The 57,671-nt window shown below is 41.2% G+C and carries 57 protein-coding genes, 1 pseudogene and 1 riboswitch; of the genes and pseudogenes, 23 read left to right on the top strand and 35 right to left on the bottom strand.

The features are described from left to right. Positions 1-304 precede the first annotated feature (304 nt). A complete protein-coding gene (locus VB732_RS08700) occupies positions 305-1,267 on the bottom strand; it encodes an orange carotenoid protein N-terminal domain-containing protein (protein WP_323230412.1) in 963 nt (320 codons plus the stop codon). Positions 1,268-1,986: 719 nt separating this feature from the next. Between VB732_RS08700 and VB732_RS08695 the strand changes: the two genes are divergently transcribed. Then, on the top strand, positions 1,987-2,220 hold the full coding sequence (locus tag VB732_RS08695) for a hypothetical protein (RefSeq protein WP_323230411.1): 234 nt from the start codon (positions 1,987-1,989) through the stop codon (positions 2,218-2,220). 491 nt (positions 2,221-2,711) lie between these two features. Here VB732_RS08695 and trpE read toward each other — a convergent pair whose 3' ends face one another. The 3 genes from trpE to VB732_RS08680 all read right to left on the bottom strand — a co-directional run bounded on the left by trpE (position 2,712) and on the right by VB732_RS08680 (position 6,918). Then, positions 2,712-4,241: an anthranilate synthase component I gene (gene trpE / locus VB732_RS08690; RefSeq protein WP_323230410.1), complete on the bottom strand. Its 1,530-nt coding sequence runs from the start codon at positions 4,239-4,241 to the stop codon at positions 2,712-2,714. Positions 4,242-4,339: 98 nt separating this feature from the next. Continuing rightward, positions 4,340-4,765 carry a photosystem I reaction center subunit II PsaD gene (locus VB732_RS08685; protein WP_323230409.1) on the bottom strand — a complete coding sequence of 142 codons (426 nt, stop codon included), beginning with the start codon at positions 4,763-4,765 and terminating at the stop codon, positions 4,340-4,342. A gap of 143 nt (positions 4,766-4,908) precedes the next feature. Further along, positions 4,909-6,918 carry a DICT sensory domain-containing protein gene (locus VB732_RS08680; protein ID WP_323230408.1) on the bottom strand — a complete coding sequence of 670 codons (2,010 nt, stop codon included), beginning with the start codon at positions 6,916-6,918 and terminating at the stop codon, positions 4,909-4,911. Positions 6,919-7,765: 847 nt separating this feature from the next. Between VB732_RS08680 and VB732_RS08675 the strand changes: the two genes are divergently transcribed. Then, positions 7,766-10,048: an amylo-alpha-1,6-glucosidase gene (locus tag VB732_RS08675; RefSeq protein ID WP_323230407.1), complete on the top strand. Its 2,283-nt coding sequence runs from the start codon at positions 7,766-7,768 to the stop codon at positions 10,046-10,048. A 110-nt stretch (positions 10,049-10,158) separates the two neighbouring features. Here the strand turns inward: VB732_RS08675 and VB732_RS08670 are convergent, their stop codons facing one another. The 5 genes from VB732_RS08670 to VB732_RS08650 form a co-directional block, all read right to left on the bottom strand. Further along, complete coding sequence (locus VB732_RS08670; RefSeq protein WP_323230406.1) at positions 10,159-10,839, bottom strand: hypothetical protein; 681 nt, start codon at positions 10,837-10,839, stop codon at positions 10,159-10,161. Beyond that, positions 10,839-11,255 carry a RusA family crossover junction endodeoxyribonuclease gene (locus tag VB732_RS08665; protein WP_323230405.1) on the bottom strand — a complete coding sequence of 139 codons (417 nt, stop codon included), beginning with the start codon at positions 11,253-11,255 and terminating at the stop codon, positions 10,839-10,841. The genes VB732_RS08670 and VB732_RS08665 overlap by 1 nt, the downstream gene beginning before the upstream one ends. Before the next feature lie 92 nt (positions 11,256-11,347). Further along, positions 11,348-11,497: a hypothetical protein gene (locus VB732_RS08660; protein WP_323230404.1), complete on the bottom strand. Its 150-nt coding sequence runs from the start codon at positions 11,495-11,497 to the stop codon at positions 11,348-11,350. A gap of 44 nt (positions 11,498-11,541) precedes the next feature. Next, entirely contained in the window at positions 11,542-11,871 is a 330-nt protein-coding gene (locus tag VB732_RS08655; RefSeq protein WP_323230403.1) for a DUF2973 domain-containing protein, read from the bottom strand. Positions 11,872-12,169: 298 nt separating this feature from the next. After that, a complete protein-coding gene (locus VB732_RS08650) occupies positions 12,170-12,490 on the bottom strand; it encodes a DUF2605 domain-containing protein (protein ID WP_323230402.1) in 321 nt (106 codons plus the stop codon). A 447-nt stretch (positions 12,491-12,937) separates the two neighbouring features. On the opposite strand from VB732_RS08650, the gene thrS reads away from it, so the two are divergent. After that, complete coding sequence (thrS, locus tag VB732_RS08645) at positions 12,938-14,773, top strand: threonine--tRNA ligase (RefSeq protein WP_323230444.1); 1,836 nt, start codon at positions 12,938-12,940, stop codon at positions 14,771-14,773. 409 nt (positions 14,774-15,182) lie between these two features. Next, positions 15,183-15,629 carry a hypothetical protein gene (locus VB732_RS08640; protein ID WP_323230401.1) on the top strand — a complete coding sequence of 149 codons (447 nt, stop codon included), beginning with the start codon at positions 15,183-15,185 and terminating at the stop codon, positions 15,627-15,629. Positions 15,630-16,108: 479 nt separating this feature from the next. Here the strand turns inward: VB732_RS08640 and VB732_RS08635 are convergent, their stop codons facing one another. The 4 genes from VB732_RS08635 to VB732_RS08620 all read right to left on the bottom strand — a co-directional run bounded on the left by VB732_RS08635 (position 16,109) and on the right by VB732_RS08620 (position 20,374). Continuing rightward, on the bottom strand, positions 16,109-16,447 hold the full coding sequence (locus tag VB732_RS08635) for a hypothetical protein (protein ID WP_323230400.1): 339 nt from the start codon (positions 16,445-16,447) through the stop codon (positions 16,109-16,111). Between the two features lie 384 nt (positions 16,448-16,831). Then, entirely contained in the window at positions 16,832-19,360 is a 2,529-nt protein-coding gene (locus VB732_RS08630; RefSeq protein WP_323230399.1) for a cyclic nucleotide-binding domain-containing protein, read from the bottom strand. Between the two features lie 88 nt (positions 19,361-19,448). Further along, the gene (locus VB732_RS08625; RefSeq protein ID WP_323230398.1) at positions 19,449-19,892 is read right to left on the bottom strand and encodes a hypothetical protein; all 444 of its coding nucleotides are present in this window, start codon (positions 19,890-19,892) and stop codon (positions 19,449-19,451) included. Positions 19,893-19,900: 8 nt separating this feature from the next. Continuing rightward, positions 19,901-20,374: a hypothetical protein gene (locus VB732_RS08620; RefSeq protein ID WP_323230397.1), complete on the bottom strand. Its 474-nt coding sequence runs from the start codon at positions 20,372-20,374 to the stop codon at positions 19,901-19,903. Between the two features lie 40 nt (positions 20,375-20,414). Here VB732_RS08620 and VB732_RS08615 point away from each other — a divergent pair, with 40 nt between their 5' ends. Next, on the top strand, positions 20,415-21,050 hold the full coding sequence (locus tag VB732_RS08615) for a transaldolase family protein (RefSeq protein WP_323230396.1): 636 nt from the start codon (positions 20,415-20,417) through the stop codon (positions 21,048-21,050). A gap of 362 nt (positions 21,051-21,412) precedes the next feature. On the opposite strand, the gene VB732_RS08610 is transcribed toward VB732_RS08615, so the two are convergent. After that, the gene (locus VB732_RS08610) at positions 21,413-21,574 is read right to left on the bottom strand and encodes a hypothetical protein (RefSeq protein WP_323230395.1); all 162 of its coding nucleotides are present in this window, start codon (positions 21,572-21,574) and stop codon (positions 21,413-21,415) included. Positions 21,575-21,610: 36 nt separating this feature from the next. Between VB732_RS08610 and VB732_RS08605 the strand changes: the two genes are divergently transcribed. Then, positions 21,611-22,186: a TMEM175 family protein gene (locus tag VB732_RS08605; RefSeq protein ID WP_323230394.1), complete on the top strand. Its 576-nt coding sequence runs from the start codon at positions 21,611-21,613 to the stop codon at positions 22,184-22,186. A 314-nt stretch (positions 22,187-22,500) separates the two neighbouring features. Here VB732_RS08605 and VB732_RS08600 read toward each other — a convergent pair whose 3' ends face one another. From VB732_RS08600 to VB732_RS08560, 9 genes and pseudogenes are all read right to left on the bottom strand, one after another. Further along, the gene (locus VB732_RS08600; RefSeq protein ID WP_323230393.1) at positions 22,501-23,214 is read right to left on the bottom strand and encodes a rubrerythrin family protein; all 714 of its coding nucleotides are present in this window, start codon (positions 23,212-23,214) and stop codon (positions 22,501-22,503) included. Positions 23,215-23,503: 289 nt separating this feature from the next. Continuing rightward, positions 23,504-23,635: pseudogene (locus VB732_RS08595) on the bottom strand (SDR family oxidoreductase); the annotation flags it as partial. Between the two features lie 114 nt (positions 23,636-23,749). Continuing rightward, positions 23,750-25,054 carry an efflux RND transporter periplasmic adaptor subunit gene (locus VB732_RS08590; protein WP_323230392.1) on the bottom strand — a complete coding sequence of 435 codons (1,305 nt, stop codon included), beginning with the start codon at positions 25,052-25,054 and terminating at the stop codon, positions 23,750-23,752. A gap of 342 nt (positions 25,055-25,396) precedes the next feature. Beyond that, entirely contained in the window at positions 25,397-26,521 is a 1,125-nt protein-coding gene (dcm, locus tag VB732_RS08585) for a DNA (cytosine-5-)-methyltransferase (protein ID WP_323230391.1), read from the bottom strand. Beyond that, positions 26,490-27,764 carry a hypothetical protein gene (locus VB732_RS08580; protein WP_323230390.1) on the bottom strand — a complete coding sequence of 425 codons (1,275 nt, stop codon included), beginning with the start codon at positions 27,762-27,764 and terminating at the stop codon, positions 26,490-26,492. Before VB732_RS08580 ends, dcm begins: the two co-directional genes overlap by 32 nt. Positions 27,765-27,840: 76 nt before the next feature. Continuing rightward, positions 27,841-29,931, bottom strand: coding sequence for a glycoside hydrolase family 10 protein (locus VB732_RS08575; RefSeq protein WP_323230389.1), 2,091 nt, complete (start codon positions 29,929-29,931; stop codon positions 27,841-27,843). A 368-nt stretch (positions 29,932-30,299) separates the two neighbouring features. Continuing rightward, positions 30,300-30,872: an HdeD family acid-resistance protein gene (locus VB732_RS08570; protein WP_323230388.1), complete on the bottom strand. Its 573-nt coding sequence runs from the start codon at positions 30,870-30,872 to the stop codon at positions 30,300-30,302. 185 nt (positions 30,873-31,057) lie between these two features. After that, positions 31,058-31,660, bottom strand: coding sequence for an alpha/beta hydrolase (locus VB732_RS08565; RefSeq protein ID WP_323230387.1), 603 nt, complete (start codon positions 31,658-31,660; stop codon positions 31,058-31,060). A gap of 131 nt (positions 31,661-31,791) precedes the next feature. Next, positions 31,792-31,983, bottom strand: coding sequence for a bromodomain-containing protein (locus tag VB732_RS08560; RefSeq protein WP_323230386.1), 192 nt, complete (start codon positions 31,981-31,983; stop codon positions 31,792-31,794). A gap of 212 nt (positions 31,984-32,195) precedes the next feature. Between VB732_RS08560 and VB732_RS08555 the strand changes: the two genes are divergently transcribed. Further along, positions 32,196-32,390, top strand: coding sequence for a DUF2281 domain-containing protein (locus VB732_RS08555; RefSeq protein ID WP_323230385.1), 195 nt, complete (start codon positions 32,196-32,198; stop codon positions 32,388-32,390). A gap of 111 nt (positions 32,391-32,501) precedes the next feature. Here VB732_RS08555 and VB732_RS08550 read toward each other — a convergent pair whose 3' ends face one another. Beyond that, on the bottom strand, positions 32,502-32,879 hold the full coding sequence (locus VB732_RS08550; RefSeq protein ID WP_323230384.1) for a hypothetical protein: 378 nt from the start codon (positions 32,877-32,879) through the stop codon (positions 32,502-32,504). 263 nt (positions 32,880-33,142) lie between these two features. Between VB732_RS08550 and VB732_RS08545 the strand changes: the two genes are divergently transcribed. From VB732_RS08545 to VB732_RS08520, 6 genes are all read left to right on the top strand, one after another. Continuing rightward, entirely contained in the window at positions 33,143-33,361 is a 219-nt protein-coding gene (locus tag VB732_RS08545; RefSeq protein ID WP_323230383.1) for a hypothetical protein, read from the top strand. 305 nt (positions 33,362-33,666) lie between these two features. Then, complete coding sequence (locus tag VB732_RS08540) at positions 33,667-34,116, top strand: pyridoxamine 5'-phosphate oxidase family protein (RefSeq protein WP_323230382.1); 450 nt, start codon at positions 33,667-33,669, stop codon at positions 34,114-34,116. A gap of 108 nt (positions 34,117-34,224) precedes the next feature. Beyond that, the gene (locus VB732_RS08535; protein WP_323230381.1) at positions 34,225-35,346 is read left to right on the top strand and encodes an aldo/keto reductase; all 1,122 of its coding nucleotides are present in this window, start codon (positions 34,225-34,227) and stop codon (positions 35,344-35,346) included. Positions 35,347-35,564: 218 nt separating this feature from the next. Then, positions 35,565-37,316, top strand: a complete 1,752-nt coding sequence (locus VB732_RS08530) for a thiamine pyrophosphate-dependent enzyme (protein WP_323230380.1) — start codon at positions 35,565-35,567, stop codon at positions 37,314-37,316. 15 nt (positions 37,317-37,331) lie between these two features. Then, positions 37,332-37,535 carry a ChaB family protein gene (locus tag VB732_RS08525; RefSeq protein ID WP_323230379.1) on the top strand — a complete coding sequence of 68 codons (204 nt, stop codon included), beginning with the start codon at positions 37,332-37,334 and terminating at the stop codon, positions 37,533-37,535. Positions 37,536-37,605: 70 nt separating this feature from the next. Beyond that, entirely contained in the window at positions 37,606-38,139 is a 534-nt protein-coding gene (locus VB732_RS08520) for a hypothetical protein (RefSeq protein ID WP_323230378.1), read from the top strand. Here the strand turns inward: VB732_RS08520 and VB732_RS08515 are convergent. From VB732_RS08515 to VB732_RS08500, 4 genes are all read right to left on the bottom strand, one after another. After that, positions 38,136-38,906, bottom strand: a complete 771-nt coding sequence (locus tag VB732_RS08515) for a Uma2 family endonuclease (protein WP_323230443.1) — start codon at positions 38,904-38,906, stop codon at positions 38,136-38,138. The two genes, VB732_RS08520 and VB732_RS08515, sit on opposite strands and share 4 nt — an antisense overlap. A 62-nt stretch (positions 38,907-38,968) precedes the next feature. Then, entirely contained in the window at positions 38,969-39,850 is an 882-nt protein-coding gene (locus tag VB732_RS08510; protein ID WP_323230377.1) for a GNAT family N-acetyltransferase, read from the bottom strand. Between the two features lie 178 nt (positions 39,851-40,028). Then, positions 40,029-41,390, bottom strand: a complete 1,362-nt coding sequence (locus VB732_RS08505) for an ATP-binding protein (RefSeq protein ID WP_323230376.1) — start codon at positions 41,388-41,390, stop codon at positions 40,029-40,031. 1 nt (position 41,391) lies between these two features. Beyond that, on the bottom strand, positions 41,392-41,997 hold the full coding sequence (locus VB732_RS08500; protein ID WP_323230375.1) for a cysteine hydrolase family protein: 606 nt from the start codon (positions 41,995-41,997) through the stop codon (positions 41,392-41,394). A 225-nt stretch (positions 41,998-42,222) separates the two neighbouring features. Here VB732_RS08500 and VB732_RS08495 point away from each other — a divergent pair, with 225 nt between their 5' ends. Both VB732_RS08495 and VB732_RS08490 read left to right on the top strand, forming a co-directional pair. Further along, entirely contained in the window at positions 42,223-43,005 is a 783-nt protein-coding gene (locus tag VB732_RS08495; protein ID WP_323230374.1) for a nucleoside phosphorylase, read from the top strand. Positions 43,006-43,353: 348 nt separating this feature from the next. Beyond that, complete coding sequence (locus VB732_RS08490) at positions 43,354-43,908, top strand: retropepsin-like aspartic protease (protein ID WP_323230373.1); 555 nt, start codon at positions 43,354-43,356, stop codon at positions 43,906-43,908. A gap of 3 nt (positions 43,909-43,911) precedes the next feature. Here VB732_RS08490 and VB732_RS08485 read toward each other — a convergent pair whose 3' ends face one another. The 4 genes from VB732_RS08485 to VB732_RS08470 are packed head-to-tail and all read right to left on the bottom strand — an operon-like array spanning position 43,912 to position 46,594. Then, positions 43,912-44,745 (bottom strand): ABC transporter ATP-binding protein, encoded by an 834-nt coding sequence (locus VB732_RS08485; RefSeq protein WP_323230372.1) that lies wholly within the window; start codon positions 44,743-44,745, stop codon positions 43,912-43,914. Continuing rightward, a complete protein-coding gene (gene cbiQ / locus VB732_RS08480) occupies positions 44,720-45,532 on the bottom strand; it encodes a cobalt ECF transporter T component CbiQ (RefSeq protein WP_323230371.1) in 813 nt (270 codons plus the stop codon). Before cbiQ (VB732_RS08480) ends, VB732_RS08485 begins: the two co-directional genes overlap by 26 nt. Next, a complete protein-coding gene (locus VB732_RS08475) occupies positions 45,529-45,831 on the bottom strand; it encodes an energy-coupling factor ABC transporter substrate-binding protein (RefSeq protein WP_323230370.1) in 303 nt (100 codons plus the stop codon). The genes cbiQ (VB732_RS08480) and VB732_RS08475 overlap by 4 nt, the downstream gene beginning before the upstream one ends. Beyond that, on the bottom strand, positions 45,818-46,594 hold the full coding sequence (locus VB732_RS08470) for an energy-coupling factor ABC transporter permease (protein ID WP_323230369.1): 777 nt from the start codon (positions 46,592-46,594) through the stop codon (positions 45,818-45,820). Before VB732_RS08470 ends, VB732_RS08475 begins: the two co-directional genes overlap by 14 nt. A 25-nt stretch (positions 46,595-46,619) precedes the next feature. After that, positions 46,620-46,760, bottom strand: a riboswitch (cobalamin riboswitch). 303 nt (positions 46,761-47,063) lie between these two features. On the opposite strand from VB732_RS08470, the gene cbiM reads away from it, so the two are divergent. The 7 genes from cbiM to VB732_RS08435 all read left to right on the top strand — a co-directional run bounded on the left by cbiM (position 47,064) and on the right by VB732_RS08435 (position 53,824). Further along, positions 47,064-47,813: a cobalt transporter CbiM gene (gene cbiM, locus VB732_RS08465; RefSeq protein ID WP_323230368.1), complete on the top strand. Its 750-nt coding sequence runs from the start codon at positions 47,064-47,066 to the stop codon at positions 47,811-47,813. 31 nt (positions 47,814-47,844) lie between these two features. After that, positions 47,845-48,219: a PDGLE domain-containing protein gene (locus tag VB732_RS08460; protein WP_323230367.1), complete on the top strand. Its 375-nt coding sequence runs from the start codon at positions 47,845-47,847 to the stop codon at positions 48,217-48,219. Positions 48,220-48,262: 43 nt separating this feature from the next. Continuing rightward, positions 48,263-49,042: a cobalt ECF transporter T component CbiQ gene (cbiQ, locus tag VB732_RS08455; RefSeq protein WP_323230366.1), complete on the top strand. Its 780-nt coding sequence runs from the start codon at positions 48,263-48,265 to the stop codon at positions 49,040-49,042. Positions 49,043-49,062: 20 nt separating this feature from the next. Continuing rightward, on the top strand, positions 49,063-49,857 hold the full coding sequence (locus VB732_RS08450) for an energy-coupling factor ABC transporter ATP-binding protein (RefSeq protein WP_323230364.1): 795 nt from the start codon (positions 49,063-49,065) through the stop codon (positions 49,855-49,857). A 170-nt stretch (positions 49,858-50,027) separates the two neighbouring features. After that, positions 50,028-50,969, top strand: coding sequence for a hypothetical protein (locus tag VB732_RS08445; RefSeq protein WP_323230363.1), 942 nt, complete (start codon positions 50,028-50,030; stop codon positions 50,967-50,969). Positions 50,970-51,112: 143 nt separating this feature from the next. Beyond that, positions 51,113-51,508, top strand: coding sequence for a hypothetical protein (locus tag VB732_RS08440; protein WP_323230362.1), 396 nt, complete (start codon positions 51,113-51,115; stop codon positions 51,506-51,508). Between the two features lie 867 nt (positions 51,509-52,375). Beyond that, the gene (locus VB732_RS08435) at positions 52,376-53,824 is read left to right on the top strand and encodes an AAA-like domain-containing protein (RefSeq protein WP_323230361.1); all 1,449 of its coding nucleotides are present in this window, start codon (positions 52,376-52,378) and stop codon (positions 53,822-53,824) included. A gap of 94 nt (positions 53,825-53,918) precedes the next feature. Here the strand turns inward: VB732_RS08435 and VB732_RS08430 are convergent, their stop codons facing one another. Together VB732_RS08430 and VB732_RS08425 are read right to left on the bottom strand one after the other, a co-directional pair. Then, positions 53,919-54,296, bottom strand: coding sequence for a hypothetical protein (locus tag VB732_RS08430; RefSeq protein ID WP_323230360.1), 378 nt, complete (start codon positions 54,294-54,296; stop codon positions 53,919-53,921). Between the two features lie 819 nt (positions 54,297-55,115). After that, the gene (locus VB732_RS08425; RefSeq protein ID WP_323230359.1) at positions 55,116-55,784 is read right to left on the bottom strand and encodes a helix-turn-helix transcriptional regulator; all 669 of its coding nucleotides are present in this window, start codon (positions 55,782-55,784) and stop codon (positions 55,116-55,118) included. Positions 55,785-55,885: 101 nt separating this feature from the next. Here VB732_RS08425 and VB732_RS08420 point away from each other — a divergent pair, with 101 nt between their 5' ends. Beyond that, positions 55,886-56,542 carry a DUF3386 domain-containing protein gene (locus VB732_RS08420; protein ID WP_323230358.1) on the top strand — a complete coding sequence of 219 codons (657 nt, stop codon included), beginning with the start codon at positions 55,886-55,888 and terminating at the stop codon, positions 56,540-56,542. A gap of 393 nt (positions 56,543-56,935) precedes the next feature. On the opposite strand, the gene VB732_RS08415 is transcribed toward VB732_RS08420, so the two are convergent. Beyond that, positions 56,936-57,671: S-layer homology domain-containing protein (locus tag VB732_RS08415; protein ID WP_323230357.1), on the bottom strand; the 736-nt coding region annotated here is incomplete at its 5' end.

Here is a 57,671-nt window from a genome sequence, read left to right as displayed (position 1 = left end):
ATCAATAATTACTAAAAATATCTCTCATTATGAGATTTTAAAACTCTGCACCAACATTAAAATTATTTAATAATCTTTTAGAAGATAGCAGTCCCAAATCATTCGTGATAATTCTCTCTTTCTTCTTTCTTTTCTTTGCGTCCTTTGCGGTTCGTTTCCTAATCTATATTTTTCACAACTCAAATAGGATTGCTATATTCTCGATGAGACTGGTTGTTTTCAAATGCTTAAGCGTGGTGAGATGGCGATTTCTACATTTACGCTCTTTCACTCATCCACGCTTAAGCAGCAGCTAATCTAACTTCTACTTACGTACTAAGTTGAGCAGTTCTTTAGGAGAAGCAAGCAAGTCAATTGCTACGAAGAAAATTTTGCCTTGAGGATCGATCAAAAACCGCCATGCAATATTCATTCCTACACTTGCACCGAACCAAGGGGTTTGGACTTTGCCGGTGACTTTAACTTGGGTATAACCATCTTCCAGTGGCTCGGCAATACCACGCTCTGGTATCATTTTCAACCCTTGACACTCTTCACGCATATAAGCGCGGATTGCATCTTGACCAACAATCGGTCTTTCAAAGGGAGGTTGCAAAGCACCTTCAGAAAGAAACAAAGCAACCGCAGCTTCAAAGTCATTAGCATTCATGTTGTTGATATAGCCAAGAACTGTAGGGTTGCTGATGCCTTCAATGGTGACTTTAGTCCGAAACGCTGGCGCTGTTGGTGGAGCCACAGGTTCTGATACTTTTTTGTAACTACCGGGAGCATTCGGGTCAAATCCCATACTTACTACGGTATTGCGGAGAATTGTAATTTGTTGACCTGAATCAGCATTCCTGATTGCTTCCAACACATCAGCAGCTTTGGGAGAAAGTTTGTAGCCTTCTGGAATCGGAGCAACAATTCCTTGTGCCATCCATTCTCCCAACTGATACCAGAAGCCCAGCTTGATGTTTACAGTGAAGGATGCATAAGAACGGCAGAGGGGAGTATCAGCACGGTTAGCCAAATCATACATGACTCGTGTTTGAGCATCGAAAGGCATCTGCTTAATTTGTTCAAGTAAGCCTTGTGCGAGTATCATGTTAGCTGCTCCTGGAGCAGCAACCGTAATACTTCTACCCATTTCGGTATAAGCAAACCAGAGTAATGCTAGTTGATCTTCGGCATTGAGTTCAGAGAATGATCCGACAACAGTTGGAACAATGTCAGCAACTAACGTCCCAGGAAAGATACTTTGAGCCGACTTGATGGTAAAAGACATAGCAGATATTCCCTAAAAAAATTACAGTTCTATCAAATGTGAAAAGACGGAGGAGAAATGCGTTTAGCTGTTAATAAAGGCACTCAACAGTTTGGACACAATCCATCGTAGACATTACTCTACTGAAGGCATGACAATTTTGTTGCCGTTGAGTTTAGATACTCGGCAAGGCAAATTGCAGGCTCAACTGCATAGTTATTTAAAAAACCTTGATCAACGTGCTTTAACGCAACGATGTTGTTTTTATTTCGCTATGTAAAGAAACATAACAAGTTCGTTACAAATAAGCAATACTTCTTCAGCCATAATTTTATAACTTCTACTTATATAAACTATAAGTTTTACTGAAGTTGGATTAAAGGCAATTGATTCTTTTGTGTGTATCTATGACATCGCACATCTCTAGATGTATCAAATTTACACAAACAATCCTTTAGCAAATCTATTGCGCTGTCATATACATACATCGCTCGTCTTCTCGCACGAATCCAAAATGCCCTACCTACTTAGTACGGTTATTACCACCTTTTATGCCATGTCAAGGTATTGCAAAAAATATTTACAATAAGTTACATTCATTTACAGATAACAATTAAGAACGCGGTCAACTCAACAGATTTGCATTTGAACCCAAAGTTTATGTTCTAGCTTTTAGAGAAGACGCTTCAGATTTACCAATTTTCTCCAGTTGACAAATAAAACAATTTAGAGGCAAACTTATGAAAACTGATTTTGATTATCCCAGAAAAGATTTGATTGGAGCAGTAGTTTTTAGACCTGATTTCAACAAATTTGAGACCATCAATGTAAATCAAGCGTGGTCATTGTTTTTCAGTGTTGGTCAAGACGATAAGGGACTGGGGCAAGAAGTTGAATTTGGTCGATTTTTCACTAACCTCTTAATTGCTGTTGGAGTAACTGGAATTATTTGGGCTATTTACTTCAGCCAATGAGGATGAGTAAGTTTGTTCATTTATCTAGTAAGTTCAATAGAGGTCTTGGATTAAATACCAAGACTTCTTTTTCCTGTTCAATACGTCTAAAAAAGTTTCTTTAGCTCTGGAACAAGTTTGATGTTGATTGGATTTATAAAGCTTCCTAATTTGTCAAGGTATTGTGGATACATGGGTTTAGAAGTAGCAGAAATTGTTTCTAAACATCTTGCAGTTCAAAGTAAAGCATACGTAATTCAAAATAGAAGAATATTGATCAATCAACTTTTAAAGTCTGGTCTAGATTCTCATACAGCAAATCGAACTGTTACTGTACTTGTATCAAGCCCAGTTTTACGATTAACTAATAAAAACCAGTGTGCTTTTATGAGCGCTGAGTACTAAGTTGGGAAACGCGATTAATCGCGTCTGTACAAGAGTTTAGAAGCTTGGAGTTATTATTCTCCTTTGCTCCTTTGTATGTGTTTTTCTCAGTTTTCAAGGTTTTGAATTCAACGTAAACAACGAATCGCTTCTAATAAACCTCTAGCTTTATTCAGTGTTTCTTCGTATTCTTTTTCTGGCTCAGAATCAGCTACCAAGCCTGCACCGGCTTGGACGCTAACTGTTTTATCATGTACCACCATTGTGCGAATTGCGATCGCAGTATTTAATTGTCCCTCAAAATCGTAATATCCATAGACACCGGAATAAACACCCCGGCGGCTAGACTCTAACTCGTGGATAATTTCCATCGCCCGAATCTTGGGTGCGCCGCTTACCGTCCCTGCTGGGAAGGAAGCTTTCAATAAATCCCATGCTGTTTTATCTAGTGCTAATTTACCTACAACATTGCTAACGATGTGCATTACATGGGAGTAGCGCTCAACCACCATTAATTCATCAACTTTGACGCTACCATTTTGACAAACACGCCCCAAATCATTCCGCCCTAAATCAACTAGCATGACGTGTTCGGCAACTTCTTTGGGATCTTCGAGTAAATCTTGAGCATAAGCTGCATCTTCCTGGGAAGTTTTACCCCGTGGACGTGTCCCAGCAATGGGGCGTACCGTTGCTATAACTCCCCCATCTGGATCTGTTTCGGCTTTTACCATCACTTCCGGGCTGGAACCGATGATTTGCCAATCTTGAAAGTTAAAGTAAGCCATGTAAGGCGAAGGATTTATCTGGCGTAGCGACCGATAAAGGGCAAAAGGGTCGCCTGTATACGGTGTTGATAGTCGCTGAGAAATTACTACTTGAAAAATATCGCCTGCTTTAATGTAATCTTTCGCCTTCTCAACGCTGGTACAAAAATCAGGGCGGGTGAAATTACTTTTGTATTCCTCTGTTTCTTTGCTTTTCTGCTCCTCTGCTCCTCTACTTCCTGGCGGCTTCCATTCCAATCGAGTTTTTTCTGGCGATAGGGGAAGAGATAGCTTTTCGAGCATTTGGGTGACGCGATCGCACGCTTGTTGATAGGCTACTTTTAAATCTACATTGGGGTCGCGTAAATCAGCATAAGCGATCGCCCAGATTTTCCGCTTCACCTGGTCAAAAATCAACAGGTGGTCTACCTGCATCCACAAGCCATCAGGAATATTTCGCTCATCTTGTGGATAGATTGGCACGCGCGGCTCAATCCAGTTAATCAATTCATAGCCCCAAAACCCAAACAAACCGCCAATTCCTGGTGGTAGCTGTGGTAACTTGACTGGGTGATAAGGTGCTAAACATTCGGCTAAAGTTGCAAAAGGGTCGCCTGCAAAAACGACCTGCGAACCATCACGGTTTAATTGGGTGGTGCGATCGCCCCTTGCTTCCAAAACCCAAAGCGGATCGCAGCCCACTAAACTATAACGTCCTAGTTTTTCTCCGCCTTCTATTGATTCCAACAAAAAGCTATAGGGCTGACCTGCACAAACTTTATACCAAGCAGATACGGGCGTATCTAAGTCCGCTACCCATTCTTGATATACGGGAATAAAGTTGCCTTGTTGCGCTAGGTTGGAAAACTCGGAGAAATGCGGAAAAATCATTATTTTTCAAAAATAATTGGCAATTGGTAATGGGTAACGGGTAATTATTTTTTTACCAATTACCCATTACTAATTACCCATTAGCTACTAAAAGCTAGTTACGGAGCGTCGTAGGTTGTAACACCGCTAAACTTAACTTTGGAAGGACTGGGGTTTTGTCCGATCCGACGGTCTACATAACGCACTTTGTCACGACCTTCATTTACCTTTTCAGGGAAGACACCATCAGCTGGGTGAATTAAAGTGGTTTCTCCGTTGGGTAAAATTCGGTAAATTTTGTAGTCTGTAATTTTCATTTTCCGCAATTGCTGACCACCCAAAGCGATGCCATATTCTTTACGAGCAAGATACAGCAGGTTTTCGCCTTTCCGCATAGTAGCAGCACCACCTGTAGGCATTTCAAAAACTTGCTCTTTCGGGCTAGTCCAAGTGATAGCGTACTTTTCTTCGACTTGTGCTTTTGTGAGCAAGCCACCGGTGTGACCACCGAATAGCGGGGTTTGTCCAGAGAGTGTTTCTGCCATAAAGTTCGGTTCTCTCAACGTTTTTAGGGAATCGTAACACTGCAACCAGGATCATATTGCGATCGCGTTATAGACTGTAACAGTTTTTAGTCATTTGTCATTTGTCATTTGTCATTATTTACCCCATTCCCCATTCCCAACTCCTATTTGCTCTTGACTTTTGTCCGCTTTTCCTCGTGACTATTTTGAACAATGGGGATGGTGAAGTGAAATTGACTACCCTGGTCTTTGCCAGTTGACTCTGCCCAAATTTCTCCGCCCCAACCATTCACGATTTGACGACAAATAGCTAAACCAAGACCAGTCCCGCCAGTGGTACGGCGTAGCGCTCCCTCTTCTTGATAGAAGCGGTCAAACACTATTTCTAAACGATTCGGTTCAATGCCGCGTCCGTTGTCAGCCACAGTTACCTCGACCATTTGACGGCTGTTGAAAATCGCTTTAATGGTGATTTCTCCTTCAGAGGGCGTAAATTTACAAGCGTTGTCCATGAGTTTTGCTAGTACCTCTACTAGCCAATCCCCATCGGCTCTAACCAAAGGTAGGTTTTCGGCAATTTGAGTTTTGATTTGGGGCGGCTTTTCCGTTGAAGAACGGGTGCGATTGCGGCTGAGTGCTAAATCCACACACTCTTGTAGAGTGAGGGATTCTGGATGCCATTGCACTCGACCGCTTTCTAAGTTGGAAAGTGTGAGGAAATCTTGTACTAATTTTCGCATCCGTTCTGAGTCGGAAAGAGCAGTGTTGAGCATAATTTGCTGCAACTCCAAGGGCATATCCGGCTCACTAGCGAGACTTTCTAGGCACACTTGAATGGTAGATAGGGGAGTACGCAATTCGTGTCCGGTGATGGCTATAAGGTTGCTGCGGGTGCGGTCTAGGGCTTCTAGCTGCTTGTTAAGTTCTTCTAAGTTGGCGTAGGCTTCCGCTTGAATAAGGGCTGCTCCGACTTGGGTGGCGATCGCTTCTACTAAATCCAATTCCCCTGGTTGGCACTCGTGTGGTGGCATTCGGCAATAGTGCAATTCCACAATGCCCAATAATCGCCCCTGATAAAATACTGGTTCCATTAGCCAAGAACGAATGGCAAACTTTTTAGCAATCAAGGAAAGTCCTGGCGAATTGTTAACACGAGGGTCATTTAGTGTATCGCTAATACAAACCCCCTCCCCTTGTTGCACGATGTCCTGAAAGAGGGAATTTTTCTGTAACTCCCAAGTTTGCCCACGAACCGATAAGATACCAGGATTCAAAAACTCGTGTTCAATTATGGCTTGGCTATCTGTGGCTTGAGCGCGGTAAATTAGACAGCGACAAGCTTCTAGGTGTTCTCCTAATTCTTGTGCCGCCACTTGGAGAACTTCGTGAGGATCGAGCGATCGCCGAATGGCAGTGCTAATAGAATTGACTAATCGTTCTTTTCGTGCTTTGGCAGCAATGGAACGGTAAGCTTTGTGCAATTTGTACTGACTAGCTTGCAAGTAAGTGACTAAGCGCTGCACAAAGGGATCTGTATCAATGTCACAAGCATATTCGTTAAACTGTTCCGCTCCAGAAAGGCTTCGCGGCTCTCCGATCCCAAACCTCTGACGTGCCTCCTCAATTTTACTTGCCAGTTCTGGCCTGTAAACCAAAATCCTGTCTAACAGCAATTCGGCGACTTTCAGGCTAACTCCTCTTTCCGATGTCCAAACTCCTTCAAATCTTCGCGCTGCGTCTATATCCAGATTAGGGCTTAGTTCCGGTAGTTGCTTGTTTTTAGCAATAGAACCAAGGCTTTCCCGACAAACTAGACAAGTTGCATAATTATCAGCAATCACTACCAAATGCCACTCATGACTTAAGCCATCCGTTGGCTCAAAAGCGACCTTTTCGTAGTGTTCCGAACTGTTAGTAAAATCCGTTTCTGGTGCAGATAACACGTATATTTGGTTACTCCGCAAGGCAAGTCGTAGGTAGCGATGAGCTTCTTGGCGGTAGAATCGCTCTCGCTGGAAACTAGCAATTACAAGGGGTTGGGCTAAAGTCGCAGCCAAAACTTGATCTTCCATCGCGTGGGAGAGCGCCGTTAGTGAAGCCTTAAAATATAGCTGGGGCCGCAAGTATGGTAGGGACTTTAGCAGATCACTCAGCACAGAAGTCGAAATGCTCATGAATTATTGTTAAACGCTCAACCTTGATAAGATCCACGTCACAGCTGCATTGTACAAATTCCAAGGGACTCTCAAGTTAAATAGAGAGTTGCAATATGTAAAGAACGCTAAAAAGCACTTTCCGCACAAGCAGGCGCAACATTTTGTTACCTAATCGATTTTTTAATTGACAACCTACTAAGCCCAATATACATTCTTAACTAACTTTGAAATATGGTTGCACATCTGAAATCTTTCAGTATTAAGTAGCAAAAGAGAAATATTTGTATTATTTTAACTATCTTATTGGTCTACTAACCACTGATATTCCAGGCATTGGCAGTAGCCCACTATAGACATCGCCTACTTAATATTTGCATCCACTAAATAAATTTGCTCACTCAAAAACTATTACTACCATATAATTCAATCCATAACTATTGATTAGAATCAATCAACTAATTAATTATCATAAATTTGTCTAATAAAACACCAAACATTAAAGATATTTAAAACAAAGTATAATAGTGTACATAACAAATGCTACCTATAGTCAAGAGAAATTAGGAATTTTGCATTTTTGCTGAGTATACTATTCTATATGTCTTGTATATTAAGAATATTTAACGACTAAGGAGTTCTCTTAAAGTTTTCAGTCTTGAGTTTAGACTTAATAAATATAAATTTATAAATATTTGCTTATATTGATTTAAGTACAGCTACTTAATCAGCAGTACGTAAGAGTTATTTTGGCTACAATGGCTCAAACAAGTTTTAGAGAGAGTCTTTTTTCTGCAAGTTATGAGGGTTAAAGACCTCTACTTGAAATACCGCGAAAATCTACAACCTGTACACGGAACTTTGGCTAATGACACCGGATACGCTAATGACATCGGAAAAAATTTTTCTAGATGGAAAAACTTTTATTCCTGCCGAACAATTACCTATCCCGGAGTGGCCTTGTGTTGTGAGTGAAAGATCGCAACCGACACTGACGGTTAAAGATGATGATTTATTTTTGGTGACAGATGCTATTGGGAACATTTCTGGCTGTTCCCTCAATGATAGCAATCCCAGCATGGGACTGTTTTGTTGTGATACGAGATTTCTCAATCGTTTGGAGTTGCAACTTGAAGGGCGATCGCCTGTTCTTCTTAGTAGTACTGCTGAAAAAGGGTTTTCACTCTCAGCTTTGTGTACCAACCCCAGAATCGACGAACGCCTAAGAGCCGAAACTGTGGGAATTCGCCGGGAAATGGTGCTGAATGGGGCACTATTTGAAGAAATAGAGGTATCTAACTACAGCACAACAACCGTCAGTTTTGAACTAAGCATCAGCTTTGATGCAGATTTTGTTGATTTATTTGAAGTCCGGGGCTACGACAGAGAAAAACGCGGTAAGCTTTTACGTCTAGTAGAACCGACGATTGAAGAAAGAATCGTCGATGGCGTTTCACCAGTAGCCAAAGACCCATCAATTTTTAGGGAAGAATCTTTAACACTCGCCTATCAAGGTCTGGATGATTCGGTGATGGAATCCCGTATTTTATTTCAGCATCGGCAACCAGACTATTTCAAGGGTTACACTGCGGTTTGGCAGCTAGAGTTGGCTTCTCACGAAACTCAAAAGCTGGGTTATCGGGTGAATATGTTGAAAAACAACCAATCTAGTTCAACCGTAAGCGCCGCCATCACATTAGGACAGGCGAAAGCTGCTGAGTTGATGGAGGAGCAAAACTGGGTACAGCAAATTACCCGCATTAGCTCAGATAAGAGCATTTTCAATCGAGTGATTGAGCGAGCCGAGCAAGATATGTATTTGTTGCGCCAGTCTTTTGGTAAGCATAAGACTGTTTCGGCTGGAGTGCCGTGGTTTTCTACGCTATTTGGGCGAGATTCGCTGATTACCGCTTCCCAAACCTTGATGTTAAACTCGCAAATTGCTAAAGAAACCCTGATATTACTGGCGACATACCAAGGCAAAATTGACGACGAATGGCGCGAAGAAGAACCGGGTAAGATTCTGCACGAGTTACGTTTGGGAGAAATGGCTCGTTGTCAAGAAATTCCCCACACACCATACTACGGTACAGTTGATGCTACTCCTTTGTGGCTGATGCTGTATGCCGAACATTATGCTTGGACTCACGATCAAGAACTCTTAGAGCAACTTTGGCCCAATGCTCTAGCAGCAATGGAATGGATCGATCGCAATACGAAAGAAAACAGTTACCTCAGTTACTTCCGTAAATCTAAACGCGGTCTTCCTAACCAAGGCTGGAAAGACTCTGACGACTGTATTGTAGACCACAAGGGAGAATTAGCCAACGGCCCAATTGCCCTTTGTGAAGTGCAAGCTTACGTCTATGCTGCAAAAATACGCCTAGCAGAAATAGCGAGGATGAAGAAGCGGCTTGATTTAGCAGATCGCTGGCTAGAAGAGGCTAGAAGTCTCAAGGTTCGTTTTAATCGAGATTTTTGGGTGGAAGACCAGGATTTCTGCGCCTTGGCTTTGGATGGAGATGGCAAACCAGTAGGCAGTATTACCTCAAATCCTGGTCATTGTCTGCATTTGGGTCTTTTCACACACGAAAGAGCTTATAGCGTGGCAGAAAGGTTACGCGCACCAGATATGTTTAATGGTTGGGGCATTCGGACTCTAAGTAGTTTGTCACCCGCTTACAATCCGATGGGTTATCACATTGGTTCGGTTTGGCCTCATGATAACGCTCTGATTGCAATGGGATTGCGATCGCTCGGTCTTATCGATCAAGCCTTAGAACTTTTCCAAGGTTTATTTGACATGACTAGTCAGCAACCTTATCAACGTCCTCCAGAACTCTTCTGCGGCTACGAACGGAACGGTGATAATGCCCCTGTACAGTATCCTGTTGCCTGCACTCCCCAAGCTTGGGCTACAGGTAGTGTTTTCCAACTGCTGCAAATGATGGTTAACTTAGTGCCTGATGCTCAAAATAACTGCTTGCGAATAATCGACCCCGCTTTGCCAGAATCGATTAATCGCTTGTCATTTCATAATTTGCGAGTCGGCCCTACCATCCTCGATTTAGAATTCGAGCGTTCTGGGACTACGACTGCTTGTCGCGTTGCGAAAAAACGCGGTAATTTGCGGGTAGTTATCGAAGCATAGAAACAGATTAGGGAGTAGGGAATTTACTACTCCCTATTTTATGCTTGATAATATGATCTGAAATTCAGAACCTACGCTTAGTCCTACTATCTACTCCAACCAACGCAGTATTAATCTCCTTCATCGGCAGTGTGTAGACTTCTTAAAAGCTGCTCTGTAAGCTCGATCAATTCATATACAGAGTTTTGCGTAATTTGTGTAGTTTTGAAGCCATGAGCAATAGAATTACGTAATGGGAGTGCATTCATTAGTAACTGATACTCAGATTTTGAAATTACACCTTCAATTGCTAATTGCTTTACTAAATAGCTTGGATCAAATCTTCGTAAACTTAGCTCCTCCTTTTGGGCTATAAGTCTCAAAGTTGCTTCTACTAAAGACCAGGAATATAGGAGAGCTAATTCTGGATGTTGCGTTGTAAGTTGCCTCGCTAGTTGCAACTGTGATTCTATTTCACGCTCTTGAAGAGAAGTCTCTGCTTTGAGAGAATACATTGTATCCTCTGGGTTGGTCATTACTAATTCAAATCTCCAACCAGGATGTTTTTCTACCGCTTGAGCTAAATTACCTAAATATTGATTAGAAGAAGAGTTCAGTGAGGAGCGTGACTTGACTTGAATAACTACATTTTCTTCTCCCCGACGTACTATCATGTCAGGGCGATAGTGATTAAGGAAGTCAGGCAAGTCTTCTGGATTTGGATGAAAAAAAACTTCGTAACCCTTTTCACGATACTCTTCTGCTAGTTTCAGCAATCGCTCTCTTTCTAAGTTTGCGGTTGAAGTTTCCATCAAATAATTACCTCCTGGTTAGGAGCATCAATTACGACAATATATAAGAACTCATTGCCACGGGCAAAACCTTCCGCCAATGTCGTCGAGGTCATATTTTCTATTCTAAAGTTAACTGACAAATCTCTCTTTCTAACTAGGAGATCGCTTACTTGATTATCATCGACGTAGGCTAATCCTTTAATTGCATCTTGAATAGGCTTCACTATATTGTCTACATCCATTTGATCGGAATCATAGAAATAGGTTATCTGGAGCATAACCAATCCAGTAGCCGTTTTTTGTTCCGAAGACCAATATTTTTCAGCTTCTTGTCGCACTGTCTTTTTCCAATCTTCAAGCCGATTGCCCTTACCACGCTTACGAGTCTGTTGTGATACTGGTGGGCCATCTACTATGAACTCAAATCTGGTCAATGCACTTTTAAATAATAAATCACAGCTTATTTTATGCTAGTAACCTCGAATACAAGCAGAGAATTATCACTACTACCTGTTTCTTGTCTTTCTCAAGCCAATAAGTAATGTGCTACGGTTTTAGGATTAACTGGCGAGTATGATGTTAACTTTTCAGCCCAACGATGCGATCGCCTTAAATTCAACAGATGGTAATAAAATTTTGCTATAGGAAAGATTAAGGATGTAAAAACAACAATCATTTACACCCAAACTGCTAACAGACGCGATTAATCGCGTCTCTACGTTATGCTTCTTCAGAATTATCTCTTTTATGTCCTGGGGATGCTTCGTAAAGTGCATCAAGATGTTGGCGAGCATCTTCAACGTTAATGGAACGCATTACCAAAAGCGGCTCCTTAATTAAATTGCCTGCGTTATCTAATAACTCTGGATGGGGTACAAATTGTTTTTTTGATGAATAATAACCGTAGTTGCCTTGATTATTCACTGGCGAGGAATTCGTTGGGTAAGTTCGCTCCCGATCAAAACTGAACATGATCAAGTTACGAATTAAGTTGCCAACAGCTATAAATGCAAGGATTGTAAAAGCAAGAATGTAAAGTAGGTGTAACATCGGGTTTTTCTCCAGAACAACAATTTTTAAAACTTATTTTTGTGTAACGCTTTGTTTCGCCCAGACTGTGGCTCACAGTTAAGATGACTCTCTAACGCACTTTTATGCGCTTACATTTATATGAAGCTATTTGTCAACCGTTATTCCACTTACGGTAGCATAGGATACATTATTTTGTTAATCCAGATAATGTTAAGAAATTCTTAAGCTTTTTGTACTTTATCTTCGATGACATACCCTAGCGTCTCATGGTTAGACATTGCTAAGTAGTCTGCGGAAATTTAACAGATGCTCCCATCTAGTTAAACCCACGCTCTTGACGAAAGCGCATTGCAACATTCCAGCATTCTGTTACTAATTGATGCCAAGGCATTAATGTTGCCATATCAATCCCGACTTGTTTATCGGTTGCAGCAAATAACATTTTTGCCGTACTTAGTTCATCTTGCGCTTGCTTAATACGTAAGAGCAGAGCAGATTGCTCTTGGTCACTCATAAATGATAACTGCTCAGTTTCGAGTAAATGGCGCGATCGCGTGAACCAATGCTGAAAATCTTCCAGCAGGGGTTCTAAAACCGTTTTCAGCAACTCAGTCCCTGGTAAATTTGAGTCTGACATAAATGAGAAGGATATTGCCAACTTTCTTACTAATATTAACGTTATTTACGTTTCTTAACATTATTTTTATTTATTATAATCTTACTTTTGCAAATAATGTAAAGATTAGTAACAAATAATACAGAATTTATTATATAGTCTTGCTATTGGGTTTGTACAGTTACTTTGGATAGGTATGCATATCTACCGCATGGAGAAGTAACTGATACTGAGTAGCAATTCATCAGCTAATTTAGCTATGTCTACGACGGGCTACGCCTACGCCTAAAATCTTGAATTTGCTACTCAGCTGACCGATTAAAAATTTATCTTCCCTGGCGATAAACTAATGCGGTAGTTGGAAAATAAAGCTGAAAAAAGCAAAAACCAAAGCCGTTATAGTTGAATAAGCCTACAGATTCAGATAAATCACCTTTTGTAATCACCTCGCCAACGGTTCAGCAGCCAATGTCGCCAAATTCATCAAATCAGTCTCAACAGTCAGAACAAGTTGAAAAAATCTATTTACCGCGTACCAGCGAATCGGAGAACTTAAAAAAGATTCGTCACACTGCTTCCCATGTTATGGCAATGGCGGTACAAAAGCTGTTTCCCAAGGCGCAAGTTACAATTGGCCCTTGGATAGAAAACGGCTTTTACTATGATTTCGACAGTCCAGAACCATTTAGCGAAAACGATCTCAAAGCCATCAAGAAAGAGATGGTGAAGATTATTAATCGCAAGTTGGCGGTTATTCGAGAAGAAGTCAGCCGTGAAGAAGCCGAACGCCGGATTCAGGAAATTAAGGAACCTTACAAGCTAGAAATTCTGGCAGATATCAAAAACGAACCAATCACAATTTACCACCTGGGGAATGAATGGTGGGATTTGTGCGCGGGGCCTCATCTGGAAAATACCAGTGAATTAAACCCGAAAGCAATTGAATTAGAAAGCGTTGCGGGCGCTTATTGGCGTGGAGATGAAACTAAAGCCCAATTACAACGCATCTACGCTACCGCTTGGGAAAGTTCAGAACAACTCGCTGAATATAAGCGACGCAAAGAAGAAGCGCTACGACGAGATCATCGGAAACTTGGGAAAGAACTGGGATTATTTATATTCTCTGATTTAGTAGGGCCGGGTTTACCTTTGTGGACACCCAAAGGTACTTTGTTGCGGAGTACCTTAGAAGACTTTCTCAAACAGGAACAGCTAAAACGGGGTTACTTATCTGTAGTAACACCTCATATCGCCAGAGTAGATTTATTTAAAACCTCTGGACACTGGCAGAAATATAAAGAAGATATGTTTCCCTTAATGGCAGACGATCAAGAAGCTGCTGCACAGGAACAAGGCTTCGTTATGAAGCCGATGAACTGCCCCTTCCATATCCAAATATATAAGAGTGAGTTACGCTCTTATCGAGAATTACCGATGCGACTGGCGGAATTTGGTACTGTTTACCGTTACGAACAGTCGGGAGAATTGGGCGGTTTAACACGGGTGCGCGGTTTTACTGTAGATGATTCTCACCTGTTTGTCACCCCAGAACAGTTAGATAGCGAATTTCTCAGTGTGGTGGATTTGATTTTGTCGGTGTTCAATAAGCTGCAACTAAAGAACTTTAAAGCTAGACTCAGTTTCCGCGATCCTGCTAGTGATAAATACATCGGTTCCGATGAAGTTTGGGACAAAGCCGAAGGTGCAATTCGCCGTGCAGTTGAAACCTTGGGGATGGAACACTTTGAAGGGATTGGAGAAGCGGCATTTTATGGGCCCAAACTCGACTTTATCTTTAGTGATGCCCTAGATCGGGAGTGGCAATTAGGAACTGTGCAGGTAGATTATAATTTGCCTGAACGCTTTGAGTTGGAATATGTTGCTGAAGATGGGGTTCGCAAACGTCCAGTAATGATTCACCGTGCGCCTTTCGGTTCACTGGAAAGGTTGATTGGGATCTTAATTGAAGAATATGCAGGCGATTTCCCTTTGTGGTTAGCGCCAGTGCAAGCTAGATTACTTCCGGTGGGCGATACACAGCTAGACTTTGCGAAAGATGTGGTGGCAAAAATGAGAGCCTTGGGCATCCGTGCAGAAGTTGATACCAGTGGCGATCGCTTGGGTAAACAAATTCGCAATGCAGAAAAAGAAAAAATACCTGTGATGGCTGTGGTGGGAGCTAAGGAAGTGGAAACTAATACCTTGAGTATCCGTACCCGCGCCTCTGGGGAATTGGGAGTTATCGCTGTAGATGAGGTGGTGGATAAGATGAAGGATGCGATCGCTAAGTTCGAGAATTTCTAAATAAAATCTAACCGCAGATGCACACTAATTATAATTGGTGTGCATTTTTTTCGTGGATTGGAGCATTAGCTAGCTGGTAGGTTGTGGTAAGGGTGCGATCGCGTTCTACTTGTAGATTGAAACCCTAAGTTAACGGAGATAAAAGTGGATTCATCCAGTTCAAATACTCGGCGACGGAGATAAAAGGTGGATTCATCCAGTTCAAATACTCATTTTAATTTTAACTTTTTATGAGATTTGGAAGGTCAAAAAGTATCACAGACCACAAAAGTTTTCTCAATCACCGCACTCAAGAAAACTTTTCGAGTTATTCAAGACTGATAGGATTAATTTAAAGACTTGTGGAATCTGCTCTTCCTAAACAGACTGGACTTGCATAAATTAATGTCAATAATTTTTGACTAACATTATGAACCGCTTTACCTCTATTCTGTTAGCTGGCTTGATAGCATCTGCATCAGCTTTGGCTATTTCTCCAAAAGCTGAGGCGAATACACCAGCGTCTTATGTTGCTGAGTCTGATAGCTACGGTAACTACGAACGTCATAGTCGTCACTACAGAAATGGTGATTACGACCGCCGGAACGACCTTCGCAACGTTCGTGACAACGATCGCCGATATAATCGTCGCTATGACCGCGACAATAATCGCCGCTATGACCGCGACAACAATCGCCGTTATGACCGCGACAATAATCGCCGATATGACCGCGATAATAATCGCCGCTATGACCGCGACAATAATCGCCGCTATGACCGCGACAACAATCGCCGCTATGACCGCGACAATAACCTTCGCAACATTCGTGATAATTTCCTTCGCTATCAAATCGATCGCGATTGGAGACGTGATTAATCCTTTTGCCTAGAAGTCTCTTTATTAGGGGCTTCCAAATAACTATTTATTCTGGGTGGGCAAAATGCTCACCCATTTTTAATGCCTAAAATCACAGCCAATTAAGTAACCACACAAAATTAATTACAGTCATTGCGAGCGAAGCGTTCGCGGAGCGTCTCGTAGAGATAGCAATCGCAAGGGCTGGGATTGCTTCATTTCGCTTCTCTACGAGACGCTAACGCGAACGCTACATTCGCAATGGCATTGTGATAATTAATAGTGTTTATATTTCGATTGACGAATATATTGACTGAAGACTGGCACGACCCTTGGTGAAACGTTCTACTTTGACGAGGGAGTTTAAAATGCGATTAACCTACCAGTACCCTTTACGCCTCACGGCACTACAAAAAGCTACTTTTGAACACTGGCTTGAATTGTACCGTCGTCCGCCATCATCTGGGTAGCGAGTTGACCGATCAACTCGCCAACCCACATTAAAGCTCAATTAACTTGAAGCCCCAAGGTTTGAGGGCCGCTTCAGCTAGCTCCGTATTTACACCTTCATAAGCCTCCCATTCCAAGGGATGCTCTTTTGGATGTCCGTCGCCGACATTACCCGCAACTTTGATTATCGGACAGTTGGCGATGCGATCGCGCTCTAGCCCTTTTGGAATTGCTAGTTGGATTTTGTGACCAATAAACTTTGCTGTACTTTCTTCAGCGACAGACTCACGGATTAAACAAATATCACCAGCCGTCCCCCAAGTAGTTTTGTAGATGTGGAGGAATGATATATAGGTTACTGGTTTGATCGCTCTTTTTATAACATGCATTATCTGTAATCCTTATACTATGAGTCAAAAATCATAAATCATACAAGTATTTTCTATCACGTTCGTAGGGAAGAATGTTTTTAACTAACATTTTGCACCTAGCTCAAGTGATTATAAATCGCTTAGGGGAATATAGCGGTTTTCAGTTGAATCCAATAACGATCTAATCCCCAACCCCTTCTTTACCGCTCCCTAACCCTCTCCTAGTAGGCTGCGGCGTACAGACATCTGTGTACAAGATCCTCCTAAATCCTCCTTAAAAAGGAGGACTTTGAGAGGTCTTTGCCCCTCTGCTTTTTAAGGGGAGTTAGGGAGATCAAAAAGCTGCGGAGCAACTCTAGAAGACTTGTGTGTACACCGTAGAGTGTTGAAAAAGGAATCTTTTTACCACAACACGATAATTGCCCACAAACTAACTCCCAAAGCGATCGCAGCTAGGTGTTGCCCAAGGAGCGATCGCAGTGGTTGCTTGGCAATCTTTTGCGTTAATAACATAGTCATCAACACTGAGAAGATTATCGTTGCACCTTGTAGAAAGGCAATAACGGCAGGGTGAGCAACCAATATTGGTAATTGTTCTCCGCTAAAACCAAGGGTAGCAAAGGTAACAGGTAAAATCCGTCCACCTTCACCTAAGCCCAAACGCAGGTAATGAGCCAAGTTTCCCCCTAAAACCAATGGTAAATAGCCATAAGCAAGTTCTACAAATGATTTTGGCTTCCGGTTAAAGGTCAACAGTTTCAGCAAACCATAAGCCCCAAAGGTAAATATCGCTGGGATAATTAACACTAGTAGCGATAATCCCAAATGCTGCCAAAACTGAGTCAAATCGAGTTGCAACCCCAACCAAGACTGTAATTCTGGCAAACGATGCAGATATATCCCACCCAATAGCAAAAACAATAAGGCTACTTCATAAGTGCGGGGTACATGAGTTGTCCACAGTTCAATTCCGGGGGGACGCAAGTTAAACTCAACGGAACGATGGGGACAGGCTTTCAAGCAAGTCATACAGAGTACACAATCTCTGTTATCTTCTAATTGCGCTGGGTGAGAGTATAAAGGACATCCATTAGTTTCCATCCCTTCGCCTTTTTGCGGGCCACCTTTATAGCACTGATAAGTGGTGCAGCTAGCAGAACATATCCCTTGCTGGGCGCGGAGTTCTGTCATTGAAAGTTTGGCAAATAAACCATTCATTCCACCAATGGGGCAGAGATATCGACACCAAAACCGCCGCTCAAAAAGAGCGGAGAAAATCATCGCCCCAGCAGTAATTAACAGTAGTAAACAAGCACTGAGGTAGGCGGTATTTTCTAAATGCCAGAGTTCTTCCCATAGGAAGATTAGGGTAAATAAACCAAACATGAACCATCCGCCCCATTTCTCAGCTTCCTCTCTTGGCCAGCGCTTGAGTTTGCGTGGCCATAGCCAGAGAGATAACTTTTGGGTAATTTCGCCGTAAATCATGAAGGGACAAACAGAACACCAGATGCGTCCCAAAAAGGGAAAGAGAAATAAGAAGAACGGCCACCACCAAGCCCAAAATAGATTTAAGACGAAATTGCGATCGCGGGTTTGTGGCCCAATAAATAATACTGCAACAATAATTGCAAAAGCTGTTGCAGTAAAACCATAATTAATGCGATCGGGCCACCAAGGACTACGCAAAAACCGCCGCAAACCAGGATAGGCATTTAACAAATTCACCCGAAATCGTTTTTTCTTCGTTTCGGCTGGCCAGAAAATTTCTTCTGTTAATTCATTAGCGCCCTCTGCTTGGACGATCGCTCTTTCTACGAGATTTTTTAATTCCTTGAGATTGCCAGGAAAATCATAAGACTGGAGGCGACGCAAAGCTTCTGGGGTAATGTGCGGTTTCGGAACGCCTCTAGAACGAATGTAGAGACTAGTATAATATTCAACCTGTGCCTGGACATCAGCTTTCCGCACCCGTAACGGTGGTACTTTAATGATGTGACCAATACAGCGTTCAATTGTCGGCTGAGTTTTTTCGGAAACAATCAGAATTCTGGCTTTGCTGGGGCGAGGTTTAGGTGCTGGTTCTCCAGAACGACTGACGGGTGTATATGTGCCAGTTTTGAGCAACTGTGTCACGGGAGGTAATAATTCTTCGGGTAATTCTTGGATATTATTGAGAACTAAAGTACCTTCTCCCAACCATTCCAACAATCCTGGTTTACCGCCAGCGCGACCAAATAAGTCTGCACCGCTAGTTTGGAGAATACCGCAATTGACTTTAATTATTGGTTCTCGCCGTTTTGGAGAACCAAAGTGGATCAGCGCTGCTATATTGTCTTTTTCTAACCCTGGTTCTCCGAAAATATCCACTGATTTGCGATCGGCCGCCGCTTCTCGAATTTGTTCGCGCAATCGCACAGCATAGCGACTTGTACCGACAATTCCCCGTTGGGCTTTGGTAACTAAATATGGGCGCAAAGCTAGGGAACGTTCTTGTTCATAGCCAAGTGCAGATGTTACCTGAGCTAATTCTTGAGCCAATTGGCGAGAAAAAGCCTGAGCAATTTCGGGGTATTGGGTGGCTAATTCATGGAATTTAGCAGCAGGTACAACCCACAAGTGACATTCGGTCACTGTAGTAATTGTGAATGGAGTTAATTCATCCAACAGCAATTCTTTGAGTTCAATCACAGCGCCAGGGAGGAACCCACAAGCTAAGGCTGGGTTGGTTTGATTGGTGGTATTGCTTTCGAGTTGACCTTCTACAAGAATATAAAGAGCTTCTGGAGGAGTGCCTTCCCTAACTAAGTCAGTTTCGGCACTTACAACTTTTTCTTCAATTACTTGTGCGATCGCATTTAACACTTCAGGCGAGAGAATTCCTAAAGCGGTGCGTTCCTTTAGCCATATAACCGTTTCTGGAGATGTCATATTAAATTCTCCGTGTAGGCTGTTATGTATAACAAGGATTAATTATCCCTTGAAATCTGGTTTAATAATTCATAATTTAGAACGAAGTTCAGATTGGACTACACTTTACCTTTTCCCTTAATTTCTCCAGTAAGTTCCAAGACCTTTTTTCATTCTCAGATATAAACATAGGAAGCCAATAGACGGCTTTCTCGATCAACCTATTACTATCAGTATTTAAACTTTCAATCAATTTTACTACTGACTTAAATCCTAGTTTAGGAATTGCAAAATCTAACCATAATTTAATAGATTGAGCATTAGAATCCAATACTCCATAGTTGAATATTTTTGTGACAAAATCTCTTGTATGCAAGACCTTCTTGGCAATTACAATAGTAACCAGGCTCTTTTGTTCAACCATGCTCTTGATAATTTCATATACTGCAACTTCAGGTATTGATTTCAGATAATCTAAAATTACCTTTTCCTCCTGAGAAGTTAATGATCTATAAGTACTAATCTGTATTAATTGTTGAACACGATCATTCATAATTATTGTCAAAAATCGTATGGGATGAAAAGATTTAATGGCAAACCAGCGTTACCTGCTGAATTAAGTGATGGTTTGTAGTGACCAGAAGCATTGTTCCAGTATTTAATTTGACCTTTATTGTTTTTATTATGTCCAAAGCGAATTTGACCTGCAAAGTCAACGTTATTACCTCTTGCAATATCAATATGACTTCCTAAACCAAACTTTTGCCTTGCTATATATATCTGACCTATCTGTACTACGAAGTTGTACTCACCATTAGGTGTAAACACTTTTTTGTGAGGTGTTTTATATCTCCACTTATTGCCATCAAAGAAAAGCTCATTACGTCGAATATAATTAGGAATGTCTTCGGGATATAGATTAGGAAAATATTCTAATTCTGAATTCCCTCCTGATGGCAGTCCTGAATCAATAGTATGCCAAGGACTAGGAAATAGTACAGAATATCTTGTTGCGTAAGAAAGTCTAAGTTGCACATCTGGTAAATTAATTTTAACAATCGATTCAGAAAAAATTATGGCACTATATCTAGACTCAGCGATCGCATCGGAAGCTGAAGTTGTTAAGCTTTGGGGATGGGTGAAAGGTATTACCACAAATCCCACGCTGTTGTCTCAAAGCGATACGCCACCAGAAACCACGCTCAAAAATTTGGTTGCCTTGACGAATGGCCCCTTATACTATCAACTTATGGCATCTGATAAAGCCGGGATGCTAGCTGAAGGTAGAAAAGCTTTCGAAATTATTGGTTCACAAACAATTTTGAAGATTCCCGCAACACCGTTAGGTTTTGAAGTGGTGGCGAGTCTATCACCAGAAATTACCTGTTCGGTGACAGCAATTTACAGTGCAGCACAAGCAGCAGTTGCACGAGAAGCAGGGGCGAAAATTGCCATAGCTTATGTAAATCGGGCGACGCGGTTATTAGGTGATGGTATTGCTTTGGTGCGGGATATGGCTAGCGTCCTCAAAGGCAGTAATATGGAAATCTTGGCAGCTAGTATCAAATCTCCCGAAGAAGCAGCTGCTTCATTACAAGCCGGAGCGGATCATTTGACCTTACCATTGGCAATGTTGCAAGCGATCGCAACTCATGAATTCTCACAGAAAACTGTTGAAGAATTCGCTAAAGGAGGCATCGGCTTAAGATAATTCGTAATGAAGCTCCTACGTCGCTAACGTAATTCGTAATTCGTAAGAGTGTTCCAAAAAATAAATGATCCAAAACCCGTCATTGCGAGCGAAGCGAAGCAATCGCAAGGGCTGGGATTGCTTCGCTTCTCTACGAGACGCTCCGCGAACGCTCGCAATGACAATTGAGGATTTTTTTACTTGGAGTACTCTAATTAAAATGAGTTTGTCAGATATTCCTAATCTTTGGGTTCCCTTGGCACTTTTAGGTTTAATTATTGTCGCTGCTGTATTTTTCAGCCGCAGTAGCTGATATTTAAGCATTGCAGTGAAGGTGGAGGTTCAGTTCTGTGTTCGCTGTTGTCACACCCGATACAATTCATTTACCCCCAGCGCAGTGGTGCGCCTACCCGGAAGTTGGCAAGACTATCAAGCACTGATGAACAACTAGGCGATCGCTCCTCTCCTCGCATTAAATAATTTTGCGATCGCAGACAATCTTCATCAACTGCGACTACTTGGTACGATAAAGTGCAGAGTGTCACAACTTACTTTCAAGTAAATAAAAAAGGAATGCGGAAATGGGAAAAGGGAGATTAGAAGCATTCAGCGATGGGGTAATTGCCATTATCATCACCATTATGGTGCTGGAAATCAAAGTGCCGCATGGGTTTGATTTAGCCGCGCTGCGTCCCCTGATTCCGGTATTTTTGAGCTATGTGCTGAGTTTTATTTTTCTTGGCATCTACTGGAACAATCACCATCATCTCTTACAAGCAGTCCGACACGTTAATGGGCGTATCCTTTGGGCGAATCTGCATTTGCTGTTTTGGTTGTCGCTAATCCCCTTCGTCACTGGCTGGATGGGCGAGAATAACTTTGCTGCTATGCCAGTAGCACTTTATGGCACTGTATTGTTGTTGTCTGCATTGGCTTACTTCATCCTTACCCGCACCCTAATTTCTCATCACGGTAGAGATTCGACATTAGCGATCGCACTAGGCCGAGATTTCAAAGGAAAAATATCGGTGGTGTTGTATGCAGTAGCAATTCCCCTTGCCTTTGTAAACTCATGGTTTGCCTGTATACTATACGTTCTGGTTGCAGTTATGTGGCTTATCCCCGACCGTCGCATTGAAAATACTCTCACACTCTGAGAGGTTGTTTGAAAAGTAGTTTAGCTGTGATTTTAGGCACTTTAGATCCCCCTAACTCCCCTTGTATCGTGTCCGGTTAAAGACTTATCATTAAGACCGCAGGGGGGCAGGGGGCGGGGAGCAGGGGGAAAGAGGGTTTCCCGCTTTTTGCACAGATGTGAGAATTATAACTAATTAGCCGGACATGATATTAGAAGGCTACAGTGTACAAAATAGATCCTCCTAAATCCTCCTTAAGAAGGAGGACTTTGAGAGTTCTTTGCCCCGCAATTTATCGGGGGGTTAGGGGGATGAAAAAGCTATTGATTGTCGTCTTAAGCTGCAACTTTTTCCTCAAATGGTTTAAAAGTTTTTTTGCTAGCACCACAAATCGGACATTCCCAGTCATCGGGAATTTCTTCAAAAGGTGTACCAGGTGCAATTCCCGAATCAGGATCGCCAGCAACCGGATCGTAAATCATGCTGCATTTTCTACAAATCCATTTCCGAGTTTTGGCATCTTCACCTGCGACTCTAGTTGCTGTTTGTCCTCCATTTAATACTTCTAAGGCTTCAGCGTAGCGATCGGCGTGGTAATTTTCGATAAATTTTAACAAACCAAAACGGTGTGCTGCTTCCCGAAATGTGTCGGCGTGATCGGTAGATTCTTTAACTTGCTTGAGAAATTCTTCAGCAGCAGGATTGTCGCGATCGCGTTGAGCATCTGCGGCAAACTCTGGATACATCGTGGTATATTCGTAAGTCTCCCCCTCAATTGCCAAAGATAAACAGCGAGAAATAATTTCCCGCTTCTGTTCATCACTTAAAGCAGCTGAATCTTCTACTACAAGTTCTGGATGCAGCAATTTAAAATGTGCAAAAGCGTGTTCGGTTTCTTGGTCTGCCGTTTCTTTAAAAAGTTTCGCCAAGTCTGTAAACCCAAGTTGACGCGCCACATCCGCAAAAAACAGATACTTGCGATTTGCCATCGATTCACCACCGAAAGCAGCTTCTAAGTTTTGGAGTGTAGTAAAGTTGGACAAATCCATAATTTTTGGATGCCTGCGAAGTGATATTTGGTGCAAAAGAACAGACTCTACAAGCAAATATACGAGCCGTTATTTGTATAAGTTAGAAACGGTTTATACAAACTTTTTCAGCCCATATTTAGCAATCCGTGTTAGCTGTTCTTGGACAATTATATTCGAGTAAAAAGCTTTAATTAATGGAAGTAGCAGGCTAATTTTCACCCACTATAACAAGACTAGTAATACTGACGTTATTGGCTGAGGCTTTTAAACGGAGAATATCGCGTTTGTGACGAGAGCTTTAATTCTCTCACGCGATTCCACCGTTTACCCGGATATTTTGCCCAGTAATCCATCTGGCTTCGTCACTAGCGAGAAACGCTACGACATCGGCGATTTCTTGCACATCTCCCAATTTGCCAAAAGCGGCCATTTGAGCCAGACGATGCTATCTGTTCTTGGGTTTTGCCTACATACTGTATTAAGGTTAAATTTAGCGATCGCAGTCATTTTTCATTGAGCATTAATTATTTCTTTCTTGCCTCCCCAGTCCTTCCTAAGTTTCTGGAACGATCGCAACACCATCTCTAAGATTGAGCAACCCTGAGATAATAACTTTATCTTCTGGCTGTAATCCTTCAATCACTTGGTAATTATTATCTTTGATTTCGCCTAGCCTCACGCGCCTTTGTCGAGCTACTTGTTGAGATACACCTTGGGGAGATGTTTCGGTTTCAACTACATACACAAAAGTGTCGCCACCGATACGAGTCATTGCTGTTGTGGGGATTAAAATTCCGGGGCGCTGATTCCAAAATAATCTAGCCCTTACCAATTGATCTGCACGTAGCTGACTGTTAGGGTTCTCAAAAAGTGCTTTGATCAATATCCCTTGTGTTTCATTATTAGCAGTAGGTGCAATGAAAAAGATCCTACTTCTACCCAGCTTTTGACCTTGTGTATTCATTACCTCCACCGGCATTCCCTTACGCAATTGCGCCCCTTGTTGTAATGGTACAGAGATGTTCAATTCTAAAGGTCGATTTTGGGTGATATTAACTAATTGTGTAGAAGTATTAACTAAATTACCTACTTTCACAGCCATATTGCCAACAGTGCCGCTAAAGGGAGCAATAATTTTGTCAGACTGGATTTGTTGTGTTTGAGTATTTACATTAGCTTGCTGTAAGGTTCTTTCAGCCTGCAATATGTTAGCTCGTTGTGTTTGAATCCTAGAATCAATTGCATCAAGATTAGTTTTAGCATTAGCAAGCCGATCGGCAGCCTGATTGCGAGCCTGTCGAGAGACGGCTCCTTGTTCAGCTAGGATGGAATATTTTTCGTAGTTCTGCTGATATAATTGCACATTGGAAACGTAGGATAATCTTTGGGCTTCCAGAGATTTGAGTATAGTGCGGGCATTTTCCAGTTGCAATAAAAATGCTTGAGGCGCAGCATTGTTAGGAGCGATCGCTGATTGTGGTGTACGATCTATTTGGATAATTGGCGCTCCTTCGGCAACTGGATCTCCCGGTTTGACAAATATTTGGGTAACTTGGCCCTGAATCCTCGGCTGGATTGTGACTGAGCGTTGGGATTTTAGGCTACCTATAAAATCTGAACTTTCCTCAATGATGCCGCTTTGGACTGTGGATATTTTGACTCTTACCCCTTGAGGTTGAGCATTAGCAGTTAGAGGCGTTGAATTTTGCGGAGTGAGCAAACGCCAAACTAGAGCCGTTCCGCCTCCTAACAATAGTAATGGTATTAACCAAAGCCACCGCCGTTTTCCAGAAGGTGGCTCAAATGAGGTTTGTGGAGTTTTGTCTCCATAATCAGTTTGAGGCTCAGGGGATGTCATGGCTTATGAGGAACTTAAGGAACAAAATAACTAGAATTCAGTCAAAATTTCATCTGTTGATCTTGAAATTACTGATTTAGCATGAGGTTTTGTGGCAAATTATGTGTTACCCCATCCAAATATACAGTTTTGATGATTCTATCTAAATCTATCGAAAGGTGAATCCCTAATTTTTCATCTATTTATAGCAATGGAAAAGGCTTGGTAATGCTGGCATAGCCATAGTTGCACCGCACAAAATTGGTCAGTTGCCTGAGTCAATAATATAAGTTAGTTAATCACATAGCTAGTTGACCGTAGCTCAATCACTTTAGAGTATTCCCAAAGCTTCCGATCAGAAAATTAACGGCTGAACTCTGCTTCTGGCAAGTCAACAAAAGCCTTAGCAACAGTTACGTAGGGTAGTAGCCCAAATAATTCAAGTTCAGGACTATGAGTAGATAAAGGTAAGCGAATACTACCAATGTCCTTTCGGCAACCAAGAAAAAATAATCGCCGCCTTAATTGAGGAGTACCAAAATCAGCAGCTAAAAGTACACCAATTGAGATGTTGTAGCCCAAATTCGCCATTTTGTCCCAAATTTGCTGGTATAGTGTGCCACCTGCAATCCCCTTGAGATTAGAGACATTTTCCATAACGAAAAATGGCGGGTACAAGTTTTCGACAAAACGTAAAAATTCATAAATCATACCACCTCGATCATCCTGAAAGCCTTTCTGTTTACCTGCCTGACTGAAAGCTTGACAAGGTGGCCCTCCAAAGACAATATCTGGTTTCTCAACTTCACCGGAAAAATTTTGCCATAGACTTAACGGGTTTTCGACAGTGGAAATATCATTTTTCAAAACGCAAATATCGCCACCAAAAAAACCACGCAGTGTTGCACAAGCATCTGACCAACTATCGAGAGCTACCTTAGTTTCTATACTGCCTGTGAGATAAGCACCAATATCCATACCTCCTGCGCCACTAAATAAGCTGAAAGCTTTGAGGGAACGATTTTCAAATCCTAACAACTTTGCTTGTTGAACTAAAGATTTAAACACAGCTTCTGCAAGCGGTACAGGTACAGCATTACCTACCTGAAGTTGAGTACTTGTTAGCGTTCCCTCAAATTTCATATTGTCAGGAAAGCCTTGTAAACGAGCTGCCTCTCGCACAGTAATAAATCGGTTTTCATAGGGATGAACAAATTTATTGAAAATGTACCCCGTCACTGTTAATGACGGTTTATCTGGATCAAGACGAATTATTCTTAAATTTGGCCCACCTTGACGATTTGGATCGTGCTTGAGATAAAATTTAAAGCTATCGTGCCAAAGTTCTTCAGGCAAGTCCTGCATTTTTTGCCCAATTTTTAAGGCATCGATCCGCTTTTGTACATCTGAACCAACCCGTCTAGCAATGTGATTTGCAACCAATTTGCCCGGACTATTAAAATTGGAAATTTTCTGAAATCCAGTCATCTCTCACATGGCTTTGGGTGAAGGTAATTATACCATCAAAAAGATTGTAAATCTCTTTTTCAGGTGGCAAATCTGCAACTTTTTTCGCTTTTCCTGTTTCATCTAGTGTCCATATAACATCCTGAAGTTCGAGCAGGTAATCGTTATAGTGACGCACAGCATGAATGTTAGACAGCAAAGCAGTTTTTACTGCCATTTGACTATGTTTTGGCTTTCCTGTAGCAGCAATTTTTAATACTTGATAAATCCCTTTTTTAATATCATCAGTTCTGTCCATTCCTACGCTAGATTTACCATCAGAGACAGATTCGTACCCATCACCACTCTTTCTCAATGGCCACGTCAAAGGTCTAGGGGTAGGTTGTCCACAAGCATTTGTTAACCAATAAACAGCTTCAGGTATAGTTCCCCTACCTCGTGCTGCTTTATTATACGCAGAATAGGCAATATTCCAAAACTGAAAATATCGAGAAAATAGTTGATTATCCAGACCAAAACTTCTGCCAATTTGTTCGTATGCCCATGTCGGAGAACTATGGCTTGCTTTTACTCCTAAATTCACAAGTTCATAGTTCCAGGAACCTTTTTCTAACTTGGGCAGAATTATATGCAAGTTAGATGATGCCAGAAATGAATTGTCTGTAGGAGAGTGCGAACAAGGTATTGGTTCTCCATTTTCTCCCATCTCGGTTTGTATCTCAACCTTCGCTGCTAGAGCAAGTGTTGTCAATGGTGCGGCTTTTACTTCTGCAAGTAAGACTATACTTTCATTTTCATCATGAATTATTACATCAACGGGTTCAGCACCATGATAAATTTTTAAATTCCTCGAATTAATTTTAAATAAATGTTTTAGAAATACACAGAGCAAACGACTTGTGGTTTTGCCAATAGTTCCAGATGGTAATTTGTTTGCCTGATGATAGTAAAAGTTACCTTGTAAAACACATCTTGGGCAAGTATTAGTGTATGGGTAAATTAATAGAGGAATATTATTTATTGGACAATAAAGCCATCCTTTATTGGTTAATTTTGTATAATATTCGGCAGCTACAATCAGGTCAAAAGCTGCTGCCAATGATATACCAGGATTAGTAGCAGTGCGTTTGGCATTTTCCAAAGCTTGCTCAACCAGAATGGAGGTTAATACTTCTTCATGGGGATTTACTTCCAGAGCTTTCACTCTTCCTAAAAGGTTGATTATCCAATCGGCTTTAACTGGTTCAGGTTGATTACTTTGCACTATTCTTCAAAGATGCGATCGCACTCATACTACACAAGAGCATAACAGCGATCGCACTCATAGACAGCATCTTTGTTCAACTCACTGTAATCACTGTTCCTGCACTCTCATTCGCCAATCTATCCACTGCACACACGGCATAAGTTCCCGCTTGTTGGACAGTAGCGAAGGTTGTGCCAGCAGATAAAATTCGCTGAATTGTCCAAGTATCGCCAGTTTGCCGATAAAGTGTCCAAGAACGAACTGGCTGATTATCTCCAGGCTGCCAACTCAGTTTGCGGTTATTAACTTGTAATCCAATGGGTGGAGGGGGTGGTGTAGTATCCTGCCAAGACAAAGCTGGTGGTAGCGCAGGTTTGTTATAAAGCAGACTTTGGAATTTATCAGCAATGCCCTGACTATTTTCTGTTAAAACACCAAGATTAAAGAAGATATTCCCTAGTGATAACCGTCCTGCTTGACTACGACTAATTTTTACCTGCTTTTCAATCTCATCACTCTCTCGACTCTTGTTGCTTGGTTCTGTCAAATTATTACCAGCGTAAACGTGTCTTTGCTTTGTGTTTACCTGTGTCCACCACTGTAGCAACGCTGAATAACTTTGTTGCGGTTGGTCTGTGCGCCAGTAAAGTTGAGGCGCAATATAATCAATCCAACCTTCTTCTAACCATTTCTTAGCGTCGGCATACAGCACGTTGTAAGCATCTAACCCAGTAATACCAGTGGGTTGTCCAGGGCGATAAATTCCAAAGGGACTAATACCAAATTTCACGTCAGGTTTGGTTGTTTTAATCCCCTGCCAGAGGCGCTGTACCATTCTATTAACATTGTCGCGTCGCCAGTCGCCAAGGCTGAGTGTACCACCGCCTGCTTTATACGCAGCATAAGTTTTGTTATCGGGGAAAGGTTGTCCCTCGATGGGATATGGATAAAAATAATCATCTAAGTGAATGCCATCAACGTCATAGCGCTTCACTACATCGAGAATTACGTTGTAAGCTCTATCTTGAACTATTTTCAATCCTGGATCCATCCAGCGTTGAGTTTTCCACAAATAAACGCTTTCTGGATTGGTAGCTGCGATGTGAGGACGGACTGTTTTAGCTGTGTTGGTGGAAGTGCTGGCGCGGTAAGGGTTGAACCAAGCATGAAGTTCAATATTGCGCTTATGACATTCTGCGATCGCAAACGCTAAAGGATCATAGAATGGTTCTGGGGCTTTCCCCTGAGTTCCAGTAATCCAAGAACTCCAAGGCTCTAATTGTGATTCATATAAAGCGTCTCCTTCTGGTCGCACCTGAAAGATAAGTGCATTGAAGTTTAATGCTTGTAATTTAGTAATAATCTCAGTTAGTTCAGCTTTCTGTTGAGCAACAGAAAGTCCCGCTTTGGAAGGCCAATCACCATTCCATACAGATACTAACCACGCCCCCCGGAATTCCCGGCTATGGCTTACCCTAACGCTACCAACAGGCGCGGGTGTAGGTGTCGGCGTTGGTGTCGGCGTTGGCGTTGGCGTTGGTGTCGGCGTTGGCGTTGGTGTCGGTGTTACTGTTGGCGGCTGCACTAAGTAACTAGAGGCAATTTTTTCTGCTTTGCCTAAATACACTAAAGCTTGATAAATAATTACTGCTACATCTGCACGGGTAGCTGCAAGATTGGGATTGAGTAATTTGATATTCGGGTGACTAACCACCAATCCTGCACTAGTGGCAATAGCTACCTGATTTCTACCATAAGCAGGAATCTGAATAGAATCTTGATAAATTTGTGGGAGTGTTGAGAGAAGGTCAGGTTTAATCTTGGTGGCAATTTCTAAGCCTGCTACCAAAGAAACTAAAACTTCTACCCTAGTAATTCGGTTAGCGGAACGGAAAGTTTTATCAGGAAACCCGCTAATAAATGCTTTTTCGTAAGCTGTTTGGATAGCATCTGCTGCCCAATAACTCGTGGGTACATCAACAAAAGGGACATATTGCCGCTTTTTACTAACTGTGCCAAATGCCTTGGCGACAATAGCGGCAAATTCAGCACGGGTGAGTGAGTTATCGGGGCGATATGTGCCATTAGGCAACCCACTGACAATATCGCGTTGGGCTAAGGCTGTAATAAATAAGCGTGCCCAATGGTTTTGAATATCCGAGAATGGAGTAGCAATAGATACCATCGTTGATTGCAGCTAGCTGGCCTTGATTTTGATTTCCTTAGTTAATTTAACAATTTTGTTGGCGTAGGCATAGCCGGGCTTGGGCATCGCTTGCAATGTCTTGGTATTTGTTTGGGAATTGAGAATTGACCAGTTTTAATTAAAAATTAAAAATTAAAGATTAAAAGAAATAATAATTTTTAATTAATTTTGGGTACTGGGCTACCACTAAATCTGCATATTTAGTGGTCTACAATCAGTAGCGGGGTCAAGCCCTAAAAGAATTGTAATTTTTAATTTTACATTTTTAATTTTTAATTGATTTGACAATGGGAAATGGGGCATTGGGAATTGCTTTTTCCTATTCCCCATTTCCCATTCCCTATCTACTAAGTAGGATTTGCAGCTTGCTCAGGAGAATTTGAGATAGAACGCGCGTTTAACGATAGCATCACGCGGGAAATGCCACTAAAAATAACGCTGACACCAATTAGTGTGCCCAGAAGCCAAGGCGCATTGAAAGGCCACTGGAACCAAATCATTGCACCTAAGACTAGCGTAATAATGCCATCACCTAGTACCCACGTCCAGTTCTGTTGCGGACGTAACTTGAATGCCAGGATTAACTCGAATGTACCTTCAGCCAGCAAGAAGCTGCCAAGTAACAGAGTCAGCGTGAGAATACCTGTAAAAGGATAAACAAATAGCATTATACCGGTTGCAATATAGAGTCCACTCAATAGAAGTTTCCAAAGAAAACCTCCTTGGTGGCGGCTTTGAGTGGCATAAACTAGTTTTGTAAATCCGGCGAAAATCAAAATTACCGCAATCCAAGTTTCGGCGAATAAGGTTGAGATACTAGGCGCTGCGATCGCAATCACCCCTAAAATACTCAGGAGAATACCACTTATGAGCGATCCGTTAATATCCTTCTTAATATCTTTAGAAACATCAGCTGTCATACAAATCTTTTTCCTATTCTTAGACTAAACTCTACATTTAGACTAAGAAATTTCTAAGTAATAGAGTATGAACCCTAAGATAGACTCACCAGTATTAACTTAATTGCGATTTTGGCTAAGAATTCACGACCATTGAAACACCAAACCAATCTTTTTACGACAGCTGTATTGCATCTACCTTACCCTCACAATAGCTTTGCAAGATTGCTTAGGCGTTCATAAACAGAGATAAGACGATCTCCTTCAAGTTCAACAGAAGTACTTGGATAATTCTGAATCGCTCCAAGCAAGGTAACTTCACCATTTTGTTGAATAGATTTACCTAAAGCGCTTCGTAGCGCCTGCTGATTTAGTTCTCCTGCGGGAGGACGAACTACTTCACCAATTTGGTTAATCAAAATTGGCCCTGCCCAACTAGACAGTAAACTATCTAAAAAGGCAGCATCGGCTTTTATTGGGGCTTTCAGTGCTTTACGAGCTACTGCGGGGTCTTGTTGCGCCGCCTCCAAATAACCTCTTAGTGTCGGGGTAGTCTTACCAGTTTCTGTAAACTGAGTTAATTCTTGAACAGATACTTGCCCCTGAAAAGTACCATATTTTAAAATAACTTGCTCGGCAGCATTAGCATTACTACTTGAAAGGAGAACAAAAGCACCTACGCCTAAAGCTACTGTTTGACTGAGTAACTTAGTGAATTTGTTATTACTGTTCAACCGATTGAAAATTTGAGGAATCTGCATTTTGTCGAACATCTTAATGGTGTGGAGCAGTGGAGCGTATATAGGCACAAAATGCCCAAGCGTTATATTATTTTACAAAATTTCTGTTACAAATACATAACTAGGGGCGTATTGGTGTATGCCCCTAAATTTTTTTGCAATTTGTAAATGATGTTATCAAACTTGCCCGTTAGACGAAGCTAATGAGGTAGTACTGACTTATCTTCGTCTAAGGTTGGTGCGGGTATGCCCAAATGCTTCCTTGCAGTTTCTTCAGCTAACTGTAGGTCTTGAGGGTTATCGAACTGACTTTCATCTAACAAATGAGGGTTTTTTGTCGCTTCATCTCGGCTTGGTTTATAGCCATTTTTCCACCTGTACTTCCAGTCCATAATTTACAAAGGCAGATATACTGCAATTTGATTACCTAGTTCTTCATAGTAGGCGCTTAAGGGAACATGACACTCCTACTATAGGTTGAAGAGACTCATTCTGAGGGTACAAATTTTACATCATCTCAAAGTAAGAATACTCTATAAACTGAATTTTAAGGCAATCAGGAGTTGCGATCGCAGATATTGCCGAAACACAAAATAAGAAAATTATGCTTAAAGAGCAGATTATACAAGAACTAAAAAAATTACCTGAACCTCTGTTACAAGAAATTTTAGATTTTGTTCAGTTCTTACAAGCCAAGTACCAGAAAGATAAAACCTTAGAAATCACCATTATGAGTGAATCATCACTGCAAAAAGATTGGTTAAGACCAGAGGAAGATGCAGCATGGCACGATTTGTAAAGGGTGATGTTGTTATTGTTCCATTTCCATTTTCGGATTTAACTCAAAAAAAAACGCAGACCTGCTTTAGTTATTGCTATTAGCAATGCTACTTTGGCCATTTGAAAAACTCTACCCTGCTACAAATTTCTGCGCTGCCTCAATTGCTGCTTCTAACTCTTGCCTGCTGCTGGCTTTGACTTTCAGTTTCTTGCCATTAGCCTCAATTTCTAGTTCAATAGTTTTGCTGCCAAGGCGATCGCTTAAAAATCCCATCAATGCTTTAATATTCTTGGCATTCACTTGCGCTGTCAGCCAACCCACAGCCAGCCCTGTAAACGACTTGCTCCCTGCCGGTGCTTCTGCTTTACGGAAAAGACTAGCATCTTCCACTTCATCCAGTTCTAACATCTGTTGTAATAGTCTCTGCGTTTCGGCTTGCAGTTCATCATTATCTAAACCAGGCTCTCGCAGGGCAATGTTAATCTGGACGTTGGATGTACTCGCCATTTTTCAACCTCTAATTGTGGTTAATGCTTAAATTATCACAAGTATTTTATCCAATCCAAGTAGCACTAATTCCGGTCTGGATTGTTGGAAAAAGAATTTTAACAGTATACACAAGATTTTAAAAGTAAAAATATATACTGGCTGCGGCTTGGTTTTAATTTACTTGGTGTTAATCTAGCAATACGGGAGCGATCGCTGTTTGGTGTCATATAAAATTTTACAGCTACCGAAAAGTTTTTGATATCATGTCCGGCTAAAGACTTATGTCATTGCTAGCAAAGCGTGGCAATCCCAAACCCTTGCGATTGCTATCTCTACGAGATGCTACGCGAACATTCCACTTCGTTGCATTCGCAATGACATATCGTCGTAAGGGATTTGCCGAACTTGATATGACTTATTTGAGCATCAGCATTGTACCCTTGCATACGAAACACTACGGGCGAACAGGATTTTTTTTAATTATTAAGTATATTCGTTGATTAATCTATTAAAAAGCCTATTTACTTTCTCAAAATACTTAAATACTTTCTATAAATTCCAAATAGGTTCTATAAATTCATCAACCTATAGTTACAGAAACAAGATGAATTTAGTACAAATGTTTATAAAACATTCTTAATCAATATCTCTATAGACATAATCAAAAAAGATGATTTAAAAAAAAATTCCATCTGTAGAGTCAGGTAATTTAAACAAAAAAGGTTAATACTGAAATATAAATTTACTACCATTAACCTTGGTTGTAATAAAAAATTACACTCACAGATAAAATTACTGGGAAACAATGGCAACTTCTACAAATACAGACCGAAATCAACAAATTCAAAAGCTGCATGAGCTAATCGAAAATATTGATTATGGTATGTTTACCACAGTCAATGATGATGGCAGTTTGCATAGTTACCCTATGTCAAAAAGCAATGAGATTAACTCTGAAGGAACGCTCTGGTTCTTTACTTATGCTGGTTCTTATAAGGTAACTGAGATTGAACACCACGAGCAAGTTAATGTTAGCTTCACTTCACCCGAACAGCAGCGATATGTTTCTATCTCAGGAACATCAGAACTGGTGAAAGACCGCAACAAGATGCGAGAGCTATGGAAGCCAGAACTTCAAACCTGGTTTCCAAAAGGGTTAGACGAACCCGATATCGCTTTGCTTAAAGTGAATATTAACCAGGTCAATTACTGGGATAGTGTATCAAGTTTTAAGTCACAAACAATTACTTTTTAACACAATTATGACTTTAAATCATTCCTAATTATGCATTAGGAATGATTTAAAGTTGTAATTTTTGGATGGAATTGTAAAAAACAAGTATTTTTTAATTACAAAAAATCCATGACAGGTACGAACAACAATGAATCTGCCCAAAAGCATCTACCTTTAGAAATAAAGCGGCGAAATTTTTTAAAAGGAATGGGCTTTATCGGTGCTGGCGCAGGGGCCATTTTTGCTGACCACATCCTCAATGCTAATTCTCAGGTGGAAGCGGTAGAGGTTCCAGCATTATCTGCAACTCCAACTAACAGCACAAATACTGGTGAAATTCCTCTTCGTACATTGGGAAAAACTGGAGTAAAAGTGTCTGCGATCGCACTTGGAGGTGCAACTTTAGGGCAAGCAAAGAGCAAAGAAGAGGCAATTCGCATTGCTCACGAAGCTATTGATAATGGTATCACCTTCATGGATAACGCTTGGGAGTATAACAAGCATCGTAGTGAAGAGTGGATGGGAGAGGCGTTGCAAGGGCGACGAGACAAGGTTTTTTTGATGACGAAGGTTTGCACCCACGGACGCGATCGCAAATTGGCCATGCAGCAACTTGAAGAATCTTTGCGTCGTCTCAAAACCGATCACCTCGACTTGTGGCAAATCCACGAAGTTGTTTACGACAACGATCCAGAAATGATCTTTCGTACCAACGGAGCAATTGAAGCTCTGGATCAGGCCAAAAAAGAAGGTAAGGTCAGATTCGTTGGTTTTACGGGTCATAAAGACCCCTCTATTCATCTAAAAATGCTCTCTTACAATTACCCATTTGATACAGTGCAAATGCCGCTTAATTGTTTTGATGCTAGTTTTAGAAGCTTTGAACGGCAAGTACTACCAGAACTGAATAAACGGGGAATTGCCGTAATTGGGATGAAAAGTCTCAGTGGAAATGCTGATGCAGTGAAAAAAGGTGTGGTTACTCCTCAAGAAGCGATCCGCTATGTGATGAGTTTACCCATCGCTACACTTGTCAGTGGTATTGATTCACTCCAAGTACTGCGGCAAAATTTAGCGATCGCCCGTGGTTTTCAACCGATGCAGGCAAAAGAAATGCAAGCATTGCGCGATCGTTGTGCCCAATATGCTGCCGATGGGCGTTTTGAACTGTTCAAAACTTCCAAACAGTTTGATGCTGATGAAGGCAGAATCCAACATGGCTTTCCACCTCAAAGCCAAGTGCAGACATGAGGCTAGGGACTGGGGACTAGGGACTAGAGACTAAGTACCGAATTCTTGTTATCAGTTAGGACTTACGCAATAACTCTCTGAAACTCTCATTCCTTCGTGTCCTTTGCGCCTTCGCGGTTCGTTTTTCCATTATTGTGCGTAAGTCCTGTCAGTATTGAATATTTAGTACCCAATCCCCAATCCCCTGTACCTAATACCCATATAAGGAGAAACTTATTATGGCTACAACTGCGGCTGATGTTCTTATTGATACTATCTATGACTGGGGTGTTGACACCATCTTTGGACTGCCTGGGGATGGCATAAATGGGATTATGGAAGCTTTACGTCTGCGTCAAGATAAAATTCGTTTTATCCAGGTGCGGCATGAAGAAGCGGCGGCATTTATGGCTTGTGCCTATGCCAAATATACAGGTAAGTTGGGGGTTTGTCTTGCCACATCTGGCCCTGGTGGATTGCATCTACTCAATGGTTTGTATGATGCTAAACTGGATGGTCAACCAGTTTTAGCAATAACTGGACACCATTACCACGACCTGATTAATACCCACTCTCAGCAAGATGTTGACCTGGATAAGGTTTTTATGGACGTGGCGGTTTACAACGCCCGCGTTATGGGGCCTACACACGTTGAAAGTCTTGCAGATTTGGCTTGCCGTACAGCGTTGAGCCATCGGGGTGTTGCACACATCAATTTCCCTTTAGATTTTCAGCCCCAAAATGCTGAAAGAAAGGGTTCGATGCGGAATGTCCCTCATCACACTTCTAATGTTTTTACTCGTGGCGTGCGTGTACCTGCTGAGGATGAATTGCAACATGCAGCAGAGATTCTAAATGCTGGTAAGAAAGTAGTAATTTTAGCAGGGCGGGGAGCATTAAAGGCGACTGATGAACTAGAACAAGTTGCCGAAAAACTGGGAGCGCCAATTGTTAAAGCATTACTGGGTAAAGCATCCGTTCCAGATGATAGCCCTTACACTACGGGCACAATTGGTTTAATTGGCACAAAGCCATCCCAAGAAGCGATGGAAAACTGCGACACTCTGCTGATGATTGGAACTTGTTTCCCATATATGGAGTTTCTACCGAAACCTGGTCAAGCAAGGGGTGTACAAATTGACATCGATTCATCTCGAATTGGTATGCGCTACCCTGTTGAAGTTGGGTTAGTTGGAGATAGTCGCCGCACTTTGCAAGAACTACTACCACTATTACAAGCTAATAGCGATCGCAGTTTCCTTAAACAAGCGCAATCCAGCACGCGGGAATGGTGGCAATTAATGGAACAGCGCGGTACTAGAAACAATCAGCCGATGAAGCCGCAGGTGGTAGCTTGGGAGTTGGGTAAACGGCTATCTGATAACGCGATTCTCTCTGTTGATTCGGGTACGGTGACAGGTTGGTGGGCGCAGCAAATTCCAGCTAAACGCGGACAAATGCACTCGGTATCGGGAACACTAGCATCAATGGCCTGTGCATTACCTTATGCGATCGCATCTCAGATTGCCTACCCCGATCGTCAGTGTGTTGCCTTCATCGGTGATGGCGGTTTTTCGATGCTGATGGCAGAGTTTGTTACCTGCGTGAAATATCGCTTGCCCATCAAGATAGTAATTATCAAAAATGGCACATTGGGGCAGATTAAGTGGGAACAAATGGTTTTTCTAGGCAACCCAGAGTATGCCTGTGAATTGGAATCAATCAACTTTGCCGCCTTTGCCCAAGCTTGTGGTGCCGTGGGGATGACAATTGATGATCCAGCAGAATGCGGTGAAATTTTGGATCGGGCACTTGCAACACCAGGGCCAGTAATTGTAGAAGCGATCGTTGATCCCTTGGAACCACCTTTACCTCCGAAAATCACCCTAGAACAAGCGACCAAATTTGCCGAATCACTTGCCAAAGGCGAACCTAACCGCGAGAAGATTGCCCTAACAATCCTCTCAGATCAGGTGCGACAGATGATCTAAAGGGAAGCAAAATTTATGCCTTATAAAGAGATTGCAGACTTACCCGATTCAGTCAAAGATAACTTACCCAAGCACGCTCAAGAAATTTTTCGGGCTGCATTTAATAATGCTCAAGAAGAATATGGAGAAGAAGAAAGTGCTTTTCGAGTTGCTTGGAGCGCGGTAAAGCGCGATTATGAAAAAGGCAGCGATGGGCACTGGCATAAAAAATCAGAATAGCTCAAATTGCATTCAACAGTTTTATTGATGCTGCACAAAAAAATCTTTGTTAAGAAGGAAGTTTGGTCTTATGAATTACCTTGTTGCAGTTTTACCAGATCGAACACAAGTAGAAGCGGCTTACTCTGCTCTGGAAAAAGCAGGCTTACCAACTTCACAAGTTAGTATTTTGGGCGATGGTTATTTAAGTGCTGATGAATTTGGGATGATTGATCCCGACAAGCAAGCCCGCAAACAATCAAATCGGCTCTTTGGAGGGCTTGTAATCTTTGGATTTGTTGCAGGTTATGCCTTCAACCATTTCACAGAAGTTGAACTATTTCCCCAGTTTGCTAGATTTGGTAATGAATTTCTTGCTGGCATCTTAGGAGCTATAGGCGGTGCTTTGGGGGCTACTTTAATCGGTCAAGGAACTGGCATAACAGCTGGCAGTAGTGACGCTTTACCCTATCGTAACCGTCTAAATGCTGGTAAATACTTAATTGTAGTTACTGGGAATGAGGATTTAACACGCGAAGCTACGCGCGTACTGCGTCAATTTGAACCAGAGAATATTCAAGGCTATACAGACTATTCACAAAAAAGCAAACTTATGAGGAATTAAATATCTACATCGGGTTCAACGCCGAGCGATCGCAATTGTGCAATCAACCGTTCAGCCCGTTGTCTTTCTTGTTCAGCCCGTTGCCTTTCCTGTTCAGCCCGTTGGCTTTCTTGTTCTGTAGAAGTCAATACCCAGCAGCCTGTCCAATCATACCAGCGCAACCACGGCTGTTCTACATTTTGATACTGTCCCTGCCAGACACCCAAGCCTAATTCTAGTTCTGGTATCCAGAAGCGTGACTCTGAGAGTGCTATCTCACCATAACGACCTCCGTCTAATTTAAATACCCTAAACTCATATTTGTACCGATCAAATACTACATAATAAGGAACACGTAAAATTCGTTCATACACTTCCCATTTTCCTGGCGGTTGCTTGATATCGCGCAATGTCTGCCCTAAGTCTTCCTTTTCAGTACCTGGAGACAGCAATTCAACCACAATAAAAGGGTTAACTCCCTCTTGCCAAACGACATAACTTAAGCGTAAATCTCGCTGTTCGTATAGACGGGAAACACCTAAAACGGCAAACCAATCTGGTCGCTTATGCCACAGTGGATAACGCGGGTCATAATAAAGATTCAGATCGCTAGCAACGAATATCTCGTCGCTTGGATAATTTGGTGGACGAAAGGTTTCGTCTAACAAACGAGGTTGCAATAAGTGAAACTGATCGGGCAAACCAGGCTCCTCTGGATCTTCACTGGGAAGATCGTACATGGTCGGCAATACATCTTTTGGCGATCGCGGCGGGTCAGTTTGATACATCATAAAGCAGTAGTGATGATGAAACTCTCAGTTCTATTATGATTCAATTGTTTTTGAGTCACTCAACATCTTGCAGAACGAGGCAGCATAAATTTTTCACCTTCTGCTGCAAATTTACCACGAACCATCAGCACAGTTTCATCAAACGCATGGGGAAATGATTCCACATCTTTGACATCTAGAAGTTCTGGACTAAAGTAAATCACCACTTCTTCAATGGGTTGAGATATCTTAGCAAGAATATTCTTCAAAGAGCATATCTGCGTTGTCACTAAATCAAAAAGATGAAGTCGGGTATCTTCTATCTCCAGACAGGCGATTAAATCTAAATCTTCTGCGTAGTATAAAGTACGACTTCCTTCATTGACGCAAAACACAGCTTTTTCTTTGACTACGCCAACTATATTAGAGACAGGGGCGCGTGTTTCTAAAAGTCTGTGTAGCAATGTGTAATCTTTGGTATCTGTAAAATCCAGTGTTCTAAAGCTATCAGTGCTACCTGTAGAATTACACTTAATTTTGAAGATATATTCTTCGATAACACGAAAGCCAAAAGGCAAGTAAAACTCTGGTTGTGGTGTTGTTAGTACTAAGGTTTCGTAAATGCGATCGCGATCGCAATACCCTAGCACTTCCTCCATCACTTCCCGATAATACCCTCTCCGGCGAAATTCTGCACGGGTAGCTACTCCATGAACTCCTCCCACAGTGAGCTTTTGTCCCATGATTTGCATAGGAATTTCTAACACTCCTACATGGGTAATAGCTATATCATCATGAAAGCGAATAAATGGAGTTGAAGCTGTTTCCCAGGATGCACCTAGTTTTCTTGCACATTCTGCTAAACTTGTGAGTCCGGGAAAGGTGACTTCCATCAAGTCAAAAAGCTTATCGCTGATGCTAGGTTCATCAGAGAACGACTGTTTAAAACTATACTGGGTCATAGTTAAAGTATTATTTTTAACTACATTTTATACTACAACATCAATTTCAGCAAATTCAGAAAAAATAAATCTAAAATCCAAAATTCAAAATCTAAAATTTGCTCGGGTGTTGCGCCTGCAAGATTCACCTCAATAGGGTAAATCGGTATTAGTCAACCTTTTGAAATTAATAGTTCTATTAAATAGGAATTTGGATACAAAATTCTGTTTCTTGGCTTTTTTTCGAGGTACAAGTTAACTTGCCTTGGTGCATTTCTACTACAATCTGATAACTAATAAACAAGCCAAGCCCAGTTCCTTTACCAACAGGTTTTGTTGTAAAAAACGGATCAAATATTTTGGAAATTACTGATTCTTGAATACCCAGACCGTTGTTTTTAATGCGAATGTTGAGCCAAGTTTCATCAACGATCTCAGTACTAATCCAAATAGTAGGAACAAACGTTTGACATTGAGGATATTGACTAATTGATAGATTAGCGATCGCCTCGTTTAAAGCATAGATAGCGTTATTTAAAATATTCATAAATACTTGATTCAGTTGTGCAGGATAGCACTTTACATAAGGGATTACACCATAGTTTTTAATTATTTGAATTACCACATTTCCCGACTCACTTTGGAAGCGGTGACTCAGCAATGTGATTGTGTGATTGATACCTGCGTGAATATCAGCATTTTTGATATCTGCTTCATCCAACCGAGAAAAATTTCGCAGTAACAGCACAATTTCTCTAATGCGATCGCTACCAACTTGCATCGACTCCAGCAGCTTACCTAAATCTTTTTGAATAAAGTCCAAATCCCAGTTTACTATTGCTTCTTGAATTTGTAGCGAGGGAACTGGATAGGTTTGCTGGTAGAGTTGCAAGATTTTTAATAAGACTTCTGTATACTCAGATGCATAGTTGAGATTAGCGTAAATAAAGTTAACTGGATTATTAATTTCGTGAGCAATCCCTGCAACTAATTGCCGCAAACTCGACATTTTTTCAGTTTGCACCAGTTGAGCCTGAGTATATTTGAGTTTGTCAAGGGTAACTTTGAGGTCGTGATTAGCTTGAATTAGCTCAATATTTCGTTGTTCTACTCTAGCTTCCAGTTGCTCATTCGTTTGCTTCAATAATGCTTCTGCATGTTTGCGATCGTTAATATTGATCAGTGAGCCAGAGAATTCTGTTTCACTTTGAGGTTGAGCAGACATTTCTAACCAAACAATGACACCAGTTTGATGGTAAAAGCGGAGTACTTGACAAACCTCTACTCCGGTTTGTAGCTTTTCTAGAGTTTCTGACCACAAGTGCCGATCATCTAAGTCAATGAAATTGCCTAAAGCACTACCGAGGACATCTGTTATCCCATAACCAAGGGTATTTGTCCAGGCTCGGTTGAGGAAATTGAGATTACCGAAGCGATCGCATTTAAACACAATTTCGCGCAGACTATTCACCAATTCCCGGTAACGCCGCTCGGATTCAGACAATTTTTCAATCAAACTGTACTGAATCTGTGTATGCAATTCATTGTTCAAATCTGACATTCTACTGTACTCTCAAACGCTGAAGTAGCTCGGTATGGTTAATTGTATCGGCGTATAAGGGGAAGACATGAGTGTGGTAGAATTCTTGCTCAAACACCGTGCGAGCAGAAGTGCAATCAGACAAAACAACAACCTGATAGCCTTTCTCATGGGCAGAACGGCCTGTAGAATCAATACAAACCGAAGTGACTGCACCAGCTAGAACTACATGAGTAATCTCTTTTTCATGGAGAATCATGTCTAAGTTAGTATTGATGAAAGCATTAAATCCTCGTTTTCCGGGAACTTCGAGAATTCTGCTGCTAAAGGGTAGCAACTCATCAATCATCTGCGATCCCTTCGTACCAGCTTGAAAAGCCCCAACTTCCTTGATAGTTTTAAGAATGCCAACAGGTTCAACCAATTCCTGGTAGTTTGGCGTAAAAAAAATCGGTGTGGCAATCATCAACACTGGAGTTTGCAGCAAACACTGTACAAGCTCGACGGTGTTTTCTAATACTTTGGTGGCCGTTGAGGATTCCTCAATGACATTATATAGAATACCATCGGCTGCAAAGTAGTCATTTTGATAACCAATCAAGATCACAGCAGTACTTTGGGGTTGCATTGTATTTCTAACTATTTAGTAGATATAGACACTTTATTATTCCCGCTTTAAATCTGTTTCTAGCGATAACTACACAGAGAACATATAGTAAACGCGCTAACCCTGGGGCAATACTCTACGGCATATCAAGGCTTTCACTGTCTTTTTGCGTAAAGCCTATTAGCGATCGGGATTTAGCTGGGAATAGTTAGAAAAAGCATATAATTTGAGATAAATTGTCACTTTATGCCAAATAAACGCTTTTATCATATTGGCTTTGGACAAGATGATTTAGGTTCATCACCTCCCAGTATTGCCCTATTATCTGGCGATCCAGAGCGATCGCGCCTAATTGCCCAAACTTATTTCCAAGATGTCCGCATATTGTCAGAAAATCGCGGCCTCAATAGCTACGTGGGATATTTACCAAATGGCCGCAGCATCTTATCAGCTACTAGCGGTATGGGTGCGCCTTCATTAAGTATTGTGGTAAATGAATTAGTACAAGTAGGAATCCGGCAAATTATTCGCATTGGAACTTGCGGATCGATTCAACCTTATATACCAGTTGGTAGTGTTGTTATTAGCAGTGCAGCATTATGTCGCCAAGGTGCAGCTTCTGAAATCGCACCTGTGGAATATCCAGCCGCAGCCGATCCTTTTCTGACAGTAGCTTTGGTTAAAGCTGCGCGAGAATTAAAGATTGAACATTACATAGGAATCACGGCATCAGTTGATACTTTTTACGAAGGACAAGAACGCACTGATTCCGCAAATCCAAATTTAATGCGATCGCTGCATGGCATTACAGAAGAATATCGGCGCTTGAATATCTTAAATTATGAGATGGAATGCGGCACGCTATTTAAAATGGCAGGTGTGTATAATTTTGCCGCAGCAGCTATCTGCGGTGTAGTCGCTGGGCGTACTGTAAGCGAAAATATCATCTTAGAACAGAGAGATATTGCCGTGAAAAATGCGATCGCAACTGCTGTACATACAGCAACAAACCTTGAGTTAGCTAATTAATATTTACTTACTCAATCAACCCTCAGTAGTTTTATCATGTCTTTACCTAATCTTTAATTTTTAAATCAGTAATTATAGCTAATATATATTGAGCCAATCCAGTTAAATTAAGCATTTATTCCTTCTCCTACTTTGCGTTATTTGCAGTTAGTTAAAAAAATTACCTTGGCAAAAAGTTAAGCCTTAAATTAATCATATATTGTAAAAAATATCAAAAAAGAACCTGAAAACTACACGTATTGCAAGGATAATAACTAGTTGCTATCAACAATTTAGGCATTAATAAATATTGAAAAACTTGGAAAATAAGATAATATGAATAAAATTTTTAAGCATGGGATTAAAACCATGACTTTAAATGCAAAATATACGACGGGCTACATCTACGCACTAATACCAACACTGATATTTTTAGCATTCTCTAATCAAGCAACAGCTAACGATCCCGGAGCATGTTATATGATAACTTCCTCCGGTAAAACCATTGGATTAGAAAGGCTTTGTCCCAATACCAATATAGCCGCACCTTCAGACAACAAAGTTTTTCGAGTTTCAATCAAACGCCGCTTTGGTGGAACTCCTGTAATTGATGTTACTTTCAATGACAAGAAAACCTTTGAAATGATTGTAGATACAGGTGCGAGTGGAACTATTATCACCCAAGATATGGCGAATACACTTAAACTCCAAGCTACAGGTACAATGCAAGCTCAAATTGCCGATGGTAGCGAGGTACAATTCCCAACAGGTAAGGTAAAATCTGTTGCAGTAGGTGGAGTTACAGCTAATAATCTTCAGGTTGCGATCGCACCTAAAGCCAGCATCGGCTTACTGGGACACGATTTCTTTGGTAGTTATGATATTAAAATTCTGGAGAAAGAGGTCGAATTTCATCATCGTTAATGCTCACGGGACATTCCGAAATTGCTCTAATATTCGCCGTCGCACTCGTTCTATAACTACTTCTTCCTCAGCAGATAGCCCATCAAATAACATCTCATATATAAATGGTACACCTAACTCTAACTCCGATAAAAGTGCCCGTTGACTAAATACATCTTGTGGTTCCCCTTCTAGCATCAGTCGCCCTTTATCCATCACAAAAACCCAATCTGCCCACCGATAAACTAAATCCAAATCATGGGTTGCCATCACTAAAGTAGTCCCATCTTCATGAATTTTTTTCATCGTTGCTATCAAGTTTCGAGTATGTTTGATATCTAAATAAGCCGTTGGCTCATCCAGCACCAAAAGTTCTGGCCGCAATACCATCACATCTGCTATAGAAACTCGCTTCTTTTGTCCTAAACTTAGATGATGTACAGGTCTTTCGGCTAAAGCAGTCAGCCCAAATTCAACTAATGCTTGCTCTACTCGGTTTTTAATTTCTGATTCTGGTAAGCCCAAATTACACAAACCGTAAGATATATCTTCTTCAACAGTAGAAGCTACTAATTGTTGTTCTGGATCTTGAAATACTAACCCAACCTTCTGCCGTAAACTACTCAGATAATTTCGACTATAACTTAACGGTTCACCACGCCAACGCACAAGACCAGAATTAGGTTTATATAGACCATTAGCTAATAAAAATAGTGTAGTTTTACCACAACCATTTTGACCAATTAATGCACACCTTTTGCCAGATGGAATCTTAAGTGTTAGACCATTCAAAGCTGATTGCTGTGCTACTGGATAGGTGTAATAAACCTGCTCAAATTCGAGTAAATATTCCTGCATTCCGCCAAAAATCCAATCCTATTAATACTACACAGCCGAAAATAGCTTCAATGATATACCGCTTTTGAGGATGATAACGGCGGGGATGCCAAACTCGAAATTCACTGACAAAACCGCGTGCTTCCAATCCGAGAGAGAACTGACTATAACGTTGTAAGGTTCGCTGTAATAGTTGTCCGATTAGTAGTGCTAAACTTTTCATTCCACTATGCCAAGTACGGTAGCCACCACGAGCATTTTGGGCAGTCAACAATTCACTAGCTGTATTTAGCAGGATGAAAATAAACCGATACATTAGTAATAACAAATCGCTCAGAAGCACAGGAAATCGTAAGTAACGCAGAGTTTGTAATATCTCTGGGAAAGGCACTGTTAACATGAGAAAATATAAGCAAGAAACAGAGGCTAATGCTCTAGTTAAAATTCCCAATGCTTGGATACTGCCACTATGACTGATATAAATATAAAAGTGTCCGAAAGCGAATCCATACCACGAGTCTAATTGCACCTTGGGCAAATCAGGTATAGCAACTCCATTCACCATCAAAGCTGGTAAGCTTGTCAAACAAAAAATTATGGTGAACATTAACAACCGAAAATAAACACCAGCCGGGATTCTTGCATAAATAACTATCCAAATACCCATCCAAATCGCTATTAAAATTTGTACTAGCGGATGGGTAGTAAGGGAAATTGCAAGAGTAGTGAATGCAAAAATTATTTTATGTTCTGGTGGCAATCTTCGGAGTCGATTAGTATAAGCTAAAGTGTCTAATTGCAAGCTCATTCTTCACGCTTTTGTTGTTGGGAACGTCCTTTATACAACCCAATTGCATAACCGACAACTCCAGCACCCAAAGCTGCTTGCGAAGCAAATAACAAGCTTGCTACCTCACTACTAGGAGGTTCAAATAGTGATTTAAACCAGGGTTGATATCCGGGTTGTATTTCAGTAATTGCTTTTTTGGCTTGATCATCAGAACCGCCAAATTCCCCACTCCGCACAAATATCAATGGTGCAACTGCTAAAGCTAATACAGCTACTACCAACAGCCAGTTACTCAACCCTTTTTTAGATTGACTCATTACCATTTCCTCGCTTGATTAATTGCAACAGTTCCAATTCTTGAGGATTATAAGATTGCAGCCAGTTCCATACCAACACAGTTAGTAATCCTTCACTAATTGCTAAGGGAACTTGAGTTATAGCAAAAATTCCGGCGAACTTGGTAAATGAAGCGATAAATCCACCAACGGGGGCAGGGAAAGCTAGGGCGAGTTGAATAGAAGTTATAACGTAGGTTAGTAAATCTGCGATCGCAGTTGCTAAAAATATGGCGATTTTTTGTTTACCACTCAGCTTAATTGTCAGATTATATATCCAGTAAGCTGCAAATGGGCCAGCGATCGCCATCGAAAAAGCATTTGCGCCCAGCGTCGTCAAGCCGCCATGCGCCAATAACAAAGCTTGAAATAACAATACCAAGCTACCTAAAACCGTCATGGTGAGAGGGCCAAACAGCACCGCACCTAACCCCGTCCCTGTAGGATGAGAACAGCTACCTGTGACAGAAGGAATCTTCAACGCTGACAGTACAAAAGTGAAAGCACCAGCCAATCCCAGTAGTAGTTTTAGTTCCGGGTTAGCTTGGGTAATGCGAGTCAGACTACGCAATCCTAATAAAAAAAATGGTAATGCCACAATCCACCAAAAAACCGCCCACTGCACTGGTAAAAAACCTTCCATAATGTGCATAGCATAAGCGGGTTTGGGGAAACCAACTACCAAGTAAAAACTAATAACTCCCATCAGGGTTAGACTAACTAACGCCTGTTTTTTTCTTTTCATAACCTGTACCTCGCAGATTTATGTTAACGAATTGGTTCCCATCGGCGGGCATCCTGACTCACCTAATTTTGGCTCACAGTTGCGGGACAGCGCCGGATTCACACCGGACTTTCCCCCTTGCGTCCAATGGCTGCTCCCCATCAGAACCGATTGGAGTAACTATATCACTATTGCTCAAGCATCAAGACCGCGAACAAAATAATCCTATCAACCTAAATTGATTGTATTTAACAAAATTTGGGGGTTTAAGTCCCTGCCTAATAGGGGCAACACGTTTTGATGCCTAATTCAAATCCCCGTCACAAAACGTAATTGCAAATCGGAAATTGCGTTAGCGTAGCGGGGCGAAGCCCATTGCGAATTGGTTTAATATGCCCCCCCACTGGATTGAAGTTTTTAGAGAATACGTGGTCTACTAGACAACTAAACGTTTAAATACAATCTGGCTGCAAAGGACACTTCTGAGAATATGGAAACAATACCATTTATGGGTACTTCGTCCTTCGGCTGGCTGTACTGGGTAATACAGCCGCTAGCTCTACACATTCCAGATGGCTTTTTGAACTTACCCGTTATCCTGATCACCTGGATAATTGCCCTAAGTCTAATTACAGTAGCGACTAAGCGATCGCAGGCAGAATACCAAGAACGGGCTGTACCTTTAATGGGAGTTTGTGCAGCATTTATCTTCGCAGCGCAAATGATCAATTTCCCGATTCCAGGAGGCACTTCTGGACACCTTTTAGGCGGAACACTAGCTGGAGCTTTATTAGGCCCCTGGGCTGGCTCGCTAGTTATGGTTGCAGTGTTCATCGTGCAAGCTGTTCTGTTTCAAGATGGTGGACTGACCGTTTTAGGAGCCAACATCTTTAATATGGGATTAATTGGGACTTTTGGTGGTTACTATCTCTATCGCACAGTCAGATTTGCTACTGGGCGCGATACCTTGCGGGGTATGACAATTGGTGCGGCGATCGCTGCTTGGACAAGTGTAATGGTAGCTTCAGTTGTGTGTGCCTTACAACTAGCTGTGTCTGGAACAGTTCCTCTGATGGTAGGTTTGACAGCGATGGCTTCTTGGCATATTGTAATTGGCATTGGCGAAGCGCTGATCACCGTCGTAGCACTCAGCTTTATTTGGCGGACTCGACCTGATTTATTTTACGATCCACCTCGTAAGATAAAATCACCTGTGTCTCGTCCCGTCTCTCGTTATTAAAAGGTGTGTGTTGAATCAGGATTTAATACTTATGAGTAGCAACCTTTCGCGATCGCGCAACCAAGCTTTTGTTATCGCTGGCTTAGGTATTGCCCTGTTGATTGCAATTTTCCTTTCGCCACTAGCAAGTCAAAACCCAGATGGGCTAGATAGAGTCTCAGAAGACTTGAAGTTTGACAACAAAGCACTCGAAGATAAACCCGCTCACAAATTACCCTTTTATGGGATTTTTGATGAGTATGCCCTTAGAGGAGTACCAGAAGCGATCGCTACTCCATTAGCTGGGTTAGTCGGAACACTAGCAACTTTTGGTTTAGCCTGGGGTATTGGCAAACTAGTTGTTCGTGGTTCTAGTTCACCTTCTACACAGAATAATGCTGATTCAGACTCAGATGCGCCAGATTAACAATTCGTAATTAGTAATTAAATACAGATAGGAACTGAACATCATGCTGCTGCACGTTGGGGCGTTTGTGCTGGATATCGATAGCAAACAAGCTACTCTTTGGCACAAACTCGCTCCCCGTACTCGGATACTTTGTACCTTATTGTTTGTGTTTGCCAATGCTCTAACACCAAATGGGCATTGGTGGACTTGGGCTATTTATGGATTAGCTTTAATCAGTCTAGTCTTGCTTAGTAAAGTCACCCTATCAGTACTAGTGAAACGGTTAGCAGTTGAGCTAACGTTTATTAGTGTCGTTCTCCTGGGTACTTTATTTCGGGGTGGTGGCGAGGTGTTATGGTCTTGGGGATCATTGCAGATTACGACAGTGGGGCTAACTGTCTTGGGTAGCGTCACGCTTAAAGCATTGCTATCGCTGCTAATACTAAACTTACTGACTTTAACAACTTCGGTAACAGCCCTGCTTCATGCCCTGCTGGAATTAAGAACTCCACCACTATTAGTAGCAATTCTGGCATCTATGTATCGCTATATCAGCGTGTTGATCGGCGAGTTTAACGCTATGCGTCGGGCGGCGGAGTCTCGAAATCTGATGAACAGCAATCGCTCTATCCGGCTAATTGTTGGCAACATGATTGGAGCGCTGTTTATCCGTACTTACGATCGCGGAAATCTCGTTTATCAAGCGATGCTCTCACGAGGCTATCAAGGAGTACCACCAATGATGGAAAAAGTCTCGCCAGGAGGACGATCTGACGTTGTGGCTTTAAGTCTAACTGTAATTTTGGCACTATTGGGTCAGGCTATTTACTGGCGGAAATAACCTTTTTTCACATTATCTCAATGCACCATAATCCAATATCAATTCAAAATCTTAGCTATACCTATCCTGATGGAACTCAAGCTTTAGACCAAATAAATTTGTCTATCAAGGCAACAGAACGAGTGGCGCTAATCGGAGCCAATGGTTCGGGAAAATCCACGCTGCTGTTACATCTGAATGGAATTATCATGCCGCAAGCGGGAGAAGTGACTATTGGAGAGTGGTCTATAAACTCGGAAAATTTGCAAAATATTCGGAATTTTGTGGGTTTGGTGTTTCAGAACCCAGATAATCAGCTATTCATGCCAACAGTTTGGGAAGATGTTGCTTTTGGGCCGTTAAATCTGGGTGTGCAAGGTGATGAATTGATCGAACGAATTCTGCAAGCAATGGCAGCAGTTGATATTGATCCCCAATGGTATGGGCAACGCTATACAAATAATTTATCTGGAGGTGAAAAGAAGCGGATTGCGATCGCTGGAGTCTTGGCTATGAACCCACAAGTATTAGTATTGGATGAACCCTCTGCTCAGTTAGATCCCCGTTCCCGCCGTCAATTCATTGAATTGCTACAAACTTTACCTCTGACACAACTGATTGCAACCCATGATTTAGATTTAGCTTTGGATTTATGCGATCGCACAGTTGTTCTCAGTCAAGGTAAAGTCGTATACGATGGCCCAACTGAACAGGTAATGAGCAATCCAGAGTTTTTACATGGGCACGCTTTAGAGTCACCACTAAGTTATAGCCGCCCTTACTGTCAGTTAGAACATGCACCTGTTAAGGCATCTCGATACCGTGAATTTGTTTAATTCACCCACAAATATTTTTCACCTGCTAAATCATTGCCCTATCTAAAAATTTCACCGGAGAGGCAGCTGTTGGGAGCAAGGAGTTCTTAGCTGGGATAAATAATTCTTCCTTTTTCTCCCTGCTCCCTGCCCCCTGCTCCCCTGCCTCTTTTAACATGGAGATATCACTGATGTTACTCGCTTCTTCTGATAAACCTATTGATAAAAATCTCAAAGATGTTGTAAACGAAATTGAAGCGCAAAGTCCTAGTTTATCAGTTTTAGCAGCCCGCCAATTTCGCTATAGCTTGCGTCAAACTCCTGTAGAAGTCAATATCAAAGAACCACGACAATTTAACATACTCGAAGAATTTATTATCCGCGCTGCTATTGAATTTCAGCCCCCACCAACAGAGGATGAATTAGCTTCTATACTTGCACTGGATTCTGTATTTATTCAAACTACTACTGCAAATCTTCGTTCATTACAAACTCTATCAGCAACATCACCAATTACAGTTACTCCTGAAGGTCGCTCATTTTATGAAAAAGGGTCTGTACCACAGCCCCCATATCCTGTACAACTTAATGCTATTACAGACCCTTTAGGCAACAATATTACCTTTCAATTTGAATCATTAAATGATACGATTGTCAATCTTCCTGATTTGGCAGATTTTATTAATATTGATCATCTAATTACTGATATCTCTTCACTACCTCTTGAGCAAATCCAAAAAAGCATTCAAGATTCAGGTTTAGAACTTCATTTGCCAGAAAAGGGAAAGATTGTTACTTCCTGTAAAATTGTAGCTTCGACTCAAAAAATTTGGCGGAAAATATCGATTTTCGTTATCTTCGATGCCACTAAAGAGAAGTTGAGGATTCAAATAAGAAGTGGAAAGCAAATTTTAGAATCAGCGTCAAATTTATTAGAAGTGCTACATGCTGAAGGCAAAATATCTTTAGAAACATTATGTCAATTATCAACCGAAACCATCAATTTAGAACGTGAAGCGATTCTGAAGCAAAAAAATACTGAAATAGATGCTACGCTAAAAGTATTAGAAACTAATAAAAAAGTTGGTGAAAAAATAGATAATAACTCAGTGAAAGGTGATAATCTATTGTAAATATCTATAATATCTAATCAATCGCCTCTTCCTAAAGATTTAGAAATCATTTCTTTTTTATAACTAAAATATGCCTTTTGTTAGAAGAAGAATTACCTTTTTATAGTTAGGGTTTATTTGTACTCCAAAATAAGTGAATTAGCATGATAAGTTTAATTTCTAGGACGATTTCTGAGATCAGTTCCTTACTTAAAGGACTTCAGGTAAAAAGTTTCGTGGCTGTTGTCCTAGTTGGCTTTCTAGTACTGACAACGAATGTTACTTATGGGCAAAATGACAAAGGCTTAAAGGAAAGAGTTCGTGAACAGATAGAGCAAAATGATGCTCAAAGACCCAAAACAACAGGGCAGTGGAATAAAGAAGCTCGTGAAACAGAAGGCTCTCTTGGTAAAAGGCTTGAGAAGATTGGAGAAGAGTCAGCAGAAGCCTTTAAAGAATTTGGCTCTGGGTATGTAGAGGGCGCTCAGAAAACTGCTAGCGATGTAGGAAATAGCGCGGCACAGACAGGCGAAAATATCTCTAACCAAGTTGGACGCTAAATGCGTTTCAGTATTCTATTAGCATTGACGCACCCATCCCTTCTAGAGGTGGGATTTATAGGATAATAGATCAAGACTGAAGATAGATGATTTGAAAAACGACATCTATCGTAGGGGCAATTCATGAATTGCCCCTACAGCGTTGATCTATTTCCCATCAAAGAAGCTTAATAAAAAGCTATAGGATTACTATTTGATTTTTGAACGAAATTAGGTATTTTAGAGTATGTTATAACGGAGTTCGTAACGCACTATTATCAAGGCTTTGATGCGTTACGCTGTCGCCAACACATCCTACGGATATTTTCAGAAATCAAACCAAATTCCTATATAAACGACGTATTTATACTAAAAAAATTACTTTGTACAGGGCATAAGTCCTAAAAATTTATACTTTTAATAGGGTAGTGCAGCTAGCTGTGCCGCCTTACTGCGTATTCGATGAAAAAGAGAATTGCTAATTTTGAGAACCGTAAGCATAGACATCGCCTCCACTTTGTTCTATACAAAATTCAGATGAATAACAGATAATAAATAACTTTAAGTAATAGCTTAAAAAGTTGGCAATAAATAAAGTGAACTATTAAGGTTTGTCATTTTTTATCTACAAATAGTCAAAGACACTTGATGTATAAGCATCAACCGCTTTCACTACGGGGAGAAAAATAACAATAAATCAAGTTATGTTAGTTATGTTTATTTATACCTACTTTATTTAATTGATCTCAATTATTAATGTATTACTTTTTACTAAAAAGCTATAAATTTAATAACAGCTAAGTAACTGTCGAATAACTGTTTTAAAACATGAAACAATGAGGAGATAGCTAAGACAGAAAAGAATAAAGCACACAGATAATTAGTGATATGAAGCAATCTAAGAGTATTCGGAAGCGGGGACTTGTCCTAACGATCGCAGGGATGAAGCGCTTACAAGCAGCAATTCTAGCGATGGAAAAGGTTCAAAACAATGGCAATCACTTCACTCTAGAAGATTTAGGCGATCGCATGAATGTTTCGACCAAAACCCTAAACCGATTGTGGTCGTTGAATACAGGCGTGGATCAAAAAACCCTAAAATTGTGCTTTACCGCCTTTAACTTAGAACTGCACAAGGAAGACTACACAATCTTGAGTGAGCCTAACAATACTGAAAACTCTCAAATTACTTCAGTAAATTCGAATACAGATATTAAAGCTGTATTACCGTCTTTACCTTTAGACTTATTTGCTACTCAGCAATCTAGCCAACTCGAAAACCTTTGGTCATACCCAGACGGCCCCGTACCTCTAGATTCCCCTTTCTACGTCGAACGTCCTCCCATTGAAGAACTAATTTATCGAGAAATAATTCAACCAGGCTGTGTAATCCGAATTAGAGCGCCAAGAGAGATGGGTAAAAGTTCTCTTGTGCTACGGCTGTTAGCCTTTGCTCAAATGCAAGGTTATCGCCCGGTAAACGTGAATTGCAAGCAACTTGATGCGAGTTGTTTGACAGACTTAAATAAGCTTCTGCGTTCTTTTTGCTGGCAAATTGCAACAGAATTAGGCATAGATCCCAAGCTAGATGACAACTGGGATGAGGAAATAGGTTGTAAATTAAGTTGCAGTTTATACTTGCAATCTTATTTGCTCAAACAGAGTAAAAGTCCCGTGGTTTTAGTCTTAAATGAGGTTGACCGCTTTTTTGAATATCCTGAAATTGCTCAGGAGTTCTTTGGTTTGTTGCGTTCTTGGTATGAAGAAGCACGACAAGATACGAATTTACGCAAATTAAGACTAGTGGTTGTTTACTCCACAGAAGTGTATGTCTCTCTGGATATCAACCGTTCTCCATTTAATATTGGATTACCGATTCGTCTACCAGAATTTACTAAGCATCAAGTCGAATATTTGGCTCAACGGCATGGACTAGACTGGACTTCTGGTAATGAGGTTACACAACTGATGTCTCTTGTCGGGGGACATCCAGCCCTAATTCGGATTGCTCTGTATTATCTCTGCTGTCAAGGAATTACTTTACAAGAACTGATAGATGAAGCGATCGCTAACGGTGGTATTTATCGTTATCATTTATGGCGACACTGGGCAATGTTGCAAGAAAATCCTAGTTTGGTAAAAGCGTATCTTGAAGTTGTTACCGCAAAGCAAAGCCCTTCTCTCAATCCCATTGATGCTCATAAGCTCGAAAGCTTGGGGTTGATCGCTTATGAAGGCGATCGCATTTTACCGCGTTGCCAACTCTACGGTGCTTACTTTAAAAAGCAACTTAGTGTTGCTGAATTGGAATATAAATCATTGCAAAAACGTGCCTAAACAAACTCTCAAATACTTTTTTCTCACGCCTCTATGCTTTTCAAAACTCTGGGCGGAGGATTTCTTTGCTCAGAGTTTTATAAAGCGTAATTAATTAAATACTTGACCAATAAAGCTGATAATGCTCAATAAAAAATGTTCCGTTATTGGAAGACGTTTTAAAAAAGAAGTAATAATCTCCTGGCTCCCAAATACTAAATTCTTGCTCTTGTTCTTGAACAACAGCCGTCGAGCCACCATTAGGGATAGTCATCCCAGCAGTTTGTATTCCGTTCTGCGCTCTCATCAGAAAAACTTCCAGCAGAGAGAAACCCTGTAATTCCGCAGAATAACGAATTTTAAAGCGAATTTTTCCTCCATCTCGTAGGGTCTTTTGAACAGAAAACTTTTCTGTTTGAATGGGATAGCCAGACAGTTTAATAGCCTGATCTTCTGTTAAAATTTTGATATACTTTTGATTAACTGAACTCATTAATTTTCCTCCTGAACAGTAATAGGGTATATTGACGTAATTCCATTGTGACAAATATCTTTTAGTGAGAATTCAACACTAATTAATTAGAAGTCAGAAGTGAGAATCAGGTCTACTTTGACTGATATATGATTAATCAAGTTTTATTGGGGTTATTTAATTATTCTGATTTCTAACTTTTGACTCTTGAATTCTTCCTGTCACGTTCGTATTTTCCCTTTATCGCTAAGAAAATGCAATGACAGATAAGACAGTTAAAAAGATAGCTAAAAATTTAACTGAGTATAACCAAAATCATTTAGACTGAAGCATTAACTATATGAATCCAGTTTGATTCCTGAAATTACTAGGAATTGGCCATTTATAGAAAAAATTAAACAGGAAACAGTTTAAAAACCACATCTGTCGTAGGGTAAATTTACGAATTTAACCTACGACATATAAGGGACTTGCAAAAAATAAATTATCCCAAATTATTTCTATATTTATAGGGCAATACGGTTCAGATAAGACCAAAAAACTTGTAGAGACGGCGATTTATCGCGTCTCAAAACCCACTATTTTGCACAATTGGCGCTCTTAACCCAAGCGTATTGCCTCATATTTGAGTTAAAGGTTATTGGTATCGATAATTGGTCTTTTAAGACGCGATAAATCGCTGTCTCTACATGAGCGATAAATCGCGTCTCTACATGAGGGTTTTGGGCTTATCTGAACTGTATTGATTTATAGGGGCACAAGGTCTTGCACCCCTAAGTTTGCAGAGTGTCCCACAGGGATAGGATATTTTTTTGGAAGTCTCTAATTCTAAATTCTTCTTCAAGAAACTTGTATATCTTGCAGCTTTGCCACCATTTCTGCACGCGCTGAAACCTTCAACTTACGAAACATTCTCTTCAAAGCTTGTTTGACAGAATTTTGCGTAATCCAAAGTTTTTCCCCAATTTCCGCATTTGTTAATCCCTGCGCTACTAACTCGGCAATTTGTAACTCACGTGCTGTTAGAGGACTTACTACAAGGGAATGGGATATTTTTGGTGTCCGCAGAGTTGCCATTTTTGCTGACAAATGAATGCATAAGGCACTCAAATCGGCTAAATCGTTGCCATTAAAAGGGGGATTTCCCTTATCACGAGCTAAGTTTAGGGTTCCGACAAGACGACCATTGCAAACAATTGGCCCAGTCATGACGTGTTCGTGGTCGGAACGCGAACAAAAATGTTTCCAGTCTGTTGGTGATAATAATAACTGTTCATGGGCGGGAGCGTGACGTTCAACCACATAGCGCCCCACTGGATTGCTTTCTAAGCAGACTGCTGGAATACCCTGAACATCGATTTGGCTTGTTGGTTGCTCATCTAGAAAATAAATGCCCCAATTTTGCACGCCAAAATGCTCACCAATTTTATCCGTGAGAGCTAGCCTTAATTCTTGCTCATTTTGGACATTAGCGATCGCATCAAATACAGCGTGAAGAGAATTAACCATAAGTGTACCCAGTTGGGGACTATCCAAGCCTCAACAATTACTTCTATGCTAATACCAACGAAACTAAAACGCTAATTAACAGTAGCGACTAGGAGAAGCACATGACAGTTACACAACTCTCTGCTCAGGAACTTTTCCGGGCTGCTTATGAGAACCGCTATACTTGGGACAAGAATTTTCCCGGCTATACTGCAAATATTACCTTTAAGCATGACGATAAAGTTTTTACAGGCAAAGTAATCATCAATGCCAATCTCAAAGCCGAAGTTTTAGATGTAGATGATGAGCCAGCCCAGAAAGCAATTCATGGCCAAGCCTGGGAGATAGCAATTCACCGCGTCCGCCGCAGCTTTGAAGACACTCACAGCGCCAATACTTTTAGCTATGGTAAAACTGACGAAACTGGTGCGGTTGAGCTTTTAATTGGTGGTAAGGCTGAGGGCGATAAATACAAAGTCCGCAATAATGAAGTCTGCCATGTTCACCGTCTAATTCACGGTACTTTCGTGACAATTGATACTTTCAGCAGCCACGACACGGGAGAAGGCTACCTATCCCACCGCTATGACTCTGTATATCATGACCCCAAAACTGGGGAACAAAAGGGCGGTAGAAGCGAGTTTACTGATGAATATGAAAAAGTTGGTGACTATTTCATTCTAAATCGTCGGGAAATTCGCACCGAGACAGCAGGACAAGTATCTACTCAAGAATTTGTCTTCTCTGACATCAAATTGTTGGAACCTGTTGCTGCTTAAACTTTATTTGAGAATTTACAAATTAGCGATCGCTTCTTTAAACTAAAGAGCGATCGCTTTTATATTTAATATGCGATCGTTTTATACCAATTTAATGTAGGCCGCACTAAATGAGTAACTCTCTATTCTTGGCGCTCTTGGCGTACTTGGCGGTTCGTTTAATATTCAATGGTTTTAACCCACGAAGGTGGGTTTTGACTGTGTAGCCGCGACTTCCAGTCGCCCGGTGAGTAATAAATTAGACTTTTTAAACAAACTCTAATACTTTTGTCATTGCTAGCAAAGCGTGGCAATCCCAAACCTTTGCGATTGCAACTCTTGGAGACGCTGCGCGAACATTCCGCTTCGTTGCATTCGCAATGACATATCGTAAGGGATTTGCCGAACTTGATATTAAGCCACAATATAAGGCGAGTTAATCGCCGCTACACGGCCAGCATCTAGTAAAGCTTGGTATACCATTACCGTTACCTCAGCGCGTGTAGCATCGCGGGTAGGATTGAGTTGTTTGAGGTTTGGGTGATTGACAATAATCCCCTTGTCAACAGCTTTTAGTACCTCATCTTTAGCATAATCAGGAATCTTTGCTTGGTCATCAAAAACTTTGATAGATCCTGTACCATCAGCAGATAATCCCAACCCATTCACTAGGGAGACAATCACTTGCACTCGCTGAATATTTTTGTTGGGGCCGAAAGTACTATCAGGAAAACCAGAGAGAAATAAACCTTGATATGCCTGTTGAATTACCTTAGCTGCCCAAAAGTCTGCCGGTACATCTTTGAATTTAATGACAGGACGATTTGGTGGTGGATTGAAAGCTTTTACCAGCAATGCGGCGTATTGCGCCCGTGTCATTGTAGCATCGGGTTTAAATGTGCGATCGGGAAAACCATTAACTATGCCCAATTTGACTAATTCCCGAATAAACCCACCTGCCCAATGATTACTAATATCGGTTAATTCAATAGTGGGAGTTGGTGTGGGAGTGGGAGCTGGTGTGGGTGTTGGCGTTGGCGTTGGCGTTGGCGTTGGCGTTGGCGTTGGTGTTGGTGTTGGCGTGGGTGTTGGTGTTGGTGTTGGCGTTGGCGTTGGCGTTGGTGTTGGTGTTGGCGTGGGTGTTGGTGTT

Source organism: Nostoc sp. UHCC 0252, assembly GCF_034931145.1.
Taxonomy (GTDB): Bacteria; Cyanobacteriota; Cyanobacteriia; order Cyanobacteriales; family Nostocaceae; genus Nostoc.
This window is presented reverse-complemented; position numbering and strand designations above follow the sequence as displayed.

Bases quoted from the DNA above. Each gene is read 5' to 3' on its own strand.
- VB732_RS08700 (WP_323230412.1), bottom strand. From the start codon at position 1,267: ATGTCTTTTACCATCAAGTCGGCTCAAAGTATCTTTCCTGGGACGTTA.
- VB732_RS08695 (WP_323230411.1), top strand. From the start codon at position 1,987: ATGAAAACTGATTTTGATTATCCCAGAAAAGATTTGATTGGAGCAGTA.
- trpE (WP_323230410.1), bottom strand. From the start codon at position 4,241: ATGATTTTTCCGCATTTCTCCGAGTTTTCCAACCTAGCGCAACAAGGC.
- VB732_RS08685 (WP_323230409.1), bottom strand. From the start codon at position 4,765: ATGGCAGAAACACTCTCTGGACAAACCCCGCTATTCGGTGGTCACACC.
- VB732_RS08680 (WP_323230408.1), bottom strand. From the start codon at position 6,918: ATGAGCATTTCGACTTCTGTGCTGAGTGATCTGCTAAAGTCCCTACCA.
- VB732_RS08675 (WP_323230407.1), top strand. From the start codon at position 7,766: ATGACACCGGATACGCTAATGACATCGGAAAAAATTTTTCTAGATGGA.
- VB732_RS08670 (WP_323230406.1), bottom strand. From the start codon at position 10,839: ATGGAAACTTCAACCGCAAACTTAGAAAGAGAGCGATTGCTGAAACTA.
- VB732_RS08660 (WP_323230404.1), bottom strand. From the start codon at position 11,497: ATGATTGTTGTTTTTACATCCTTAATCTTTCCTATAGCAAAATTTTAT.
- VB732_RS08655 (WP_323230403.1), bottom strand. From the start codon at position 11,871: ATGTTACACCTACTTTACATTCTTGCTTTTACAATCCTTGCATTTATA.
- VB732_RS08650 (WP_323230402.1), bottom strand. From the start codon at position 12,490: ATGTCAGACTCAAATTTACCAGGGACTGAGTTGCTGAAAACGGTTTTA.
- thrS (WP_323230444.1), top strand. From the start codon at position 12,938: ATGTCGCCAAATTCATCAAATCAGTCTCAACAGTCAGAACAAGTTGAA.
- VB732_RS08640 (WP_323230401.1), top strand. From the start codon at position 15,183: ATGAACCGCTTTACCTCTATTCTGTTAGCTGGCTTGATAGCATCTGCA.
- VB732_RS08635 (WP_323230400.1), bottom strand. From the start codon at position 16,447: ATGCATGTTATAAAAAGAGCGATCAAACCAGTAACCTATATATCATTC.
- VB732_RS08630 (WP_323230399.1), bottom strand. From the start codon at position 19,360: ATGACATCTCCAGAAACGGTTATATGGCTAAAGGAACGCACCGCTTTA.
- VB732_RS08625 (WP_323230398.1), bottom strand. From the start codon at position 19,892: ATGAATGATCGTGTTCAACAATTAATACAGATTAGTACTTATAGATCA.
- VB732_RS08615 (WP_323230396.1), top strand. From the start codon at position 20,415: ATGGCACTATATCTAGACTCAGCGATCGCATCGGAAGCTGAAGTTGTT.
- VB732_RS08605 (WP_323230394.1), top strand. From the start codon at position 21,611: ATGGGAAAAGGGAGATTAGAAGCATTCAGCGATGGGGTAATTGCCATT.
- VB732_RS08600 (WP_323230393.1), bottom strand. From the start codon at position 23,214: ATGGATTTGTCCAACTTTACTACACTCCAAAACTTAGAAGCTGCTTTC.
- VB732_RS08590 (WP_323230392.1), bottom strand. From the start codon at position 25,054: ATGACATCCCCTGAGCCTCAAACTGATTATGGAGACAAAACTCCACAA.
- dcm (WP_323230391.1), bottom strand. From the start codon at position 26,521: ATGACTGGATTTCAGAAAATTTCCAATTTTAATAGTCCGGGCAAATTG.
- VB732_RS08575 (WP_323230389.1), bottom strand. From the start codon at position 29,931: ATGGTATCTATTGCTACTCCATTCTCGGATATTCAAAACCATTGGGCA.
- VB732_RS08570 (WP_323230388.1), bottom strand. From the start codon at position 30,872: ATGACAGCTGATGTTTCTAAAGATATTAAGAAGGATATTAACGGATCG.
- VB732_RS08560 (WP_323230386.1), bottom strand. From the start codon at position 31,983: ATGGACTGGAAGTACAGGTGGAAAAATGGCTATAAACCAAGCCGAGAT.
- VB732_RS08555 (WP_323230385.1), top strand. From the start codon at position 32,196: ATGCTTAAAGAGCAGATTATACAAGAACTAAAAAAATTACCTGAACCT.
- VB732_RS08550 (WP_323230384.1), bottom strand. From the start codon at position 32,879: ATGGCGAGTACATCCAACGTCCAGATTAACATTGCCCTGCGAGAGCCT.
- VB732_RS08545 (WP_323230383.1), top strand. From the start codon at position 33,143: ATGTCATTGCTAGCAAAGCGTGGCAATCCCAAACCCTTGCGATTGCTA.
- VB732_RS08540 (WP_323230382.1), top strand. From the start codon at position 33,667: ATGGCAACTTCTACAAATACAGACCGAAATCAACAAATTCAAAAGCTG.
- VB732_RS08535 (WP_323230381.1), top strand. From the start codon at position 34,225: ATGACAGGTACGAACAACAATGAATCTGCCCAAAAGCATCTACCTTTA.
- VB732_RS08530 (WP_323230380.1), top strand. From the start codon at position 35,565: ATGGCTACAACTGCGGCTGATGTTCTTATTGATACTATCTATGACTGG.
- VB732_RS08525 (WP_323230379.1), top strand. From the start codon at position 37,332: ATGCCTTATAAAGAGATTGCAGACTTACCCGATTCAGTCAAAGATAAC.
- VB732_RS08520 (WP_323230378.1), top strand. From the start codon at position 37,606: ATGAATTACCTTGTTGCAGTTTTACCAGATCGAACACAAGTAGAAGCG.
- VB732_RS08515 (WP_323230443.1), bottom strand. From the start codon at position 38,906: ATGTATCAAACTGACCCGCCGCGATCGCCAAAAGATGTATTGCCGACC.
- VB732_RS08510 (WP_323230377.1), bottom strand. From the start codon at position 39,850: ATGACCCAGTATAGTTTTAAACAGTCGTTCTCTGATGAACCTAGCATC.
- VB732_RS08505 (WP_323230376.1), bottom strand. From the start codon at position 41,390: ATGTCAGATTTGAACAATGAATTGCATACACAGATTCAGTACAGTTTG.
- VB732_RS08500 (WP_323230375.1), bottom strand. From the start codon at position 41,997: ATGCAACCCCAAAGTACTGCTGTGATCTTGATTGGTTATCAAAATGAC.
- VB732_RS08495 (WP_323230374.1), top strand. From the start codon at position 42,223: ATGCCAAATAAACGCTTTTATCATATTGGCTTTGGACAAGATGATTTA.
- VB732_RS08490 (WP_323230373.1), top strand. From the start codon at position 43,354: ATGACTTTAAATGCAAAATATACGACGGGCTACATCTACGCACTAATA.
- VB732_RS08485 (WP_323230372.1), bottom strand. From the start codon at position 44,745: ATGCAGGAATATTTACTCGAATTTGAGCAGGTTTATTACACCTATCCA.
- cbiQ (WP_323230371.1), bottom strand. From the start codon at position 45,532: ATGAGCTTGCAATTAGACACTTTAGCTTATACTAATCGACTCCGAAGA.
- VB732_RS08475 (WP_323230370.1), bottom strand. From the start codon at position 45,831: ATGAGTCAATCTAAAAAAGGGTTGAGTAACTGGCTGTTGGTAGTAGCT.
- VB732_RS08470 (WP_323230369.1), bottom strand. From the start codon at position 46,594: ATGAAAAGAAAAAAACAGGCGTTAGTTAGTCTAACCCTGATGGGAGTT.
- cbiM (WP_323230368.1), top strand. From the start codon at position 47,064: ATGGAAACAATACCATTTATGGGTACTTCGTCCTTCGGCTGGCTGTAC.
- VB732_RS08460 (WP_323230367.1), top strand. From the start codon at position 47,845: ATGAGTAGCAACCTTTCGCGATCGCGCAACCAAGCTTTTGTTATCGCT.
- cbiQ (WP_323230366.1), top strand. From the start codon at position 48,263: ATGCTGCTGCACGTTGGGGCGTTTGTGCTGGATATCGATAGCAAACAA.
- VB732_RS08450 (WP_323230364.1), top strand. From the start codon at position 49,063: ATGCACCATAATCCAATATCAATTCAAAATCTTAGCTATACCTATCCT.
- VB732_RS08445 (WP_323230363.1), top strand. From the start codon at position 50,028: ATGTTACTCGCTTCTTCTGATAAACCTATTGATAAAAATCTCAAAGAT.
- VB732_RS08440 (WP_323230362.1), top strand. From the start codon at position 51,113: ATGATAAGTTTAATTTCTAGGACGATTTCTGAGATCAGTTCCTTACTT.
- VB732_RS08435 (WP_323230361.1), top strand. From the start codon at position 52,376: ATGAAGCAATCTAAGAGTATTCGGAAGCGGGGACTTGTCCTAACGATC.
- VB732_RS08430 (WP_323230360.1), bottom strand. From the start codon at position 54,296: ATGAGTTCAGTTAATCAAAAGTATATCAAAATTTTAACAGAAGATCAG.
- VB732_RS08425 (WP_323230359.1), bottom strand. From the start codon at position 55,784: ATGGTTAATTCTCTTCACGCTGTATTTGATGCGATCGCTAATGTCCAA.
- VB732_RS08420 (WP_323230358.1), top strand. From the start codon at position 55,886: ATGACAGTTACACAACTCTCTGCTCAGGAACTTTTCCGGGCTGCTTAT.